Annotated in this window: 44 protein-coding genes (1 of these 44 running past the window's edge); 23 read left to right on the forward strand and 21 right to left on the reverse strand. The window is 73.3% G+C overall.

The annotated features are described in order from the left end of the window. Positions 1 to 120: 120 nt before the first annotated feature. From AB1460_RS14260 to mnhG, 5 genes are read left to right on the forward strand one after another with little or no spacing between them, the layout of a single operon-like run. The gene (locus AB1460_RS14260; RefSeq protein WP_368961691.1) at positions 121 to 639 is read left to right on the forward strand and encodes an NADH-quinone oxidoreductase subunit K; all 519 of its coding nucleotides are present in this window, start codon (positions 121 to 123) and stop codon (positions 637 to 639) included. Next, positions 636 to 2306, forward strand: coding sequence for a Na+/H+ antiporter subunit D (locus AB1460_RS14265; RefSeq protein ID WP_368961692.1), 1671 nt, complete (start codon positions 636 to 638; stop codon positions 2304 to 2306). Before AB1460_RS14260 ends, AB1460_RS14265 begins: the two co-directional genes overlap by 4 nt. Next, complete coding sequence (locus tag AB1460_RS14270; RefSeq protein ID WP_368961694.1) at positions 2303 to 2971, forward strand: Na+/H+ antiporter subunit E; 669 nt, start codon at positions 2303 to 2305, stop codon at positions 2969 to 2971. The genes AB1460_RS14265 and AB1460_RS14270 overlap by 4 nt, the downstream gene beginning before the upstream one ends. Beyond that, on the forward strand, positions 2968 to 3252 hold the full coding sequence (locus AB1460_RS14275) for a monovalent cation/H+ antiporter complex subunit F (protein ID WP_368961695.1): 285 nt from the start codon (positions 2968 to 2970) through the stop codon (positions 3250 to 3252). The genes AB1460_RS14270 and AB1460_RS14275 overlap by 4 nt, the downstream gene beginning before the upstream one ends. Next, a complete protein-coding gene (gene mnhG, locus AB1460_RS14280) occupies positions 3252 to 3689 on the forward strand; it encodes a monovalent cation/H(+) antiporter subunit G (protein WP_368961696.1) in 438 nt (145 codons plus the stop codon). Before AB1460_RS14275 ends, mnhG begins: the two co-directional genes overlap by 1 nt. A gap of 19 nt (positions 3690 to 3708) precedes the next feature. Here the strand turns inward: mnhG and AB1460_RS14285 are convergent, their stop codons facing one another. From AB1460_RS14285 to AB1460_RS14300, 4 genes are all read right to left on the reverse strand, one after another. Next, complete coding sequence (locus AB1460_RS14285; RefSeq protein ID WP_368961697.1) at positions 3709 to 4635, reverse strand: PAC2 family protein; 927 nt, start codon at positions 4633 to 4635, stop codon at positions 3709 to 3711. 213 nt (positions 4636 to 4848) lie between these two features. Next, on the reverse strand, positions 4849 to 5514 hold the full coding sequence (locus AB1460_RS14290; protein ID WP_368961699.1) for a DUF1707 SHOCT-like domain-containing protein: 666 nt from the start codon (positions 5512 to 5514) through the stop codon (positions 4849 to 4851). Between the two features lie 15 nt (positions 5515 to 5529). Further along, on the reverse strand, positions 5530 to 7287 hold the full coding sequence (locus tag AB1460_RS14295) for an LCP family protein (RefSeq protein ID WP_368961700.1): 1758 nt from the start codon (positions 7285 to 7287) through the stop codon (positions 5530 to 5532). Positions 7288 to 7518: 231 nt separating this feature from the next. Beyond that, positions 7519 to 8520 carry a methyltransferase domain-containing protein gene (locus AB1460_RS14300; RefSeq protein WP_368961701.1) on the reverse strand — a complete coding sequence of 334 codons (1002 nt, stop codon included), beginning with the start codon at positions 8518 to 8520 and terminating at the stop codon, positions 7519 to 7521. 375 nt (positions 8521 to 8895) lie between these two features. Here AB1460_RS14300 and AB1460_RS14305 point away from each other — a divergent pair, with 375 nt between their 5' ends. Next, on the forward strand, positions 8896 to 9831 hold the full coding sequence (locus AB1460_RS14305; RefSeq protein ID WP_368961702.1) for a dTDP-4-dehydrorhamnose reductase family protein: 936 nt from the start codon (positions 8896 to 8898) through the stop codon (positions 9829 to 9831). 49 nt (positions 9832 to 9880) lie between these two features. Beyond that, the gene (locus AB1460_RS14310; RefSeq protein WP_368961703.1) at positions 9881 to 11566 is read left to right on the forward strand and encodes a UDP-N-acetyl glucosamine 2-epimerase; all 1686 of its coding nucleotides are present in this window, start codon (positions 9881 to 9883) and stop codon (positions 11564 to 11566) included. A 39-nt stretch (positions 11567 to 11605) separates the two neighbouring features. Here the strand turns inward: AB1460_RS14310 and AB1460_RS14315 are convergent, their stop codons facing one another. Further along, positions 11606 to 12445: an inositol monophosphatase family protein gene (locus tag AB1460_RS14315; RefSeq protein WP_368961704.1), complete on the reverse strand. Its 840-nt coding sequence runs from the start codon at positions 12443 to 12445 to the stop codon at positions 11606 to 11608. A gap of 85 nt (positions 12446 to 12530) precedes the next feature. Here AB1460_RS14315 and valS point away from each other — a divergent pair, with 85 nt between their 5' ends. Together valS and AB1460_RS14325 are read left to right on the forward strand one after the other, a co-directional pair. Beyond that, positions 12531 to 15194: a valine--tRNA ligase gene (valS, locus tag AB1460_RS14320; RefSeq protein WP_368961705.1), complete on the forward strand. Its 2664-nt coding sequence runs from the start codon at positions 12531 to 12533 to the stop codon at positions 15192 to 15194. 64 nt (positions 15195 to 15258) lie between these two features. Continuing rightward, a complete protein-coding gene (locus AB1460_RS14325) occupies positions 15259 to 15777 on the forward strand; it encodes a gamma carbonic anhydrase family protein (RefSeq protein WP_026310581.1) in 519 nt (172 codons plus the stop codon). Between the two features lie 135 nt (positions 15778 to 15912). On the opposite strand, the gene AB1460_RS14330 is transcribed toward AB1460_RS14325, so the two are convergent. Further along, the gene (locus tag AB1460_RS14330; RefSeq protein WP_368961707.1) at positions 15913 to 16251 is read right to left on the reverse strand and encodes a DUF4235 domain-containing protein; all 339 of its coding nucleotides are present in this window, start codon (positions 16249 to 16251) and stop codon (positions 15913 to 15915) included. 245 nt (positions 16252 to 16496) lie between these two features. On the opposite strand from AB1460_RS14330, the gene dut reads away from it, so the two are divergent. From dut to AB1460_RS14350, 4 genes are all read left to right on the forward strand, one after another. Further along, positions 16497 to 17060: a dUTP diphosphatase gene (dut, locus tag AB1460_RS14335; protein WP_368961709.1), complete on the forward strand. Its 564-nt coding sequence runs from the start codon at positions 16497 to 16499 to the stop codon at positions 17058 to 17060. After that, entirely contained in the window at positions 17041 to 17751 is a 711-nt protein-coding gene (locus AB1460_RS14340; protein WP_368961710.1) for a DUF3710 domain-containing protein, read from the forward strand. The genes dut and AB1460_RS14340 overlap by 20 nt, the downstream gene beginning before the upstream one ends. A 441-nt stretch (positions 17752 to 18192) precedes the next feature. Continuing rightward, positions 18193 to 18579 carry an OB-fold nucleic acid binding domain-containing protein gene (locus AB1460_RS14345; protein ID WP_368961755.1) on the forward strand — a complete coding sequence of 129 codons (387 nt, stop codon included), beginning with the start codon at positions 18193 to 18195 and terminating at the stop codon, positions 18577 to 18579. A 32-nt stretch (positions 18580 to 18611) separates the two neighbouring features. Further along, positions 18612 to 19367 carry a DUF3159 domain-containing protein gene (locus AB1460_RS14350; protein ID WP_368961711.1) on the forward strand — a complete coding sequence of 252 codons (756 nt, stop codon included), beginning with the start codon at positions 18612 to 18614 and terminating at the stop codon, positions 19365 to 19367. Positions 19368 to 19387: 20 nt separating this feature from the next. On the opposite strand, the gene AB1460_RS14355 is transcribed toward AB1460_RS14350, so the two are convergent. Both AB1460_RS14355 and AB1460_RS14360 read right to left on the reverse strand, forming a co-directional pair. Next, a complete protein-coding gene (locus AB1460_RS14355) occupies positions 19388 to 20170 on the reverse strand; it encodes a potassium channel family protein (RefSeq protein ID WP_368961712.1) in 783 nt (260 codons plus the stop codon). Positions 20171 to 20214: 44 nt separating this feature from the next. Further along, on the reverse strand, positions 20215 to 20877 hold the full coding sequence (locus tag AB1460_RS14360) for a potassium channel family protein (protein ID WP_368961713.1): 663 nt from the start codon (positions 20875 to 20877) through the stop codon (positions 20215 to 20217). 156 nt (positions 20878 to 21033) lie between these two features. Here AB1460_RS14360 and AB1460_RS14365 point away from each other — a divergent pair, with 156 nt between their 5' ends. From AB1460_RS14365 to AB1460_RS14380, 4 genes are all read left to right on the forward strand, one after another. Beyond that, entirely contained in the window at positions 21034 to 23208 is a 2175-nt protein-coding gene (locus AB1460_RS14365; RefSeq protein ID WP_368961715.1) for an APC family permease, read from the forward strand. Further along, entirely contained in the window at positions 23205 to 24683 is a 1479-nt protein-coding gene (locus AB1460_RS14370; RefSeq protein WP_368961716.1) for a class I SAM-dependent RNA methyltransferase, read from the forward strand. Before AB1460_RS14365 ends, AB1460_RS14370 begins: the two co-directional genes overlap by 4 nt. Positions 24684 to 25768: 1085 nt before the next feature. Next, on the forward strand, positions 25769 to 27724 hold the full coding sequence (gene dxs, locus AB1460_RS14375) for a 1-deoxy-D-xylulose-5-phosphate synthase (RefSeq protein ID WP_368961717.1): 1956 nt from the start codon (positions 25769 to 25771) through the stop codon (positions 27722 to 27724). Between the two features lie 147 nt (positions 27725 to 27871). Beyond that, positions 27872 to 28984: a lysylphosphatidylglycerol synthase transmembrane domain-containing protein gene (locus AB1460_RS14380; protein ID WP_420497267.1), complete on the forward strand. Its 1113-nt coding sequence runs from the start codon at positions 27872 to 27874 to the stop codon at positions 28982 to 28984. 151 nt (positions 28985 to 29135) lie between these two features. Here the strand turns inward: AB1460_RS14380 and AB1460_RS14385 are convergent, their stop codons facing one another. From AB1460_RS14385 to AB1460_RS14410, 6 genes are all read right to left on the reverse strand, one after another. After that, positions 29136 to 31319, reverse strand: a complete 2184-nt coding sequence (locus AB1460_RS14385) for a 3-hydroxyacyl-CoA dehydrogenase NAD-binding domain-containing protein (protein ID WP_368961718.1) — start codon at positions 31317 to 31319, stop codon at positions 29136 to 29138. A 128-nt stretch (positions 31320 to 31447) separates the two neighbouring features. Further along, positions 31448 to 32653 (reverse strand): thiolase family protein, encoded by a 1206-nt coding sequence (locus tag AB1460_RS14390; RefSeq protein WP_368961719.1) that lies wholly within the window; start codon positions 32651 to 32653, stop codon positions 31448 to 31450. A 235-nt stretch (positions 32654 to 32888) separates the two neighbouring features. Continuing rightward, the gene (locus tag AB1460_RS14395; RefSeq protein WP_420497268.1) at positions 32889 to 34388 is read right to left on the reverse strand and encodes an HRDC domain-containing protein; all 1500 of its coding nucleotides are present in this window, start codon (positions 34386 to 34388) and stop codon (positions 32889 to 32891) included. A gap of 111 nt (positions 34389 to 34499) precedes the next feature. Continuing rightward, positions 34500 to 35198, reverse strand: coding sequence for a DUF3000 domain-containing protein (locus AB1460_RS14400; protein ID WP_368961721.1), 699 nt, complete (start codon positions 35196 to 35198; stop codon positions 34500 to 34502). A 224-nt stretch (positions 35199 to 35422) separates the two neighbouring features. Beyond that, entirely contained in the window at positions 35423 to 35644 is a 222-nt protein-coding gene (locus AB1460_RS14405; RefSeq protein WP_368961722.1) for a hypothetical protein, read from the reverse strand. A 450-nt stretch (positions 35645 to 36094) separates the two neighbouring features. Then, positions 36095 to 36460 (reverse strand): DUF3817 domain-containing protein, encoded by a 366-nt coding sequence (locus tag AB1460_RS14410; RefSeq protein WP_368961724.1) that lies wholly within the window; start codon positions 36458 to 36460, stop codon positions 36095 to 36097. 171 nt (positions 36461 to 36631) lie between these two features. Between AB1460_RS14410 and hemE the strand changes: the two genes are divergently transcribed. The 4 genes from hemE to AB1460_RS14430 all read left to right on the forward strand — a co-directional run bounded on the left by hemE (position 36632) and on the right by AB1460_RS14430 (position 43084). Then, positions 36632 to 37714, forward strand: coding sequence for a uroporphyrinogen decarboxylase (gene hemE / locus AB1460_RS14415; protein WP_071082827.1), 1083 nt, complete (start codon positions 36632 to 36634; stop codon positions 37712 to 37714). Positions 37715 to 38134: 420 nt separating this feature from the next. Next, positions 38135 to 39547, forward strand: coding sequence for a protoporphyrinogen oxidase (gene hemG, locus AB1460_RS14420; RefSeq protein ID WP_368961726.1), 1413 nt, complete (start codon positions 38135 to 38137; stop codon positions 39545 to 39547). A gap of 38 nt (positions 39548 to 39585) precedes the next feature. Then, positions 39586 to 40431, forward strand: coding sequence for a hydrogen peroxide-dependent heme synthase (gene hemQ / locus AB1460_RS14425; protein ID WP_368961728.1), 846 nt, complete (start codon positions 39586 to 39588; stop codon positions 40429 to 40431). 1018 nt (positions 40432 to 41449) lie between these two features. Then, entirely contained in the window at positions 41450 to 43084 is a 1635-nt protein-coding gene (locus AB1460_RS14430) for a sugar transferase (protein WP_368961757.1), read from the forward strand. Between the two features lie 57 nt (positions 43085 to 43141). Here the strand turns inward: AB1460_RS14430 and cysC are convergent, their stop codons facing one another. Then, a complete protein-coding gene (cysC, locus tag AB1460_RS14435; RefSeq protein ID WP_368961729.1) occupies positions 43142 to 44983 on the reverse strand; it encodes an adenylyl-sulfate kinase in 1842 nt (613 codons plus the stop codon). 35 nt (positions 44984 to 45018) lie between these two features. On the opposite strand from cysC, the gene AB1460_RS14440 reads away from it, so the two are divergent. After that, positions 45019 to 45855, forward strand: coding sequence for a 3'(2'),5'-bisphosphate nucleotidase CysQ (locus tag AB1460_RS14440; RefSeq protein ID WP_368961730.1), 837 nt, complete (start codon positions 45019 to 45021; stop codon positions 45853 to 45855). 107 nt (positions 45856 to 45962) lie between these two features. Further along, positions 45963 to 47213, forward strand: coding sequence for an ATP-dependent DNA ligase (locus AB1460_RS14445; protein WP_368961731.1), 1251 nt, complete (start codon positions 45963 to 45965; stop codon positions 47211 to 47213). Between the two features lie 17 nt (positions 47214 to 47230). On the opposite strand, the gene AB1460_RS14450 is transcribed toward AB1460_RS14445, so the two are convergent. The 6 genes from AB1460_RS14450 to glgX form a co-directional block, all read right to left on the reverse strand. Then, positions 47231 to 49306, reverse strand: a complete 2076-nt coding sequence (locus AB1460_RS14450; protein WP_368961732.1) for a hypothetical protein — start codon at positions 49304 to 49306, stop codon at positions 47231 to 47233. An 80-nt stretch (positions 49307 to 49386) separates the two neighbouring features. Further along, positions 49387 to 49722, reverse strand: coding sequence for a hypothetical protein (locus AB1460_RS14455; protein WP_368961733.1), 336 nt, complete (start codon positions 49720 to 49722; stop codon positions 49387 to 49389). A 224-nt stretch (positions 49723 to 49946) separates the two neighbouring features. Further along, positions 49947 to 50735: a pyrimidine reductase family protein gene (locus AB1460_RS14460; protein ID WP_368961735.1), complete on the reverse strand. Its 789-nt coding sequence runs from the start codon at positions 50733 to 50735 to the stop codon at positions 49947 to 49949. Positions 50736 to 51035: 300 nt separating this feature from the next. Then, positions 51036 to 52823: a malto-oligosyltrehalose trehalohydrolase gene (treZ, locus tag AB1460_RS14465; protein WP_368961736.1), complete on the reverse strand. Its 1788-nt coding sequence runs from the start codon at positions 52821 to 52823 to the stop codon at positions 51036 to 51038. A gap of 124 nt (positions 52824 to 52947) precedes the next feature. Next, positions 52948 to 55536 carry a malto-oligosyltrehalose synthase gene (treY, locus tag AB1460_RS14470; protein WP_368961738.1) on the reverse strand — a complete coding sequence of 863 codons (2589 nt, stop codon included), beginning with the start codon at positions 55534 to 55536 and terminating at the stop codon, positions 52948 to 52950. Further along, positions 55499 to 57671 carry the 3' portion of a glycogen debranching protein GlgX gene (gene glgX / locus AB1460_RS14475; protein WP_368961758.1) on the reverse strand. It continues 35 nt past the right edge of the window, so the window shows 2173 of its 2208 coding nt (coding positions 36-2208); the start codon falls outside the window, past its right edge; its stop codon occupies positions 55499 to 55501. The genes treY and glgX overlap by 38 nt, the downstream gene beginning before the upstream one ends.

Raw genomic sequence — 57671 nt, forward strand, 5'->3', positions numbered from 1 at the left:
GGCCTCGCGGAACTCATGCCGGACCTTCACGGTCGAGCGAGCAGGGCGATGGCCCGGTGGGGACCAGGGGCGTGTCCGAACTCTCCCATTCGCGAGTTCCGACACGAGGAAGGTGCACCAGTGAGCCCGGTCAACCTGACGTCCGCCCTGGTGGTCGGCGCCCTGTACACCGCCGGGACGTATCTGCTCCTCCAGCGGTCGCTCATGCGGGTCCTGATCGGACTCGCCCTGCTGGGGCACGGCACGACGCTGCTCCTGCTGCTCGTCGGCGGCGAGAGCGGCCAGCCGCCGATGATCGGCTCGATCCCGGTCGGGTCCATGTCGGACCCGCTGCCGCAGGGCATGGCGCTCACCTCGATCGTCATCACCTTCGCGCTGACGACCTTCCTGCTCGCGCTCGCGTACCGGGCCTGGACCCTGCTCGGTGACGACGAGGTGCGGGACGACATCGAGGACGCCCGGATCCGCGGACTGGACCGCGCCGAGCACGCCGAGCACGGGGGCGGGGGCGGGGGCGACGGCGGAGACTGGTCGGCGCCAGCGCCGGCGCAGGTGGCCGAGGAGGACCACCGCGAGCCGGGTGAGCTGGCCATACCCGGCCTGCTGGAGCGCCAGGATGCCCATGGGTGGCGCTCGTGAGCATCCTCGTTGTGTTCCCTGTCGTGGTCCCCCTGCTCGCGGCCGGCGCAGTGCTGGTGCTGGGCCGGTGGGTGCTGGCCCGCCGGGTCCTGGCCCTCACCGTCATTGCCGGGGTCGTGGCGGATGCCGCCGCTGTCGTCGTGATCGCCGACACCGACGGCCCGCTCGTCGCCAACCTCGGCGGCTGGCCCGCTCCGATCGGCATCACGCTGGTGGGGGACCGGTTGTCCGGCCTGCTCCTGCTCACCTCGGCCGTGGTGACCTTCGCCGTGCTCGTCTACGCGATCGGCCAGGGCATCACCGAGCAGGCCCGGCTCGGCCGTAGTTCGGTCTTCGAGGCGGTGTACCTGGTCCTCGTCGCCGGGGTCGCACTGGCCTACCTGACCGGTGACCTGTTCAACCTGTTCGTCGCGTTCGAGATCATGCTGGTCTCGTCCTACGTGCTGATCACCTTCGCCGTGACCCCGGGACGGATCCGGGCCGGCATGACCTACGTGATCGTCAGCATGACGTCCTCGCTGTTCTTCCTCACGATGCTGGCGCTGGTGTACGCCGCCACCGGCACGGTCAACCTCGCCGACCTCGCCGGGCGGATCGGGACCCTGCCCCCCGGCCTCGCGGAGACCCTCGGGCTGATGGCGCTTGTCGTGTTCGGGATCAAGGCCGCCGCGGTGCCGCTGCATTTCTGGCTGCCGGACAGCTACCCGACAGCACCGGCGCCGATCACGGCCGTGCTCGCGGCGCTGCTGACCAAGGTCGGCGTGTACGCGCTGCTGCGCACCCACACACTGGTGTTCCGGCACGACAGCGCCTGGATCCTGCTGCTGGCCACCGCCGTGGTGACGCTGCTCGTCGGCGCGCTGGGCGCGATCGCCCAGGACGACCTGAACCGGATGCTGTCCTACCTGCTCGTCAGCCACATCGGCTACATGCTGTTCGGGCTGTCCCTGTTCACGGTGATCGGGCTCGCCGGCGTGATCATCTACATGGTGCACCACATCCTCGCCCAGGCTGCGTTGTTCCTCGTCAGCGGCCTGATCACCCGGTACGCCGGGACGTCCGTGCCCCGCCGCATGGGCGGGCTCGCGGCGGCGGTGCCGGTGACCGCGCTGCTCTTCGGAATCCCGGCGCTCAGCCTCGCGGGCATTCCGCCCTTCTCCGGTTTCGTCGCGAAGCTGGCGCTGCTCGAGGCCGGCGCCGAGACCCGGACCTGGCCGGTGGATCTCGCCCTGGCCGCCAGCCTGATCACCAGCCTGCTCTCGCTCTACGTCATGGTGCGGGTGTGGACCCTGGCCTTCTGGGGCCCGCGGCGGGAACCCACCCGCGTGCCGGCGGAGCCCGTGGTGGCGTTGTCAGGGACGGTGTCCACGGCGGCGCAGCCTGCGCCGGCGGAGCCAGCGGCGGCGGGGGCAACAGCGGCGGTGGGGGCAACAGCGGCGGTGGGGGCAACAGCGGCGGTGTCCACGGCGGAGGAGCCCGGGACGGCCACGGTGAGCCGCCCGATGGTCTGGGCGACAGCAGGGATCGTGGCCGTGGGGCTGTTGGTGGCGCTGTTCGCCGGGCAGCTGGCCGGCCTCAGTGAGCGGGCCGCGGGCGACCTGCTGGAACCGTCGACCTACATCCGGTCGGTGCTGCCCGGCACAGCTGGCCCCGAGGCGGGCCGGTGAACCCCCGGGGTGAAGGCAGTGCGGGCGGGGCCGGCCTGGGCGTGCCGGAGCGCGAGCCGGCGGGCCTCGGCGGGCTGGGGACGCGCGGTGCAGCACGTGAGCTGCTGCGCCGTCCGGGGCGTCTGGTGTGGCTGTGGGTGGTCTGGATGGTCCTCTGGGGCAGCCTGACGCCGCTCGCCGCGATCAGCGGGCTGCTGGTCTCGGCCGCCGCGCTGCTCGCCTTCCCGCTGCGCGGCGGAGACCCGGAAGTACGGTTCCGGCCGCTGCCCGCGCTCTCCCTGACCGGCCGTCTCCTCGCCGACCTCGTGCCGTCGGCGCTGGCGGTGGCCCTGCAGATGATCCGCTATGGCCCGCGGACCCGATCGGCGATCGTCGAGGTGCCGCTGACCGGATCGTCGGAGGTCGTCTCGACGCTGACGGCGAACGCGATCTCGCTTGCACCGGGAGCGTTCGTGCTGGAGATCGACCACGAGGCGGGAGTGATGTACGTCTGCGTCCTCGCCGCCGACGACGACGGCATGACCGACCGGGTCCGTGCCAGCGTGCTCGACGTGCACCGCCGCGTGCAGAACGTGTTCGGCTCCGACGAGGACATCCGCCGCGAGGCCGGCCGGGCCGGTCAGACCGACCAGGCCGGGCGGCGCGGCGGGGAGGATCAGACGTGACAACCGTCTACACGATCACCTACGTCCTGCTGGCCGTGGCGGGAATGCTGACCGTCGGCCGGCTGCTGGTCGGGCCGAGCGATCTCGACCGCATCGTCGCGCTCGACGTCCTGGTGATCCTGATCACCGCAGGGGTGACCGTCGAGATCGGGATGCGCAGGGAGGGCTGGAACATCGCCCTGGTCGCGGTCGTCGCCCTGCTGGGCTTCCTCGGTTCGGTGACCGCGGCCCGCCTGGTCGAGCGGAAGGGGTCCGAGCAGCGACGGGAGGCGGGGCACTGATGGCCCGGCAGGTGATCTCCGCGGTACTGCTGCTGACCGGAGCGGTTTTCTGTCTGCTCGGCGCGTGGGGCCTGGTGCGCTTCCCGGACGTCCCGTCCCGGCTGCACGCCGCGACCAAGCCGCAGACGGTGGGCCTCATGGCGATCCTGGTCGGAAGCGCCGTCCAGCTCGCGCCCCGCCATGCGGCAGGCCTGCTGCTGGTCGTGCTCCTGCAGCTCGTCACCGCGCCGGTGATCGCGCAGCGGGTCGGCCGGGCCGCCTACCGGACAGGGTGCGTGCGCCACGACCTGCTGGTCGTGGACGATCTGGCCCGGCAGCGCGGCCGATCGGCCCACCGCCCCGAGCCACCGGAACCGGAATCGGACTCGGACTCGGACTCGGCAGACGGTGCCGGCGGCGGCGCGGAACCGCCGCCGCCGCCGGGCAGGGCCGGATAGCCCTGCCCGGGCGAGCGGGTCAGCTCGGCTGGGGGCCGCCGGGCTCGCTCTGCTCCGCGAGGAAGCGCTCGAGCTCCGCGCCGAGCTCGTCGCCGGTGGGCAGCGGCTCGTCGGGACCCTCGACGACCGGGAGGTGCGTGCCGCCACGGCCGCGCTGGAACGCGTCGTACTGCTCCTCGATGGCCTTCACGACATCCGCCGCCTCGCCGCCGTTCTCGATCTGGCTGTCGATCTCGCCGCGGACCTCGAGAGCCGCGGAACGCAGGCCGTCCAGCGGCAGCAGCAGGCCGGTGGCCTTCGACACCGAGCTGAGCAGCGCCTCGGTCGCTGCCGGGTAGGTCGCCTGGGCCAGGTAGTGCGGGACGTGCGCGGCGAAGCCCATCGCGTCGTCCCCGGCCCGGCCGAGCTCGAACTCGAGCAGGTGCCCGGCGCTGCCGGGGACGGAGACCCGGCGGATCCACGGCTCGTTGTTGACCAGCATCTCCTTGCGGGTCGCGTGCGCGGTGACGCCGCACGGACGGGTGTGCGGCACCGCCATCGGAATCGCGTTCAGACCGACCGACATCCGCACGCCGAGATCCTTCATGATCGTGCGCACCGCGCTGGTGAAACGCTTCCAGTGCAGGTCGGGCTCGGGCCCGGCGAGGAGCAGGAACGGTGTGCCCGCCTCGTCGCGCAGCAGCTCGATGCTCAGCACCGGGTCCTCGTAGCTTTCCCAGTGATCCTCGTAGAAGACCATCGGGGGGCGGCGGGAGCGGTAGTCCATGAGCTGGTCGACGTCGAAGGTGACGATGCGCTCGTGTGACAGCGCCGTCGTCAGGTGCTCGCCGGCCAGGCCCACCGCGCCGCCGGCGTCGACGACACCGGTCATCGCCTCGATCAGAACGGGGCGGCCCAGGTCGTCCAGGTCGCTCCTGATGTCGTAGAGCTCTCTGGGGTCACGCATCGGTCGAGCCCTCCCTCACCGATCTGGTCCGCGGGGGGATCCGCGGTGGCACCCTGCGACCAGTAAGTCGCCAGCGAGCCTCCGCATTCCGGCCCCATCGGAACGCCCTGTGGAGACGAGCATCGCCCGGGAGCACCCTCGCCTGCTTGACAGGATCTCCGGGAGACATGATCGAGAGTATCAACCGACCTCCGTCGGAGCGATGCGTGTGCTCTACCTGCTCCGTGCGTGCCGGTCGGGACGCCCGACACGTGACCCGCTGGTGATCCGGACGTCGCCGATCAGGCAGGCGAGGCGCAGCCGCACCCGGGGCATACCCGGGCGTTCACGGATGCCCGCGAGGTCGACCTGCCGGTCCCCGAGCGCGACCAGGCCGGTGGCCTCGACGGTCACACCGTCGGGGACGGTGAGGGTGAGATCGCCGATCAGCGAGACGAAGCGCAGGTCAAGGGCCCTGTCGGCAAGCGCCTGGTCCGCCAGCAGCGCGCCGCGCAGATCGAGGGTCCAGTTCCCGAGGACATTGACGATCAGAGTGCGCCGGGCCATCCACCAGCGTCCCAGGCGTCGCCCGTCGCCGAGCAGACTCACGATGGTCGAGCGGGCCTTCTCCTCGGCGCGGGTGCGGTCGACCGTCTCCCCGCCCCCGCCCCCGCCGCTGTCGTTGGCGCCTTCGCCGAGGACACTCGCGCCGGGGCTGGCGTCGCTGTCCGCGAGCGGGACCCGCTCGAGGTCCGCCGCGGTCTGGGCCGCCCAGACCCGTCCCACCCCCTCGCTGAACTCGCCGAAGGTGAGCAGGCCGGCGGCGCAGGCCGTGCGCAGCCGGTCGGTGCAGGCCCGTCGTCCACCGTCGGTGACCGGCTCGGGCAGCGTGGGAAACATGCCCTGACCGTAACCTCAGTAAATGCAGGACGCGGCCGCGGTCACCGGGGGCTCCGTGGCCCCGGGCACCGTGGGGGAGGGGCCGTCCGGCCGCACCGCGGCGGCGTCCGTCGCGCCGGTGGTGGGCGCAGCCGGCGCGGTGACCGTGGCCGACGAGAGGCTCGCCAGCCGCAGCGACAGGCCCGACGGGGCGGTGGTGGCCGAGGCGGTGGGCTCGGGCCGCGGCCAGCCGCCCGGGTTGTTCACGTCCGCGGGCTGGGTCGTCTCCGGTCGCGACGGCCCGGTCGGCTGGGGCGGGAACAGCGGGTCAGGGGACGGGCCGGACTCGGTGGGCCCGCCCTGTGGGTCGCCCGGTGCCGTGGCGCTGGGATCGATCTGCGGCGCGGGTGGTGTCGTGGAGGTGACAGTCGGCGGTGCGGTCGGTCGGCCCGCGGTGCGACCCGACGGTGCGGTCGGCGCAGCCGGCGGCAGCGATCCGCTCAGCTCACTCCGATCGGGCGGGAGAAGCGGATCCGCCGGGGCGTCGGGCGGCTCGAACGGCACCGTGTTGCCCGTGATGTCCCGGAAGAACTGGCGCATCTCGTCCGGGTCGTAGAGGAAATAGAAGGCGGGCGCGCTGACCTGGCCGGTGATCGGGACCGTCGAGAACGTCACCGCACCGGTCGTCATGGCGCGCATCCGGGTGGCCAGTGCACGCAGTTCGGTGAAGTCGGTGTCGTCGTCCAGTACCGCCGAGTCGGTGACCGCGCTGAGGAACGATGTCAGCCTGGTCGGGCTGAGCAGCACCGATTCGCTGGTCAGCTTGCGGAAGATCGCGGCGAGGAACGTCTGCTGCCGCCTGATCCGGGACAGGTCGCCGTCGGCGAACCCGTGCCGCTGCCGGACGAACGCGAGCGCGTTGTCGCCGATCAGGTGGTTGTCGCCGGCCTGCCCGGTGAAGCCCGCGCTGGGGTCGTCCAGGTTCGTCGAACGGACCAGCCGGCCGTCGTCCAGCCGGTGGCTCTCCACATACGGAGAGGCCCGCAGGCAGACGTCGATGCCCCCGATCGCAGAGGTCATCTGCCGGAAGCCGGTGAAGTCCAGCTCCGCGTAGTGGTTGATGCGCAGTCCCGCGACCTGCTCGAGGGTCGCGACGAGCAGCGCGGGGCCACCGGAGTTGAACGCCGCGTTGACCCGGTCGGAACGGGCCCGGTGCCGGACGCCGCTGCTGTCCGTCCAGGCCGGGATGGGTACGCGCAGGTCACGCGGGATTGACACGACATCCGTCGCGCCGTCAGAGGCAAGATGGGCGATCATCATCGTGTCGGACCGCGCCCCGCCCACTCTCGCGGCGTCCGAGCCGGTGCGGACGTCCGAGCCGACCAGCAGCCACGTCTCGGCGCCCACCGGTGCCGGCGGCGGGCGGGTGACCGTGATGTCGGTGGGCGGCGCGATCGTCTCGCGGTCGATGCGGTGGTCGTAGAAGGTCACGATGAGCCAGCCGGTGGCGGTCACGGCGACCACTCCGAGGGAGACGAGCGAGGTCAGGACGAGCAGCACCCGGCGCAGCGGGCCACGCCGGGCCGGCTCGGCCGCCGCGCCGGGCCGGGCCCGCCCGCCGCCGTCCCAGCGGTCGCCGTCGTCCGCGCCGCCCTCATCGCCGTCAGCTGCGCGATCCTCGTCGTGGTCGTCGTCGCGGTAGACGGCGCTCTCATACTGATCACTCTCGGTGACCGAATGGGAGGAGGTGGAGGTGGGGCTCCCGCGCGGTCGCCGTGCCCGCGCATCCGCCATACCGCCGCCCCCCGCACCCCGACCGGCGCGTGGCAACCGGTGAATGTCGACGATTAGTCAACGAATAGTAATGTTCCGAGGCCGCGGAATCGATGTGACCGCCGACGCGGTGGGAAAAGGGGCAGGAATACCGCGCGGCTGGCGTAACGGACTGTGCTGACCGTCCGGCGCCCGCGACGGAACGTCTCCGGCGCATCGGTTCTCCGCTGGCTGGTGGATGCATCCGCCTGGTCAGGCGCGCACGGCCACCAGGTGCAGTGAGGCGGGGTCGCGTGCGACCAGGCCGGCGCTGGGGGTGGCGGCCGCGGCGCCGGGGGCCAGCGCGAATCCGGCGCCGGCGAGGCGGCGCAGCGCTGTGTGCTCGTCGTAGAGCCACCCGTTCGGTGGCCCCACCACCCGATCGGGCCGGTGCCGCCACCGGGTGCCCCGCCCGTCCGCTCCCGCCCCCGGGCCGCCGGCCACCCGCTGCCAGGCCATCAGCTCGTCGGCGTCGATGTCCCCGCGCACATAGCGGTCGACCGCCCGGCGCAGGTCGGGCAGGACGACGTGCAGCGTCCCGCCCGGCCGCAGCACCCGGGCGTACTCGTCCAGCACGGGGCCGACCAGGTGCGGGGGAAGTTCCTGCAGGACGTGCGCGCAGAGGATGTGGTCGACCGACCCGTCGTCCAGGGCCAGCCGCCGGTGCGGGCGGTACCGCGCGATCACCGCCGCGCGCCTCGCCTCCCACTGCCCGTCTACCGCCCAGGGGCGGCTTTGGTCCGCCCGCCGCCGGCCCGGAACGACAGCCGACCGGGGCACGCACCGGACGACGCCGCGCCGGGCGATGGCGACCGTGGCGGCGACGAAGGCGACAGCGGAGGCGGCAGCGGCTGCCAGCCGAGGCCGGCGGGCCCATTGCCGGCCTGCCGTGGCCCACCCGTGCAGCAGGCGCAGCGTGCGGGAGTTCCGCAGCGCGCGGCGCAGGGTGCGGGCCCAGCCGAGCGCGGGATAGGCGCCGGTCAGGCCGGGGGAGAAGGCTGGATCGAGGTTGACGAAGTCCGCCAGCACCAGGTGCGTCGAGGTGATGTTGAGCCAGAGCTGGCCCTGCCGGTTGCGCTGGTGCCGCAGCCGCAGCCGCAGCCGCAGCGGCCAGGTGGCGGCCACGGCCAGTCGCGGCGTGCCGCCAGCCGGGCGGCCGCCGTCGGCCGCCCGTTGCCCGTTCGTCCGTTGCTCGCTCGTCCGCACCGCTGTCACCGGTGGTCGTCACCTCGTGGTCGTCCGCCGTGCCGCCTGCCGCCTGCCGCATCGGCCGCGTCGCCCGGCCGGGGCTTGGGCGAGGCGACCTGACCTACTCGTGGAGTTTCGATGCGAATGCAGAGAGTAGTTTCATCTCGGCGGGTGTCCGGCATCTCCACCGGCGTGCCCCGGGCCGGATGTGGTCTCGGGTTGTCCTCGTCGCCCCGGCGCGTCGTTGCGGCCGAGCGCGATCCTTTAACTACGTAGAGTCATACTTGCCTGGCGTTGGCTGGATGAAGGTCGTCCCGCCGAACGCCGAGTAGCCGAACTGGTGGCTCAGCGTTGCGCGGCGTGGTGCCCTCTGAGTGGACTTCGGTCCCAAAGGAGAACTGGATGCGCGTACTGGTCCTCGGCGGCGACGGCATGCTCGGTGGTGAGCTGGTGCGCAGGCTCGTGCGCGACCACGACGTCACCGCCACCGTTCGGGCGGTCGCGCCGTCGTCACCGCTGCCGGCCGACCGGGTCCTGTGCGGGGTGGACGTCCGCCACCCGGACGGGCTGGTCGAGGCCTTTGCCGCTGCCCGGCCCGATGCGGTGGTGAACGCCGTGGGCCTCGACGAGCAGCGGGTCGACGAGGACGGCGAACGACTGGCGATCGAGGTCAACGCCCTGTTCCCACACCGTCTCGTCCGGCAGTGCGGTGCCGCGGGGGCCCGGCTGGTGCACGTGTCCACCGACTGCGTGTTCTCCGGGCGCCTGGGTGAGTATCACGAGGAGGACACGCCCGACCCGGTTGACGCCCACGGCATGACGAAGCTCCTCGGTGAGGTGTGTGAACCCGGCACGCTGACCCTGCGGACGTCGCTGATCGGGCTGGAGACGGCGGCCGTCCCCACCGGCCTCGTCGAGACCTTCCTGACCGCCGCCGGGCCGGTCATCGGTCAGCGCCGGGTCGTCTCGAGCGGAGTGACCACCACCGAGTTCGCACGCTTCGTCCACCTCGCCCTCGTCGGGCACCCGGACCTGAGTGGCATCTGGCACCTCGCCGCCGAGCCGATCACCGCGTTCGACCTGCTCACGCTGCTGGCGGAGCGACTGGGTCGGCGGGACGTCGAGATCGTCCCGAGCGACGACGAGGTGCGCAACCGCGCGCTGTCCGCGCGCCGGCTGTGGTCGATGACGGGCTACCGGCCGCCCGCCTGGCCGGTGATGGTCGACGAGCTGGCGACCGCGATCGAGCGGCGGGAGATCGACGGAATCCCGCGCCGCCGGCCCGCGCCGTCCGCCGCCGCCGTCCGTGAGCCGAGCACCGCCCATGCCGACGCCTGACGGGCCGACCGAGCCAATGGATCTTCTCCGGTAGAAGAGGGAGCGCGACGTGTCGAGAACGACAGGCGGAGCCGGCACTGGCGCCGACGACGAGCCCGGCGCCGGCAGGGGCGACGGGCAGGGGGTTGACCGGCGCGCCGGTGACAGACGCGCAGGTGACGGGGCAGACCTGGCCCGGACGGGCTTCTTCCGCGGATGGTTCCCCGGCGCCAGGTCCCAGCGGCAGCGCGGTGGGGAGCTGCCGCCCCGGATTCCGGCGGCCCGGACGGGACCCCGCGACGGGCGTCCCCTCTCCACCGCCCAGGATGTCGATCCCGGGCGCGGAGAGCAGGCCGACGGCCGCGCCGGCCCATCGGTGCCCACGGCGCCGTCGACCCCGTACGCCCCCACCGGGCCGTCGGTGCCGACGGTGCCGAGCCGCCGGCTCTCACCGGACCGGGCGGGATCGGCCGGGCCGGTGACGGTGCCCCACCGCGGCCCCCGCACGGAGGTGCTGGGCGAGCCGTCCACCGCGCCGGGAGCCCGGCCGGGCCCGGCCGAGCACCGCCGACGGGTCATGGTCCTCGTCGGTACCCGCCCCGAGCTGGTCAAGCTCAGCCAGGTGATCGTCGCGCTGGAGCGGGCGGCCGACGTCTGCCTGGTCCATTCGGGCCAGCACTACGACTACGAGCTCAGCCAGGTGTTCTTCGACGAGCTGGGCATCCGCAAACCGGACCACTTCCTGGACGCCGTCGGTGCCAGTGCCGCGGAGACCATCGGCCGGGTGATCGCCCGGGCGGACGCGGTGTTCGCGGACGAGGCCCCCGACGCGCTGCTGCTGCACGGGGACTCGGACACCACCCTGGCGGTGATCGCCGCCCGGCGCCGGCGCATCCCGGTGTTCCACCTGGAGGCGGGGAACCGCTGCTTCGACGACCGGGTGCCCGAGGAGCTCAACCGCCGGGTGGTCGACCACCTCAGCGACATCAACCTCGCGCTGACCGAGCACGCCCGGCGCAACCTGCTGGCCGAAGGGGTGCCCGCCCAGCGGATCTTCGTCGTCGGGTCGCCGATGAACGAGGTCCTGACCTCCTATCTGCCGCTCATCGAGGCCTCCCCGGCGCTGACCACCCTGGGTATCACCCCGGGGCACTACCTGGTGGTCAGTGCGCACCGGGCGGAGAACGTCGACCGGCCCGACCTGCTCGCCGGACTGCTGGAGACGCTGAACGGGCTGGCGGCGCGCTACCGCGTCCCGGTGATCGTCTCCACCCATCCGCGGACCAGGGCGCGCATCGAGGCCCTGGAGTCGGCGGGCCGGGCCCCGGTCGTCGACGGACTGGTCCGGTTCTGCCGGCCGTTCGGGTTCGCGGACTACATCGCCCTGCAGCGGTCGGCGCTCTGTGTGGTCTCCGACAGCGGCACCCTCACCGAGGAGGCGTCCCTGCTCGGCTTCCCCGCGGTGGTGATCCGCGAGGCGCACGAGCACCCGGAGGGCATCGACGGCGGCGTCGTCGTCACGTGTCTGCCGCGCCCCGAACGCGTCCTCGCCGCGGTCGACCTGGTCACCGCCGAGGCCCGCGCGGACCCGTCACCGCGGGCCGTGCCCGACTACGCCGCCCCGGACGTCTCCATGCGGGTGGCGCGGATCGTCGTCGGCTACATCGACTACGTCCGGCGCACGGTCTGGTTCGAGCGCCCGTCCGACGGTGCCGGCGAGTCCGCCCCCGGCGACACCCCGCTCGCCTTCCCCTGACCGGGTCGCCGTTGACCGGTCGCCGTCCGGCGCCGGCCGCTACTGGTCGCGGTCGGCCCGGGGGTGCTCGGCGAGCAGCGCGGTGAGCGGGCCGAACAGCGCTGGGGGAGCGGCGACGACCAGGTCCTCGCTCGCCGGGAGACCCTCGAGCCCGCCGACGAGCAGGCCGGCCTCGGCGGCGACCAGCGCCCCGGCGGCATGGTCCCAGGGGTGCAGGCCGCGCTCGTAGTAGGCGTCGATCGTCCCCGCCGCGGCGGCGCACAGGTCGAGGGCGGCCGCGCCCATCCGGCGGATGTCGCGCACGCGCGGCACCACCCGGGTGAGCACCGCGACCTGCGCCGTCCGGCGCTCCACGGTGTAGCCGAAGCCGGTCGCGACCAGCGCGCCGCGCAGCTCCGCCACCGCCGACCCGGCCAACGCCTCGGGCTCCGGGCCGGCGCCCCACCGAAAGGCCCCGCCGCCGCGCACGGCGGTGTACGTGAGCCCCAGCGCCGGTGCGTGCACGACCCCGGCCACGACCTCGCCCGCGACCTCGGCGGCGATCGACACCGCCCAGTTGGGCAGGCGGTAGAGGAAGTTCACCGTTCCGTCGAGGGGGTCCACGATCCAGCGGACGCCGCTGCTCCCGGGTGTGTCGGACCCCTCCTCGCCGAGCAGGCCGTCATCCGGCCGGGCCTCGCGCAGCCGCCGGGCGACCAGGGCCTCGGACGCCCGGTCCAGCGCGGTGACGATGTCGGTCGGCGAGGACTTCGTCGCCTCGGCCTCGACCGTGCCGGCGCGACCGGCGAGCAGCAGGGCCCCGGCCTCGCGGGCGACGTCCAGGCCGAGGTCGAGGAGCGAGGCCGGGGCCGGGGGGGAGAGGGCGGGGGACGGGTCCATGGGCCACATCCTGCCAACACCCGGCCGCGGGCCCGGCCGGAGCCGCCGCCGGGAGGACGATCGCCCGACCCGTAGGATTGGCCGCGTGGTGGCAACGGACAGTACGGAACGGCCGACCCGCGCGGTGCCCGCGAAGCCGAGCCTGGACGGGATCGAGGCCCGCTGGTCGCGCGACTGGCAGGAGCGCGGGACCTATTCGTTCGACCGGTCGGTTCCGCGTGAGCGGGTCTACTCGGTCGACACACCCCCGCCGACCGTAAGCGGCTCCCTGCACGTCGGCCACGTGTTCTCGTACACCCACACCGACCTGATCGCCCGCTTCCAGCGGATGCGCGGCCTCGAGGTCTTCTACCCGATGGGTTTCGACGACAACGGGCTTCCCACCGAACGCCGGGTGCAGAACTACTACGGCGTGCGCTGTGACCCCTCGATGCCCTACGACCCCGCGTTCACCCCCCCGGCGAAGCCGGGCAAGGACCAGATCCCCGTGTCCCGGCGCAACTTCGTCGAGCTGTGCGAGCAGCTGACGATCGAGGACGAGAAGGGCTTCGAGGAGCTCTGGCGCCTCCTGGGCCTGTCGGTGGACTGGTCGTACACCTACGCGACGATCGACAGCCGCTCGCGGGTGGTCGCCCAGCGTGCCTTCCTGCGTAACCTGGCCCGCGGCGAGGCGTACCTGGCCGAGGCCCCCACCCTGTGGGACGTCACGTTCCGCACCGCGGTCGCGCAGGCGGAGCTGGAGGACCGGGAGCGCCCCGGTGCCTACCACACCGTGGCGTTCCCGCGGCCCGGCGGCGAGCCGGTCGTGATCGAGACGACCCGTCCCGAGCTGCTGCCGGCCTGCGTGGCCCTGGTGGCTCACCCCGAGGACGAGCGCTACCAGGCGCTGTTCGGGCAGACGGTCCGCACGCCGCTGTTCGAGGTCGAGGTGCCCGTCGTGGCGCACCGGCTGGCCGATCCGGAGAAGGGCTCCGGCATCGCCATGATCTGTACGTTCGGTGACCTGACCGACGTCATCTGGTGGCGGGAGCTGCGGCTGCCCGCCCGCGCGGTGATCGGCCGCGACGGCCGGCTGCTCCCCGACGCACCCGACGCGATCACCGCGCCGGCCGGCCGCGAGCACTACACCCGCGTCGCGGGCAAGACGATCGCCGCCGCGCGGGTGGCCGTCGTCGAGGCCCTGCGGGAGTCCGGCGCGCTGCTCGGCGAGCCGCGGGCGATCACCCACCCGGTCAAGTTCTACGAGAAGGGCGACCGGCCGCTGGAGATCGTCTCCACCCGCCAGTGGTACATCCGCAACGGCGGCCGGGACGAGCAGCTGCGTGAGCAGGTGCGGGCGCGCGGCTCCGAACTGCGCTGGCACCCGGAGTACATGCGGGTGCGCTACGAGAACTGGGTGGACGGTCTCAACGGCGACTGGCTGATCAGCCGGCAGCGTTTCTTCGGCGTGCCCTTCCCGGTCTGGTACCCGCTGGACGAGGCGGGCGACCCGCGGTACGACGCGCCGATCGTCGCGGACGAGTCCGCGCTCCCGGTCGACCCGTCCAGTGACGTCCCGCCGGGGTACACCGCCGAGCAGCGCGGCGTGCCGGGCGGCTTCATGGCGGACCCGGATGTCATGGACACCTGGGCGACGTCCTCGCTGACCCCGCTGATCGTCAGCGGCTGGGAGAGCGACCCGGCCCTGTTCGCCCAGGTGTTCCCGATGAACCTGCGCCCGCAGGCCCACGAGATCATCCGGACCTGGCTGTTCTCGACCGTGCTGCGCAGCCACGCCGAGTTCGGCGCGCTGCCCTGGTCGGACGCCGCGATCTCCGGCTGGATCCTCGACCCGGACCGCAAGAAGATGTCCAAGTCGAAGGGCAACGTCGTCACGCCGCTGGGCCTGCTGGAACAGCACGGCTCGGACGCCGTCCGGTACTGGGCCGCCTCCGGCCGACCGGGCACCGACACCGCGTTCGACGTGGGCCAGATGAAGACCGGCCGCCGGCTCGCCATCAAGATTCTCAACGCGAGCCGGTTCGTCCTCGGCCTCGCCGAGGCGAGCGAGGGCGCGGATGGCGCCGGCGGCCCCGGCACTGCGGTGACGTCCGCCGCCACCGGCCCCGGTTCCGCCAGCGCGCCCGCCCCCGGCCCGGAGGCCGTCACGGAGGAGCTGGACCGGGCGCTGCTCGCCGAGCTGGCCCGGGTCGTCGCCACCGCGACCGAGGCGTTCGAGGGCTACGACTACACCCGGGCGCTCGAGGTCACCGAGACCTTCTTCTGGCGGTTCTGCGACGACTACGTCGAACTGGTCAAGGGTCGGGCCTACGGCGCGCACGGCGCGGCCGGCGCCGCCTCCGCGCAGGCGACCCTGTCGGTGGCGCTGTCGACGCTGCTCACCCTCTTCGCACCGTTCCTGCCCTTCGTCACCGAGGAGGTCTGGTCCTGGTGGCAGGAGGGCTCGGTGCACCGGGCCTCCTGGCCCGAGGCGGACCGGATCCGCACAGTGGCCGGCGGCGGGCGCCCCGAGCTGCTGGATGCCGTCGGCGCCGCGCTGTCCGCGGTGCGGCGGGCCAAGTCCGAGGCCAAGGTCTCGATGAAGGCCGAGGTCGCCACCGCCAGGGTCAGCGGCGACGCGGCCACGGTCGCCCTGGTCGAGCAGGCCGCGGCGGACCTGCGCAGCGCCGGCGGCATCTGGGAGCTCACCCTGGCTGGCACCAGCGGCGAGCTGGCCGTGGACGTCGTGCTGGTGCCCGCCGCCGGTTGACCGCACCCGCGCGCGACGGGTGGTGCGCGGGGCGGGTGGCGGCTCGATCGGGCAGGATGGGAACGTGCCCATCTATGCCCTGGGAGATCTCGTCCCGTCGATTGACCCGTCCGCATTCGTCCATCCCGAGGCGACGCTGATCGGCAACGTCCGGATCGGCCCGGAGTCGACGGTCTGGCCGGGTGTCGTGATGCGCGGTGACCATGGGCTGATCAGCGTCGGCGCGCGGACGTCCATCCAGGACGGCTCCGTCATCCATGCGACCGCGCTGCTGCCGACGATCGTCGGTGACGACTGCGTGATCGGGCACATCGTGCACCTCGAGGGCTGCGTGATCGAGGACGGCTCCCTGGTGGGCTCGGGGTCGATCGTCCTGCACGAGGCCCGGGTCTGCCGGGGTGGCCTGGTCGGCGCCGGTGCCGTGGTGGGTAACCGGGTGGTGGTCCCCGAACGGGCCATGGCCCTGGGTATCCCGGCGAAGATCCGGGAGGGCGCCGCGCCCCAGGATCTGATCCGGATGGCGGCTGAGTCCTACGTCGAGAACGGGCGGCGTTTCCGCAAGGACATGCGCCGCATCGACTGACCGGCCGCGGCTGCTGAGCCTGGCCGGCTGACCGCGCCGCCCTGCGCGCCACGCTGGTCCGCGAGCCACGCTGGTCCGCGGGCGCTACGCCCGCGGACCAGCTGGCGGCTCCCGGTGCCCGCCCTCAGGGCTGTGTCAGACCTCCTGCGGGGCCCTTTCCTGCCTGCGCGCAGGCTTCGCGCTCGCGGAGTTCGGCTGCATACCGGGCGGCAGGGAGCCTGTCGCCCGAACCCATCCGCGTGCGGCCGTGCGTTCCGCGGCCAACCGGCCCAGGCCCACCGCCAGGCCGGAGACCGCTGCCCACACGATCGCCTCCGACCAGGCGGTGTCCGGGTCGACCGGGTTCTTCGGCGGGTCGGACTTGCGCACCTTCCGGTACGCGAGGGTCACCCCCCGGTTCGCCGCGGTGCCGGCGAGCGCGGCCGCCGCGCCGCCGACGACCTTCCATCCCATTTTCGATCCCGATCCGGACACCCCACACCTCTCGTCGCCGCCGCCCCGGTCTGCTCCGGTGCGTGCTGGTGTCGCCGCTCACTGGTCCGGCACCACCGTCCCATCTCTACCCGCCAGCGGGCGGATTCCCCACCCGAGCGGGGGAGCACCGTGACCGCGGGCCGGTACGTGGCCGGGGTGTCGCCGGGCATGCGCTGGCGGTCGCGGCGCAGCGAGTCGTTAGTGTCGCGGACAGCCCACCCGGGTGAGGACGACCCAGGAGAATCATGACCGCGACCGCCCCCACGCCGCACGCCGCCCCGCGCCACGGCGAGCCGTCGACCGGTGACCCGCACGCCATTCTGGAGGTACTGGTCCACCGGGTGGACCCGGATCTGCCACTGCCCTCCTACGCCCAGCCGTCGGACGCCGGAGCGGACCTCGTGACCGCGCAGGACGTCACGCTGGCGCCGGGCGAGCGGGCCATCGTCGGGACGGGCCTGGCCATCGCGCTGCCCGCCGGGTACGCGGCCTTCGTGCACCCGCGCAGCGGCCTCGCCGCGCGTCATGGACTCTCCGTCGTCAACGCCCCCGGTACCGTCGATGCCGGTTACCGTGGAGAAATCAAGGTGATTCTCATAAACACAGATCGAAGCGAATCAATCGCTCTCCGCAAGGGGGACCGGGTGGCCCAGCTTGTGGTCCAACGGGTGGAGCACGCGGTCTTCCGAGAGGTCGCCACCCTGCCCACCTCGGTGCGCGGCACCGGCGGGTTCGGCTCGACAGGTGGGTTCGGTGACGCCTCCGGCGGGCCGGGAACGGAGGCACACGGTGTTCCGTCGCGGTCGTAAGGCCTCCGTCGAGGCCAGCCCCGACCCGGACGAGGCGCGGGGCGGTCGGGACGTCGACCGGCCCGGTCCCTACGACGCCGAGGCCGCGCCGCAGGACGACATCCACCGGCTCGACCTCGGCGCCCTGCGGGTGCCGGCGCTGCGCGGGGTCCAGGTCCAGTTCCAGGTGGAGGAGTCCACCGGTCGGCCGCTGACGGTCGTCGTGACCGACGGCCGCAGCGCGATGGAACTGGCGGTGTTCGCCGCGCCCAGGACCGCGCCGCTGTGGGACGAGGTCCGCGCGGAGATCCTCGAGACGCTGCGCGATTCCGGCGGCGCCGAGGGCGAGGGGCCGTTCGGTGCGGAGCTGCGGATGCGGCTGCCCACCAACCGCCCCGGCGAGACGGTGCCCGGCCGGATGATCGGCGTCGACGGTCCCCGTTGGTTCCTGCGGGCCGTGGTGACCGGTGCCGCCGGGCAGGACGTCGCCGCCGGGCCGTTGCTCGACGAGACGTTGCGGCGGATCGTGGTGGTACGCGGCGACGAGGCGATGCCCGTCCGTGACCCGCTTCCGCTGCGGCTGCCGAAGGAGGTCGCCGACGGCCCCGAGGGCTCCGGTGACTCCGACGGCCCGTCACGGGAGGTCACGCCCGGCACTTCGACCGCGGCGCCGATGCCGGTCCGAGGGACGCGGATCGCGGAGATGGGCTGACCGACCGAGCCCCCGTCGGCCCGTTCGCCGCTTCCCTCCTCCGCTCACTGGACCCGGGCCTCCCGCGCCGGCCCTCAGCGACGGTCTCCGCCCACGGGAGCCGTCGTGGGTGTGCTGCGGTGGCCGAGGCCGTCGAGCTGCTCCCAGGTGGCCGCTGCTGGGCGCTGCCGGGGCGAAGCCGGTGGGTGCGGTGCGGTGACTGGCGCCGGAACGTCCGCGTAACAGCGCGGAACGGTTCGTTGCCCCGGTTGTCGGGTCGGCGACTTGTCCAGTCCTGAGTACGGAACGGTGGTGGCGGGCGGTCCGTCCACTTCATAATCCCGGTGCAGAGCGCCGTCGCGTCGGCCACCGGGGCAGAGCCCCATGTGTGTTGGCCCGGTGACGTCGAAAGGTCGGAATCCGTCGCCCGGCTACGGGAGCGGTTCGATGATCGGAGGAGCCGTGGGCGAAGGGCGCAGCTGGCTGGGGCGGCGTTTCCACCAGCTGACAGCGGACAACCAGGAGCTCGAGGACGAGGACCTGCGGCGAGCGTCGGAGGCCGCGGGGGCCGAGCCGATGCTTGCCTGTCGGGACCGCACCGAGGCCTGTGTCGCCGGTTCCATACGTTCGGTCACCGTGCGGGCGCGTTCCGGGGCGCCCAGCCTCGAGGTCGACCTCTATGATGGAAGCGGAACCGTGACCCTCGTGTTTCTCGGCCGCAAACACATCGCGGGCATCGAGGCCGGCCGGTCGGTGAAGGCATCTGGCCGCGTGGTCGTGCGCGACGAGCGGACCACGATGTTCAACCCGCGGTACGAGCTGCTGCCGGTCTCCTCGACCAGCGCCTGAGCGGCGCCCGGAGGAACAGGACCCCATCGCCCATGCCACCAGTCCCGCCGCCTGACCCGTCCCTGCCGAAGTCGGCGCCGGGCCCACGTGGCTCCGGCCGCGAGCGTGGCTCGGAGCCCCCGCTGTCCCTGGCGGAGGCGGTGGGCGGCCCGCGCGGGATCATCGACAGTGCCATTCCGACAGTGGCTTTCGTCACCGTCAACGCCGAGGCGGGCCTGACCGCCGCGATCGTCGTCGCGATCGCGGCGGCGCTCGGGCTGGTCGTGCTCCGACTGGTCCGCAGGGAACCGGTCCAGCAGGCCTTCTCCGGCCTCTTCGCGGTCGGCTTCGCCGCCTTCATCGCCTCGCGCACGGGCAGTGCGGACGGGTTCTTCCTCCCGTCCATCGCGAAGAACGCGGTCTGTTCCGTGGTCGGTCTGTTGTCCGTCGTGGCCGGTCGGCCGATCGGCGGATACGTGATGGCCGGCTTCGACAAGCGCTACACCGGCTGGCGGGAGGACCCGGCGGTCCGGCGGGCCGCGGTGTGGGCGACCCTGGTCTGGATCGCCGTGTTCGGGGTGCGGTTCGTCGTCCAGGGCCTGCTGTACCTCGCCGGGGAGACCGGCTGGCTCGCCGCCGCGAACATCGCGCTCGGGCTGCCGCTGTTCGGTGTGGCGGTCCTCGCGACCTTCGCGATCGTCCGCCGCCTCGCCCCCCTTCCCGCCAGGGGTGCCGACCCGGTCGGCGAACCGGCCGCCCTCGCGGAGACCGGCGACCTGGCGGAGCCCGTCGAGCCGCCGCGCCCCTGATCTCCCTGCTGGTGCCGGCCCTAGAGCGTGCCCGAGGTCGCCGGGCCACGGGCCGCGCCGGCGGGCACCGCCCCGAGCAGCGCGGCGAGGCTCTCCTCGGCCTCGCTGGTGGTCGCGACGGCCAGCACCTCGTCGCCGGGCTCCAGCGCGCAGTCCGCGGAGGGGACGATGGCGTGACCGTCGCGCAGGATGACGACCAGCGCCGTGTCCGGCGGCAGGTCGACATCACCGACCCGCAGGCCGACCACCGGCGCGTTCGCGGTCAGCGTGAGCTCGACGAGCGAGGCGTCGCTCTGCCGGAACTTCATCAGGCGCACCAGGTCGCCGACGCTCACCGCCTCCTCCACGAGGGCGGTCAGCAGGCGGGGGGCGGAGACCGCGACGTCGACTCCCCACGAGTCGGTGAACAGCCACTCGTTCTTGGGGTGGTTGACCCGCGCCACCACCCGCGGCACGCCGAACTCGGTCTTCGCCAGGAGTGACACGACCAGGTTGACCTTGTCGTCGCCGGTCGCGGCGACCATGACCGCGCAGCGGTCCAGACCCGCGCCGTCGAGCGACGAGAGCTCGCAGGCGTCGGCGAGCAGCCACTCGGCGGCGGGCAGCGCGTCCCGGCGGATCTTGTTCGGTTCACGCTCGATGATCATGACTTCGGAGCCGTTCTCCAGCAGCTCCGCGGCGATCGAGCGCCCGACCTTGCCCGCGCCGGCGATGGCCACCCAGCGCGCGGAGCGCCCGCCGGGCCCGGCGGGCGCTGCGCCCTGCCCCTCGGCGGCGGCGCGCGCGTCCGGTTCCTGTGCCATCGCTGGTCTCCGTCCCTGGCTCGTGATCAGTCCCTGGCTCGTGATCAGTCGTGCTGCGGGCCGGTGCGGATCACGGCGTCGGCCTCGGTGGCCCGCATCTTCGCCACCGCGACGTGCAGGACGTCCCCATCCTGGATCATGGTGCGGGCGTCCGGGAGCAGGCCGTCGCCGAACCTGGTCACGCAGACCACCCGTACCTCGGCCCGCGCCTCCAGCTCGGCGAGGCGCCGCCCGGCCCAGCCGCGGGCCGGGGTGACCGCGGTGAGGAGCACCGAGCCGGACGTGTCCGTCCACTCCGGGGTGACGGCGTCCGGGACGAGGCGGCCGAGGATCTGGTCGCGGGTCCAGCGCACGGTCGCGACCGTGGGGATGCCCAGGCGCTCGTACACCTCGGCGCGCCGGGGGTCGTAGATGCGGGCGACGACCCGTTCGACCCCGAACATCTCCCGGGCGACCCGGGCGGAGATGATGTTGGAGTTGTCCCCGCTCGACACGGCCGCGAACGCGGCGGCATCAGCGATACCGGCCTCGATCAGGGTGTCGCGGTCAAAGCCCATGCCGGTGACCCGGCGGCCGCCGAAGCCGGCCGACAGGCGGTTGAAGGCCCCCGGGTTCTGGTCGATGACGGCCACCGAGTGGCCGAGGCGCTCGACAGCACCGGCGAGGGAGGAGCCGACCCGGCCGCAGCCGAGGATCACGACGTGCACGGGACGTGAGCGTAGTCCGACCGGGGTTGCCCGGTCGATGCCTGTCCCGCAACCCCGTTCGTCCAGCTGGCGGGGCTCTCCACCGCCGCGTGGGCACCGGAGTGCGCCACGTCACACACTGTGGGGAGGTGTGACCTCGGTCGGTAGCATCGCCGCGTGGCGCTCACAGACCGACTGAAGCGCGGATTCGTCGGTCGTCCCATCGGGAGCGATCGGCTTGGGGAGACCCTCCTGCCGAAGCGGGTCGCGTTGCCCGTCTTCGCCAGCGACGCCCTCTCGTCCGTCTCCTACGCGTCCGAGGAGATCCTTCTCGTCCTGGCCCTCGGCGGGCTGACGTTGCTGCACTACACGCCGTGGATCGCCGCGGCGGTGGTCATCCTCATGCTGACCGTGGTCGCCTCCTACCGGCAGAACGTGCACGCCTATCCCAGCGGTGGCGGCGACTACGAGGTGGCCTCCGTCAACCTGGGCCCGCGGGCCGGCCTGATGGTCGGCAGCGCGCTGCTCGTCGACTACGTGCTGACCGTCGCCGTGTCGGTCTCGGCGGGTGTCGCCAACCTGACATCCGCGGCCACCGGCCTGGCCGAGCACAAGGTGCTGCTGGCCTCGCTGCTGGTCGTCCTGCTCACCCTGGTCAACCTGCGCGGGGTGCGGGAGTCCGGCTCGGCGTTCGCCGTCCCGTCCTACGCCTTCATCGTCGGCGTGCTGGTGATGATCGTGACGGGACTGGTGCAGACCGCCCTCGGGGACGCCCCACGGGCCGAGAGCGCCGGCTACGAGATCCATGCCGAGCACGACTACACCGGGCTGCTGCTCGTGTTCCTGCTCCTGCGCGCGTTCGCGTCCGGCTGCACGGCGCTGACCGGTGTCGAGGCGATCAGCAACGGCGTGCCGGCCTTCCGCCGGCCCAAGAGCCGCAACGCCGCCACCACGCTGCTGCTGATGGGAACCATCGCCGTCACGATGTTCGTCGGTGTCACGGCCCTCGCGCTGATCTCGGACGTCCACATCGCCGAGAACCCGGCCGATCTCGTCGGCGGCGACGGCAGCGACCAGCGGACGGTCATCGCCCAGATCGCCGCGGCGGTGTTCGGCGACGGCTCCCCGGGCTTCGTGTACGTGGCGGCCGTCACCACCCTGATCCTCATCCTGGCCGCGAACACGGCGTTCAACGGCTTCCCGGTGCTCGGCTCGATCCTCGCGCGGGACGGCTACCTGCCGCGTCAGCTCCACACCCGCGGCGACCGGCTCGCCTACTCCAACGGGATCATCGTGCTGGCCGGGTTCGCGATCCTGCTCATCGTCGTGTTCGACGCCCAGGTGACGGCGCTGATCCAGCTCTACATCCTGGGTGTGTTCATCTCCTTCACCCTCAGCCAGACCGGGATGGTCCGGCACTGGGCGCGCCTGCTGCGCGGTTCGGCCACCCCGCCGGAGGAGGTCGACGCAGGCGCGTCGGGCATCGTCGCCGGCAACGTCGACGACCAGCTGACCGGACGGGTGCCGCTGGAGCCTGCCATGCGGCGCCGGGTCCGGCGCTACCAGGCGGTCAGCTTCCTCGGCGCCTGCCTCACCGGTGCGGTGCTGATCCTGGTGCTGCTCACGAAGTTCACCCGCGGGGCGTGGATCGTCTGCATCGCCATCCCGGTGATCTATCTGGTCATGCAGGCCATCCGGCGCCACTACGACCGGGTCGCCACCGAGCTGACACCGGAGCCCGGCCCGCCGACGCTGCCGTCCCGCGTGCATGCCGTGGTGCTCGTGAGCAAGATGCACGCCCCGACCCTGCGGGCGCTGGCCTACGCGAAGGCCACCCGGCCACACACGCTGGTCGCGTTGACCGTCGCCGTGGACCCGGCGGAGAGCGAACGCCTCCGGCAGGCCTGGGAGGAGCGTGACATCAAGATCGATCTTGTCGTGCTCGCCTCGCCGTACCGGGAGGTCACCCGGCCGGTGCTCGAGTATGTCGCCCGCATCCGGCGCGAGAGCCCACGGGACGTGGTCGCGGTGTTCGTCCCCGAGTACGTCGTCGGGCGCTGGTGGGAGCATCTTCTGCACAACCAGAGCGCGCTGCGGCTCAAGGCCCGGCTGCTGTTCCAGCCCGGAGTGATGATGACCAGCGTGCCCTGGCAGCTCGAGTCCAGCTCACACGCCAGGGTGCGCCCCGAGCACGCGGGAGCCGGCGCTGTCCGGCGCGGCCGGGCTGCCGTGCCGACCGGTCAGTCCCGGTCGTCCCGGCAGCCGCCGGGGTCGGAGCAGTCGGGTAAGCCGGAGCGGCCCGGCAGGCCGGAGCAGCCAGGTGGGTCCGAGCAGAGCAGGAGTGGGACGTGAGCGGGCGACCGACGCTGCGCGGCGGTCCGGCCCAGCCGGGGCGGGCGGGCCGAGGAACCCAGCCGGGCCGGGCGGCCCCGCCGGCCCGCGCCGAGCGGGTCGCGCGGACCCCGGTGCCGCCGAGCGAGCTGGTGGAGCTGGAGGTCGGGGCGGTCGCGCACCACGGCCTGTGCGTCGCGCGGGCGGACAGCCGGGTGGTGTTCGTCCGGCACGCGCTGCCGGGGGAGCGGGTCAGGGCGAGGATCACCGACGTCTCGTACGACCGCTACTGGCGCGCCGACGCGGTCGAGGTCCTCGTCGCGTCCCCGGACCGCGTCGAGCCACCGTGCCCCCATGCCCGGCCAGGCCTGTGCGGGGGTTGTGACTGGCAGCATGCCTCGCTGGACGCGCAGCGGCGCCTCAAGGCGCGGGTGGTGGAGGAGTCACTGCGCCGGATCGCGGGCCTGGACCTGACCGTGCTGGTCGAGGCGCTGACCTCCGCCGCGCCGGACGGGCTGGGCTGGCGGACGAGGATGCGCTTCTCCCGCACCCCCGACGGCGGAGTCGGGCTGCGCGCGCACCGCTCCCACGAGGTTGTCGCCACCCCGGACTGCCGTATCGCCGACCCGCTGCTCGCCAGCGTGATCGCCGATCCGTCCTTCCTCCAGGGCCCGGCCAGTCCGGACCGCACCGGCCAGGCGGTGGAACTCGTCGCGATGCCGGCTTCCCCGCCGGACCGCGAGTCCGGCGCGGTCGCGTACTCGACCAGGTCCGGCAGATGGCAGGTCGTCCAGGTGCCGGCCGGCGAAGGCGGGGCGGAGCCGGAAAGCCGGCATCCGGACAGCCCGCGTGCGGACGGCCCGCCGCCACCCGAGGCCGAGGTCCAGGTCGTCGAGACGGTCGAGGGCCGCCGCTTCCATCTGGAGCCCGGGGTCTTCTGGCAGGTCCACCCGGCGGCCGCGGCGACGCTGGTCGCCGCGGTGCGGGACGCGGCCGGCGCCGCGCCCGGTGACACGGCGCTCGACCTGTACAGCGGCGCCGGGCTGTTCGCCGCGTTCCTCGCGGCAGCGGTCGGCCCGACCGGCCAGGTCATCGCCGTGGAGTCGGACGAGGCCGCGGTCCGTTCCGCCGCCCGGAGCCTGGCGGACCTGCCGTGGGTCTCGTTGCGGGCACTGCGCGTCACCCCGGCGACCGTCAGCCGCCTGACCGGCGGCTCCGCCCGCCCCGGGGTCGATGTGGCGGTTCTCGACCCGCCGCGCACCGGGGCCGGCCGGGAGGTCATGACCGCGCTGCTCGCGCACCGGCCGCGCCGGGTCGTCTACGTGGCCTGCGACCCCGCGGCACTCGGCCGGGACGTCGCGGTGGCCGCGGGCGAGGGGTACCGGCTCACCGGGCTGCGCGCGTTCGACATCTTCCCGATGACCTCGCACGTCGAGTGCGTCGCGATCCTGGAGCCGACGTCCACCCACGACCCGACGCAGGCCGCGGGGCGGTGACCGGGAAGCACCCCGGTGACCGCTGACGGACGCGCGACCGTCGAACGGGCCCGCCTCGTCGCCTCGTCGCCTGGCCGGTGTGTCGGGTGGACCGGCGGCCTGGTGAACGGCGCGCGGGGGAATCCGCCGCATTGTCTCCGGGGTTGTCCGTCACCAGCGCGATCCTGAGTATTGTCCGGGTTCTGCGCGGATCCGGATCGCATTCCGCCGTTGCCCGGGTATCGGGTCGGATATGCCCGATTCGACCGTGGTCCTTTCCGTGGAACCGCTGATGCGGCTCGCTCACCCGCTGCCGGAGCAGGCGGCGGAGGTCGGGCTTCTGGGTGATCTCCGCCGGGGCAGCCCGTGTGAGGGAAGGCGCGACGGCGCGGTGGCGGGCTCCGGTCCTGGCGGACCCGTCCCTTGGTCCCGGGACGCTGGTCGCCCCGCTCGGGTCGTTGGTCCGGGTCGGAGGCACCAGGCATCTACCCTGGATACCTGGTATCAGACGGCGTGAGCCGGATGTACTTCCGGGTGGTGGACGTGATCGCAGGTCATCAGACCGTGCGCGGCGACATCGGCCCTGTCCGGAAGGACTGCGGGGTCGCGGTCAGATCCCGGCGGCATGGCTGATGACCATGAGAGGTCGCGCCGGGCTCCGCGGCCGGTCCGCCCGGCGGCCGCCCCGCCAGGCGCCTGCTGACTCTGGGTAAGGTCGACGGTGACAATCGGGGGTGCCGGTAGGGGCCAGTGCGATGTCACGAAAATGTCACGAGTAGATGACGTGCGTATGCACACTCGTCCGAAAGTCCCAGAGGGCTGGGGAGGAATGCCTGCCGGGCAGTCCCCAGCTCGTCCCTCACGGGACCACACCGTCCCGGGGTGGAGCGGCTGCCAACGCGTCACGCCTGGTTCGCGGGCTCTCTTCCGCGGTTACCCGCAGCACATTCCCGGCAGCGGGAGGGGGATTCTACCGCGACCCGGTGTAATACCTGACGTTCTCCGGGCAGCTCACATGTCGGGAGCCTGTCTGCGGACCCCAGGGCGTGCTGCGTAGACTTTGCCGGACCCGGACCGATCCCCTTTCGGGGGAGGGAGAGCACGCCGTGTCGCTTCTGTCGACGATCGACAGCCCGCAGGACGTCAAGCGCCTCGACCACGAGGAACTGGTGGCGCTCGCGGCCGAGATCCGTGATTTCCTCATCAACGCGGTGGCCCGTACAGGCGGCCACCTCGGGCCGAATCTGGGGGCTGTCGAACTCACTCTCGCTATTCACAGGGTATTTGATTCGCCTTTTGACCGGGTCCTGTGGGACACCGGGCATCAGTCCTATGTTCACAAGATTCTGACGGGTCGGCGGGAGGCATTTGACCGACTCCGTCAGCGTGGCGGGCTCTCTGGCTACCCATGCCAGGCGGAGTCCGAGCACGACATCATCGAGAACTCGCACGCCTCGACGGCACTGTCCTACGCTGACGGCCTGTCGCGGGCCTACGCGCTGCGCGGGGAGAGCCGTGCGGTCGTGGCGGTCGTCGGTGACGGTGCCCTGACCGGTGGCATGTGCTGGGAGGCGCTGAACAACATCGCCGCCTCCGACCGGCAGGTCGTGATCGTTGTCAACGACAACGGCCGCTCCTACTCGCCGACCATCGGCGGGCTGGCGGACCACCTCGCCTCGCTGCGGCTGGCGCCCGAGTACGAGCAGGTCCTCGACGTCGTCAAGCAGGTGCTGGGTCGCACGCCGCTCGTCGGCGCGCCGCTGTTCGACGCCCTGCACGGCATCAAGCGGGGCATCAAGGACGTCGTGACCCCGCAGGGCATGTTCGAGGACCTGGGGCTGAAGTACGTCGGCCCGATCGACGGCCACGACGTGGCCGCGATGGAGTCGGCGCTGCGTCGGGCCAAGGACTTCGGCGGCCCGGTGATCGTGCACGCGATCACCCGGAAGGGCTTCGGCTACCCGGCGGCCGAGCAGGACGAGGCCGACAACTTCCACGCCGTCGGCGTCATCGACCCGGCCACCGGCAAGCCGGTGTCGGCGTCCAAGGGCACGACCTGGACGTCGGTGTTCTCCGAGGAGATCGTCCGGATCGGCGCCGAGCGGCCGGACGTGGTCACCATGACCGCGGCCATGCTGCAGCCGGTGGGCCTGAAGGCGTTCGCGAAGGCGTTCCCCGACCGGGTGTTCGACGTCGGTATCGCCGAGCAGCACGCGGTCACCTCCGCGGCGGGCCTGGCGATGGGCGGCCTCAAGCCGGTCGTGTGCATCTACGCGACCTTCCTGAACCGGGCGTTCGACCAGGTCCTGATGGACGTGGCGATGCACCGCCAGCCGGTGACCTTCGTGCTCGACCGCGCCGGGATCACCGGCGAGGACGGCGCGTCGCACAACGGCATGTGGGACATGTCGTTCCTGCAGGTCGTGCCCGGTCTGGCGATCGCCGCACCGCGGGACGAGGCCACCCTGCGCGCCGAGCTCGACGAGGCCGTCTCGAACACCGACGGTCCGACGGTCGTCCGCTACCCCAAGGGCAAGATCGCCCCGGAGACGCCGGCGATCGACAAGGTCGGCGGGGTCGACATCCTGTACCGGGCGCCGGCGGTGGCACGTCACCGCGAGGTGCTGCTGGTCTCGGTCGGCGCGATGGCCCCGACCTGTCTGGACGTCGCCGCGCGCGTCGCCAGCCAGGGCATCGGTGTCACCGTCGTCGACCCGCGGTGGGTCAAGCCGCTGGACCCGGCGCTGGTCGAGCTGGCCCGTGAGCACGACCTGGTCGTCACGGTCGAGGACAACGGCCGGGTCGGCGGTGTCGGTGCGTCCGTCGCGCAGCTGCTGCGCGACGCCGACGTGGACGTCCCGCTCCGTGAGTTCGGGGTCGCCCAGCGGTTCCTCGACCACGGCAAGCGTGACGAGGTCCTCGCCGAGGTCGGCCTTGCTCCGCAGGACCTCGCCCGCAAGGTGATCGAGGCGGTTGCTCGCCGCCAGAACGCGCTGGCGGAAGAGGTCGAGTCGGCCGGCACGAGCAAGTCCAGCCAGGCCTCCGCTACCGGCCAGGCCTGAGTCGCTCCGCGGCGCCCGCTGCCCAGCGCGCGCCGCGGGGCCGACGCCCCGGGCCGGAACTGTCGGTTCCGGGCCGGAGCTGCCGGGTCGCGCCTTTCCGCGCGGCCCGGCGCTGGTGGTCGTGCGAGGACGTCCTACGCTGACCTGGTGACAGGCGTCAGCGGGGCGGATCCAGACGGGGACGCCCGGATCGACGGGACCCCGCCACGCCACCGGGGTGCCCGCTGGTGGGCTGTGCGCGGTGCGCTGGTGGTTGCCGCGGCACTGCTGGCCGTCGCTCTGGTGCGGCAGTGGAACGACGTCCGCGACTCGATCGGTGACCTGACGGCCCTCGGCCTCGGCGGTTCCGCCGTGGCGACGGTGCTGGCGGTCGGCGCCACCGTCCTGTCCTGGCGGGCGGTGATCGGCGGGCTCGGCGCGCGGCTGCCGCTGCGGGCCACCGTGCGGATCTTCTGCGTCGGCCAGATCGGCAAGTACATCCCGGGCAGCGTCTGGCCCGTCCTCGCGCAGATGGAACTGTCCCGCGACTACGGCGTCTCCCGGCCGACGTCGGCCTCGGCAAGCCTGGTGGTGCTCGCGCTGGCGGTGCCGTGCGGTGGCGTCACCGCGGCAGCCACTCTGCCCTTTGTCTCCCGGGACGCCCTCACCGACTACTGGTGGGCGCTGGCGGTGGTGCCGCTGTTCGCGGTCGTGCTGTTCCCGCCGGTGCTCTCCCGACTGCTCGCCCTGGCCTTCCGCCTGCTGCGGCGCCCCCCGCTGGGCGAGCCGCTGACCGCCGGCCCCATCCTCGCCGGCGCCGGCTGGCTGATCGCCGGTTTCGTCTGCTACGGCATCGGGACCTGGCTTCTCGTGCGTGACCTCAGCCCACAGGTCGGTGGCGCCCGGCTGGTCGCGCTGTGCGTCGGTGCCTACGCGCTGGCCTGGACCGCGGGCTTCCTGGTCCTGGTGCTGCCGGCCGGGGCGGGGGTGCGCGAGGCCGTGCTGGTGCTCGCCCTCGCCCCCGCGCTGTCGAGCGGCCCGTCGACGCTGATCGCCGTCGTCGCCCGGCTGCTCGCCACCCTCGCGGACATCTTCTGGGCCCTGATCGGGGTCGCGCTGCGGCCACGGGACGAACCGGTCCCCGCGGGTGGCCCGCCCACCTCGCCCGCCTCGCCGCGGGGGCGTGTCGAGGACGGCCTCAGTGTGCGGGAGACGCGCGGAACCGCATCCGGAGACACGGGAGCTGCGGCCGTCGTTCCGGGCGCGCCTCGCGCCCGCTGAGCCCCACCCCGGCAGCCCGGCTGTATCCGCACACAGCTGTATCCGCACACAGCTCTGTGTGCGGATACAGCTGTGTGCGGACGACGGCCACCCAGCCCGGTCGGTGGGACCGGGCTGGGGCGGCAGCGGCGGCGCCTGAGCCGGAGCCGGCTCAGGCGATCGTCGCCACGCCGGGCGGGTTGAAACGCTGCCCGGTCGCCTTCTCGCTGATCCCGGTGCGGTCCAGACAGGGCGTGATGCCGCCGAGGTGGAACGGCCAGCCCGCGCCGAGGATCATGCACAGGTCGACGTCCGCCGGCTCGGCGACGACCTTCTCGTCGAGCAGCAGCCGGATCTCCTGGGCGAGCGCCGTCAGCGCGGCTTCGCGGACCTGCTCCTGCGTCAGGGCCGCGGCGGTGCCGGCTCCCACGCCCCCTGAGCTCCCCGCCGGCCCGTCGGCGGGCCCGCGGACGAGCTCCGCGGCCTGCAGGTCGACGACCTGCCGGCCCTGCGCGTCGGTCGTGTAGAAACCGGCCTTCCCGGCGGCGACCAGCCGGGCCAGGCCAGCCGGGTCGCGGAACCGGTCCGGCGCCGTGCCGTGCAGGGTCTGCGCCACGTGCAGCGCCACCGGCGGCCCGACCAGCGACAGCAGGACGAGCGGCGACATCGGCAGGCCGAGCGGGTCCAGAGCGGTGTCGGCCTGCTCGATGGAGGTACCGGACTCGGTGGCGGCGAGCACCTCGCCCAGGAACCGGGTGAGCAGGCGGTTCACCACGAACGCGGGGGCGTCCGCGACCAGCACGGCGTTCTTCTTCAGCTTCCGGGCCACCGCGAGCGTGGTCGCGACCGTGGCGTCGTCGCTGCGCGGGCTGCGGACCACCTCGACGAGGGGCAGGACGGCCACCGGGTTGAAGAAGTGCAGGCCCGCCACGCGCTCGGGATGGGTCAGATCGGCGGACATCTCGGCCACGGACAGCGCCGAGGTGTTCGTGAGCAGCACGGTCTCGGGCTTGACGTACGTCTCGAGCTCGGCGAGCACCGTCTTCTTGATCGCCATGTCCTCGAAGACAGCCTCGATGATCAGGTCGGCGTCCGCGAACGCGTCCTTGGTCAGCGAGCCGGTGACGCTGGCCTTCAGCCGGTTGGCCCGGTCGGGCGAGATCCGCCTGCGCTGGAGCAGGTTGTCGAACTCCTGGTGGACGCGGGCGACTCCGGCGTCCAGGCGCTCCTGGTCGAGGTCGGTGATGACCACCGGGACCTCGAGCCGCTGTGCGAACAGGGCGGCGAGCTGGCTGGCCATCAGGCCGGCGCCGACGACCCCGACCTTCGTCACCGGCCGGGCCAGCGAGCGGTCCGGACCGCCGGCCGGCCGCTTCGCCCGCTTGTTGACCAGATCGAACGCGTAGAGGCCGGCGACAAGCTCCTCGCCGGCTCCGAGGTCTGCCAGTGCCGCGGACTCGGCCGCGTAACCCGTGTCGACGTCCGCTGTCTCGGCCAGGGCCATCAGTTCGAGCGCGCGGTAGGCGGCCGGAGCGGCGCCGTGCAGGCGGGCATCGGCGAGGGCGCGCCCGCGCTCCAGCGCCGCCGCCCACGCCGCGCCCCGCTCGACCGGCCGCCGGGCGGCGGCCGGGTCCTCCTCGCCACGCAGGACCCGGCCGACCCAGCGCAGCGCCTCCTCCAGGAAGTCCGCCGGCTCCAGCAGGACGTCCCCCAGCCCGAGGGCGAAGGCCTGCGGGCCGCGCAGGGTCCGGTTCTGGCTGAGGGCGTTCTCGATCATGATCGTGACCGCGTTCTCGGGGCCCACCAGGTTCGGCAGCAGCTGGGTGCCACCCCAGGCCGGGACGAGCCCGAGGAACACCTCGGGCAGCGCGAGTGCGGCGATGTCCGTCGACAGGGCCCGGTAGTCGCAGTGCAGTGCCAGCTCCAGGCCGCCGCCCAGTGCCGCCCCGTTGACCAGGGCGAAGGTCGGGACCTTCCGGTCGCCCAGCCGCCCCTCACCGACCCGGCGCAGCGCCGTGTGCCCGAGTTCGCCGAGCGCGGCGAGCTTCGGCCGGACCTCCTCCGGATCGGTCAGCGACGACCGGTAGGACAGGTCCGCGCCGACACAGAAGATGAACGGCTTGCCCGTCACCGCGACCGCCGCCACCGGCGGGTCGTGCGCCTCGATCTCCTCGACCGCGGCGATCAGGGACCGCAGGCCAGCTGGGCCGAAGGTGTTCGGGCGGGTGTGGTCGTGCCCGTTGTCGAGGGTGATGAGGGCGACCGGGCCAGCCACGCCGGGCAGCTGCGCGTACCGGACATGGGCATGTGTGACCACCTCGTCCGGATGATCAAGAGTCACCGCGGCGCTGCTCATGCTCCGTCTCCCATTCGGCCGAAGATGTGACGATGCGAAGGTTCGAGGTCGAGGGTGCTGGCGGGTCGGTGCGTCGGCGACCGGGTGCCGGCGACCGGGTGCCGGCGGGCCGGGTGCCGGCAGGCCGGTCAGGCGGCCTGGTGGTGGGGGTTCTCCCAGATCGTGGTGGCGCCCATGCCGATGCCCACGCACATCGCGGTGAGGCCGTAGCGCACCTCGGGGTGCTCCTCGAACTCCCGGGCGAGCTGGGTCATCAGCCGCACGCCGCTGGAGGCGAGCGGGTGGCCGTACGCGATCGCACCGCCGTACGGGTTGACCCGCGGGTCGTCGTCGTCGAGGCCGAAGTGGTCGAGGAAGGCGAGGACCTGCACGGCGAACGCCTCGTTGAGCTCGAACAGCCCGATGTCGTCGATGGTCAGGCCGGTGCGGGCCAGCGCCTTCTCCGTGGAGGGAATCGGGCCGACGCCCATGACCTCCGGTTCCACGCCGGCGAACCCGAAGCCGACCAGCGTCATCTTCCGGCTCAGGCCCAGCTCCGCGACGACGTCGGCGGCGGCCAGGACGCATCCGGTGGCGCCGTCGTTGATGCCCGCGGCGTTGCCCGCGGTGACCCGGCCATGCGGCCGGAACGGCGTCCGCAGGCCCGAGAGGCCCTCCAGCGTGGTGCCGGGGCGGGGCGGCTCGTCCGCGGTGACCAGCTCCCACCCGCTCTCGGTGTGCCGGGCCGCGACCGGGACGAGATCGGGCTGGATCCGGCCGTCCGCGTAGGCCTTCGCCGCCTTCGTCTGCGAGGCGACCGCGTAGGCGTCGGCCCGCGCCCGGGTGATGGCCGGGTAGCGGTCGTGGACGTTCTCCGCGGTCAGGCCCATCACGAGCGCCGACGGGTCGACGAGCTTCTCGGAGACGAACCGGGGGTTGGGGTCGACCCCCTCGCCCATCGGGTGCCGCCCCATGTGCTCGACGCCGCCGGCGATCGCCAGATCGTAGGCACCGATGCCGATGGCGGACGCGGCCGTGGTCACCGCGGTGACGGCGCCGGCGCACATCCGGTCGATGGAGTAGCCCGGCACCGACCTCGGCAGCCCGGCGAGAATGCCGGCCGTCCGGCCGAGAGTCAGGCCCTGGTCGCCGATCTGGGTCGTCGCCGCGATCGCGACCTCGTCGATCCGCTCCGGCGGCAGGGACGGATTGCGCCGCAGCAGTTCACGGATGACCCGGACGACCAGGTCGTCCGCCCGGGTCTCGGTGTAGACACCCTTGGCCTTGCCGAACGGCGTACGCACCCCGTCGACGAACACCACATCGCGGATCGAACCCCGCGCGTTCACGAACATCACCGGCCTCCTCGACGCACTTGTCCGTCGACGGCGCGTATGCGGCCCGCCGCCACCGGTGCCCGGCCGGGTGCCCCGAAGGTGGTGCCGACCGTGACGGACACCAGCCTACGGCAGGAGTTACCGACGGGTAGGTAATGGGCGTCGCTCCGGTGGTGGATCAGTGCTCTGGACTGCCGACCTGTCCTCCGCGCCCGCGTTCCGCGCGGGGGAACAGCGCAGGTGACGAGGCCTGTCAGGTCGCGGACGGCTCCCCGCCGGTCTCACCGGCAGCGTCGCGGGCGGCCTGCGCGCGCGGCGCCGACCGCCGGGTCCTGGCCGCCGTCCCGGCCGCGTTGGCGGCGGAGGCCGAGGTGGCGGCGGAGGCCGAGGTGGCGGGCGCTGCGCGGCCTGGCGGTGCGGGGGGCGGGTCGGCGAGCGCGGCCGCCACCGCGGTGGCGGTCAGGGCCACCTGCCACGGCCGGGCCCCACCGGTCGTGAGCGCCGCCGTGACGGCCGCCGCGTCCCGGCCTGGCGGCGGGCTCCAGGTGACACGGCGGGCCAGCGCGGGCTCCAGCAGGTTCTCGACCGGCATGCCCTGGTCGTCGGCGATGGCGTTCAGCGCGGCTCGCACCCGGGCCAGCCGGGCGGCCGCCACCGGGTCGCGCTCGGCCCAGCGGTTCTGGGGCGGCAGCCCGTCCCCACCCGGCCCGGCGCTGCTCGGGAGCTGGCTGTCGGGCAGCTCAGCCGCCGCGCGGAGGGCGTCCATCCAGGTCGTGGCCGACCGTCGCAACCGGTGGCCGGAGAAGACCGGCAGCCGGGTCAGGGCGGCTGCGTCCTCGGGGGCCTTGAGGACGGCGTCCATGATCGCGCTGTCGGGGAGCACCCGCCCGGGCGCGATGTCGCGGGCGCGGGCGACCCTGTCGCGGGCCAGCCACATGGCGCGTACCGCGGCGAGCTGGCGCCGGTTGCGCGCGCGGTGGATACCACTGGTGCGGCGCCACGGTTCGGCCCGTGGCTCGCGCGGGGGAGCGGCGGCGATCGCGGCGAACTCCTGGCGGGCGAAGTCAATCTTGTTCTGGTCGGTCAGCTCCGCCTCCAGGTGGTCGCGCAGCTCCACGAGCAGCTCCACATCGAGCGCGGCGTAGCGCAACCAGGGCTCCGGCAGCGGCCGGGTCGACCAGTCGGCGGCGGAGTGCCCCTTCTCCAGCCCGTAGCCGAGCACCCGCTCGACCATCGCGCCGAGACCGACCCGCTCGTAGCCCAGCAGCCGTCCGGCGAGCTCCGTGTCGAACAGGGTGGACGGGTGCAGCCCGAGCTCGGCGAGGCACGGCAGGTCCTGGCTGGCCGCGTGCAGGACCCATTCGGCCTCGCCCACCGCGGCCTGCACTCCGCTCAGGTCGGGCAGCGCCACCGGGTCGATGAGCAGCGTCCCGGCGCCGCGGCGGCGGATCTGCACGAGGTAGGCCCGCTGGCTGTACCGGTAGCCGGACGCCCGCTCGGCATCGAAGGCGACCGGGCCGTTGCCTGCGGCCAGGAGCTCGGTGGCCGCCACGAGGTCGTGGACGTCCTCGAGCACGGGCGGCACGCCGTCAGCCGGCTCCAGCAGGGGGATGGGGACGGTCGCCGACGCGTCGGCGGCAGCATCGGCTGCCGCACCCTCACTGACCAGGTGTGTTGAGTCAGGAACCGTCGACGTCACGATCGGCGATGGTACGTGTGAATGGCCGTGCTGGCAGCCCAGACGGCTGAGCATTCGCACTGATTATACGCTTAGTGTTCGTTCTTAGCGTACGAGTAGTCATGACGGCTGCATTCTGTTGACATGCCTGGCGCGCAGTGTCCGCGCCAGGCGCGACGTGATGACTCAGGCCCGACGCGCAGGTAGCGGCACGACCCCGGAGAGGCGCGGCGGAAGACCGGCCATCGCCGCGAGGAGATCGGCAAACGAGTGCAGGTGTGCTGCCGCGTCCAGCGGATCCCAGCCGGGGCCCGGATCGGTGACCCCGCCCGGGCTCGCCAGGACCGGATCGCTCCCCCCCGGAACGGCCGATGCCGGCGACGCCGATGCCAGCGATGCCCAGTCGGGCGAGGCCCAGGCCGGTGACCACGAGCAGCGCAGCTCCACGTCGAAGTTGTCGCCGTCCGCGGCGAGGACCCCGAACCGGCGGGAGGAGGTGGTGGTCACCGTGCCGCCGAGGGCGCGGACCTGGGCGCCGTGCGACTGCAACGACTCCCGCAGCCAGGACCAGGCGACACCGGGCAGCAGCGGATCGTCCGCCACCTCGGGGTCGACGGACGCCCGGGCGTAGCACACCACCCGGCTGGTCCCCTCCCAGGCGTCCTGGCCGTCCGGGTCGAAGAGCAGGACGAACCGGCCCGAGGCGGCCTCGTCGTCCTCGGTGAGGCCGCCGGCGAGCGCGAACGCGAACGGCGCGATCCGCGACGGGGCGGGAATCTCCCGAATACTCACGTCGGACCGCAGGTCCGCCAGCGCATCTCGCAGCGCGTCGGTGGCGGCCACGAAGAGCGCAGGCGCACTGAGCTGCGACCGCGTTCCCCCCATGGCTGCAACGTTAGGGGCTGCACCGTGATCACGCTGGTCGGACGCCGGAGACGGGCGCCTGGCGCCATCCGGGCGACCCTGCCCCGATCTGGCCCAGGGTGGTGGGGCCTGCTCGGGGGGTGACGGTGGTGTGGGCCGGGCGGCGCCGAACGCCGCCGCCGGGCGGACGGGGGGCCGGAAGGGGCCAGCCGGGACGTCCGGCTCCGGGACGGGGCTGTGCAGGCTCACGCGGCGGTCCTGGTACCGGTACCCGCGGGAGCCACCGCGGTCGCGGTGACGGGAACGGGCGCGGCTGCGGGGACGAGCCCGACGAACACCGCGTGGCCACAGGCAACACAGGCCCGCTCCGGGCAGTCGGCGCCATGGCCGTCCGCGCAGGGGGGTTGCTCGAACCGCTGGTCACGCCCACATGCCGGGCAGTGCTGGACGTGCTCGTCGGTGCTCACCCGGACCTGGTCCACTCGCGCATCACTCCCCGGGGCACGACCGCCTTGTTCACCTGGCTGCGACCCACGGGCCATCGAGGCGGCGGGGCTGCCGCCGGATCTCGCTCCGGACCGGGCCCGCCATGGCGCGCAAGGGCGCGCAACACCCCGACCGCATGGCGCGGACGAGCCCGCGCCGCCGCCCACCTGGGGGGATGCGTTCCACCCGGGGGGTTGCGTCGACGAGAAATCCTGCCGCCGTTGGCCGGTCGGAAGTGGGCTGATCGTGTACATCGCCGACCGTTGCCGCCCATTCCGACTGGACTGACGGTGCCATGGGTGGGGCGGTTCTCCGCGCATTCCCCCCGGCGTGTCGCGTCAGGTCGGCTGTGCGCGGTGCGGGGCCGAAGCACCATCCGAGCGGGTGGTGGCGATTCGTGCCGGCCCGCTCGCGGACCGCACCCGGGCTGCTCAGCCCGCGGGAGCGGACCGCGCGGGGCCGGCGGTGCCGGACTGTCCGTCGGCGGCATCCAGAGGCCGCAGCCAGTGACGCTCGACGAAGAACGGTGCGACCGGGAGAACCGACGCGCCGAGTGCGAGGAGGGTACGCACGGGGCGCCAGCGCCGCAGCACCGACACGTAGAGCACCAGCAGGCAGTACGCGATGAACAGGGCGCCGTGGACCGGCCCGAGGACCTTGACGCCGATCTCCTCGTCCGCTCCGTGCTTGACCGCGGTCGCCACGAGGAGGAGCAGGAAGGAGGTCGCCTCGGCCAGTGAGACGAGCCGGGCGGCACCCACGGGCCAGAAGCCGCTCTGGGCGGAGGGGTCGGTCATCGGAATCTCCTCGCGTAGCCGCGGCCGCGCGGGATGCGCTGTGGCCTCTCGGGGGGTCCGTTGCCGGCGGCACCGGATTCGCCGCTCTGACTTCTACTGCGAGTAGAAGATATCGCACACAGTCGTGTGCCCTACCCGGCATCTGTTCGCCCGGCGTGCAACGATCGGGCCATGTCCCTCGGAACCACCGCTGTCGCGCCGCCTCGTTCCGGGCTCTCGCCCCGACGCCGAGGCCTCACCGCGACCTCGCCTTTTCTGCGCGCCGCGGCCGGGGACCGCCCGGAGCGCGTACCTGTCTGGTTCATGCGGCAGGCCGGCCGGGTGCTTCCCGAGTACCGCGCGCTGCGCGCCACCACCGCCATGCTCGACTCCTGCCGGAACGCCGAGATGGTCACGGAGATCACCCTGCAGCCGGTCCGCCGGTTCCGGCCCGACGCGGCCATCTTCTTCTCCGACATCGTGCTGCCGCTCGCCGCGGTCGGGGTGGACGTCGACATCGTCGCCGGGGTCGGGCCCGTGGTGGCCCACCCGATCCGGGCCCGTGCCGACCTCGACGTCCTGCGCCCGCTCCAGCCCGACGACGTGCAGTACGTCAGCACCGCCGTCGGGATGCTGATCCGTGAGCTCGGCGAGACTCCGCTGATCGGCTTCGCCGGAGCCCCGTTCACCCTGGCGAGCTATCTGATCGAGGGGGGACCCAGCCGCAGTCACACCCGCACCAAGGCCCTGATGTACTCGGACCCGGAGCTGTGGCATGACCTGCTCGGCCGGCTGGCGGAGATCACCACGGGCTTCCTGCGGGTCCAGGTCGACGCCGGCGCCGACGCAGTCCAGCTGTTCGACTCGTGGGCGGGCGCCCTCAACGAGGAGGACTACCTGCGCTACGTGGCCCCGCACAGCGCCCGGGTCCTGGCCGCGTTCGCCGACGACGGCGTCCCGCGGATCCACTTCGGGGTGAACACCGGCCAGCTGCTCGGCGCGATGGGCGCCGCCGGTGCGGATGTCGTCGGGGTCGACTGGCGGGTCCCGCTGGACGAGGCCGCTCTCCGCGTCGGCGGGGACCGCGCCGTGCAGGGAAACCTCGACCCGGCCACGGTCTTCGCCCCGGCCGACGTGCTGGCGGAGAAGGTGCGTGACGTCTGCCGCCGTGGCGCGGCCGCGCCCGGCCACATCTTCAACTTCGGGCACGGGGTGCTCCCGGAGAGCGACCCGGGCGTGCTCGCGCACATCGTGGATCTCGTCCACGAGTTCTGAGCGGCACAGGTCGGCGCGGCACAGTCCGGCGTGCCCGCGGGTCGGAGCGCCCACGGCCTCGGCGGGGCCGGGCGCCGAGCCCGTCGGCCCGGTCCGCAGGTCGGTGTCGCCGGTCCGCGGGTCCGTCCGGGCTGGTGTGAGTGGCCCGTCCGGGGGATCACCCACCTGTCGCGGGGGTGACGCGGCCGGGGCGGGTGGCCCAGGTACCGGGCGGGTGCGCCCGGTGAGCGGACGGTCCCGCTCCGACGGTGCGTGCACTGACGGGACCTGCCGTGCCGCCAGCCCGCATCCGGGGGCGAGACTGGACGCCGGCCGCGGTATCCGGCGGGCCCGTCAGCGCGAGGTCGGCGCCGCCGCGCCCGCGGGCACCGGGTCGGCACCGCCATACCGGGGACGGCGTGAAGAGGGGCTGGGAGACACGTGCGGGTCGTGATCATTGGCGGGGGAATCGCGGGGCTTGCCGCCGCGAACGCGCTGGCGGGCAGCGCCGAGGTCACCGTGATCGAGGCGGGCGACCGGGTCGGGGGCAAGCTGCGGACGACCCCGATCGAGGGCCTGGCCGTGGAGGAGGGCGCGGAGTCCTTCCTGGTCCGGGTACCGGAGGCGCTCCGGTTGGCGCGCCAGGTCGGGCTGGGGCACGCGATCGTGCACCCGACGACGACCGCCGCCTCCTTGTGGGTCGGCGGGCGGCGGCGGCCGATCCCGCCGAACACCATGCTGGGCGTGCCGACGGATGTCCTCGGCCTGGTGCGGTCGCGGGTCCTCTCGCCGCTGGGGCTGCTGCGTGCCGCGGCCGACGTGGTGCTGCCGCGGACGACCCTGCCGGACGACCCGACTGTCGGCGGCTACGTGGGCGCGCGGGTCGGGCGGGAGATCGTCGAGCGGCTGGTCGACCCGCTGCTCGGGGGTGTCTACGCCGGCCGGGCTGACGCGCTGTCGCTGCAGGCGACCGTCCCCCAGCTCACCCCGATCGCGACGGAGGACCGGTCGCTGTTGCTGGGCGCTCACCGGGTCCGGGCGAGGACGGGGCCGGCGACCGCCCACACACCGGTGTTCGCCGCGCTGCGCGGTGGGCTCGGCTCGTTCGCCGAGCAGGTGGCGCAGTCCAGCGGCGCGCGGGTGCTGACCGGGCTGATGGCTCGCGAGCTGCGGCGGACGTCAGACGGCTGGGAAGTGCGCTGCGACCCGGTGGGCGGTGGGGAGACGCCGCTGCCGTTCGCCGCCGATGCGGTGATCGTCGCGGTGCCCGCGGGTGCGGCCCGCGACCTGCTCACCCCGCTCGCGCCGCACGCGGCCGCCCCGCTGGCGGGGGTGCCGTACGCATCGGTGGGCCTGGTGACCCTGCTCTACCGGGGGGTGACGCTGCCGCCGGGCAGTGGTCTTCTCGTGCCGCCCCGGGCCGGGCTTTCGATCAAGGCCGTGACCTACCTGTCGGCGAAATGGCCGCATGTGGCCGCCGGCAGTGATCTCACAGTGATCCGGGCCAGCGTCGGGCGGGCCGGGGCGGAAAGCGACCTGCGGCGCGGTGACACCGAGCTCATCGGTGTGGTGGCCGCAGAGGTTGCGCAGGTCACAGGGATCATCGCCCGGCCGGTCGGCGCCCGGGTCAGTCGCTGGGGCGGCGCCCTCCCGCAGTACCTGCCAGGCCATCTGGGGCGGGTGGCGGCCGTGCGCCGGGCGTTGCCGGCGGGGCTGGCGCTCGCCGGCGCGGGCTATGACGGCGTGGGGATCCCGGCATGCATCCGGTCCGGCGAGGCGGCTGCGGCCGAGGTGCTGCGCGCGCTGCGTGCCGGCGGCGCGCAGGCGGCCGAGTCGGAGTCTGCCGGCGCCTGAGGCCGCGGGACCGGGCGCGCGGGGTGGACAATGGAGGCATGTCAACAGGCGACGACGTCCAGCACGGCGGCACCCCCTCGGCGTCCGCGCCCACCGCGGGTGCGCCGCACCCCGGCCCTGGCGCCCGGGGTGCCCATTCGCACGACTCCGGCCCGGTCCGGCCGCAGGCCGCTGCCGCCGCCGAGGCCGGCCCCGACGCGGGGAGATCGGCCCGGGAACTCAACGACGAGCTGCTCTACACCGGCTGGTCGGTCTTCGCGGCCCGGCGCCCACTACCGGCGGACCGCGCCGAGATCGTCACGGAGGTGGCCGCGCTCCTCGACGGCGCGCTGGCCAAGGATGTCTACACACGCGGGATCTACGAGATCTCCGGGTACCGGGCCGATGCCGATGTGATGGTCTGGTGGACCTCTCCGAGCCCGGATCTGCTGCAGGAGACCTACCAGCGCTTCCGGCAGACCGCACTGGGCCGGCACCTGGAGCCGGTGTGGTCGGCCGTGGGCCTGCACCGCCCGGCCGAGTTCAACCGGAACCACATCCCGGCCTACGTCCGCCGTGAGGACCCGCGGGACTACATCTGCGTCTACCCGTTCAACCGGTCGCTCGAGTGGTACCTGCTGCCCGACTACGAGCGCCGCGGCCTGCTCGCCGAGCACGGCATCATGGGTCGCGAGTACGAGGATGTGCGCGCGAACACCGTCGCGGCCTTCGGTCTGGGTGACTACGAGTGGCTGCTCGCCTTCGAGGCCGACGAGCTGCACCGGATCGTCGACTGCATCCGCCACCTACGGGCCAGCGCGACGCGGCGCCACACCAGGCTGGAGACCCCCTTCTACAGTGGCGCCCGCAAGCCACTCGCGGACGTCGTGGCGGCATTGCCCTAGCAAAGGCCTGGAACACGAGGAGAGGTCGGCACCTGCCTGGGCGCCCCCACCCGTCCGGCAGGCGCCGACCGCCCCGTTGCTGCCCCCACAGCCAGGTGGCCGAAGCCGACCCGGGCGGGCAGGAACCACCGGCACCGAGGGCCCGTCAGGCCACGGCGGGAGCCGGTGGTCGGCGGCCGGGCACTCCCGGACCGGCCATGACTGACAGTAGCATCGCGGCTTGGCTCTGTCCGCTTAGCGTCAACGAATGAAACCAACGGTAGCCACAAAACGGTCGATCAGGGATGATCGACCGTTTTTCTTGCGGAGGGTTACTGGCGTGTACGTCGTCGTGTGTCACTGACGGTGACCGTGATCGTGGTTGGGTTCCGGTGGCCTGTTGTCGGGAAGAAGGCTTCGGTGCCGGGCGGGGCGATGGTCCGGTCTGGCGCGGGTGCCGGTAACGTTGCCGCCTGACCAACGAGCGTCGCATGTCGGGGCCGAGGCGGGCCAGGGTTGGTCCAGCCGGTCTCGGTGCCTGGTTCGCGTCGGTAGCCCACACCGCGCGGGAACCCGTGCCATGGCCGGTGCGGCTGCCCGGGTCGGACGATCGCCGGAGATCGGAGTTCGGTATGCCGCGAGGGGACAGACGGCGGGGGAGCAGGCGACGGGGGAGTGCGCGCACGACAGGCGCCGTGGAGTGCGGGGCCCTGAGTCGCGCGTACCGACTACAGGTCCGCGCGTGTCTGGGTGAACCGCTACACCGGCAGGCTTGTCCTGATCGACAATTGGTCCGGCGGGGGAAGGCCCTGCGGGGGGGCCTCCGGGGGGTGGTCGCCGCGTGCCCGTTCCGTCGACCAGAACTGACATGCCGAAGGCCAGGGGGGGTCCTGTTGTGACGGATACGGTGTCCGGGGGTACAAGATCATTTGGGGGTGGTTCGCGGCCGCCGGACGGGCCGCGGCCCAGCGGCAGCCCCTGGCCCGCCGGCGGGACGGGCGTCGTTCCCCAGGCCCGCGGCTTCTTCGAACCTGAGGATGTGGTGCATCCGGGTCCGCCGCCGGCCCAGCACGGCTGGCCGGGCCCGCCTGCTCCGCCCACCCCGCGGGTCGGGCCGGGCTGGAACGGCGTGCCGCCGCAGCCCGCGGCCGGCTGGCCCGGCCGGCCTGTCGACCCGAACCAGTACTCCTTCCTTCACGCCCAGACATCCCAGGACCCGCGTGACTACCGCGCCCAGGTCGGCTGGGAGCGGCGCTACGTCCGGCTACTGGTGCTCTTCGACGCGCTCGCCTGCGTCCTCTCCGTCGGCCTCGCCTACTTCGTGCGCTTCGGTGACGTCGTCGACTTCGACACCAAGCCGGTCTCGTCGACGCCGTACATCATCATGACGGTCCTGCTGCCGCTGGCCTGGGTCCTCGCGATGTCGCTCAACCGCGCCTACGAGACCAGGTTCCTCGGCGGCGGTTCCGAGGAGTTCCGCCGGGTCGTGAACTCCGCCGCCCGGCTCACCGCGCTGGTGGCGGTCGCCTCGTACGCGACCAAGGCCGAGATCGCACGAAGCTACGTGCTCATCGCGTTCCCCGTGGCCACCCTGCTGTCGGTGGCCGGCCGGTCCGCCGGCCGCGGCATCCTGCACCGGATGCGCCGGCAGGGCCGGTGTCTGCACCGGGTGCTCGTGGTGGGCGCCGGGGAGTCCGCGGCCACCCTGGTGCGGCTCGCCCAGCGTGACCCGACCTCCGGCTGGTCGGTGGTCGGTGTCTGCCTGGACCGGCTGCCCGGCCGGCACAGTCACGACCGGCCCGAGCGCAGCGGGTTCGACCTGCTCGGCGTGCCCATCGTCGGCACTTCCGAGAACCTGCACACAGCCATCCAGGCCACCCATGCGACAACGGTCGCCATCGGCCCGCAGATGGACGGAGAGACGTTGCGCCGGGTCCTGTGGGCCCTCGAAGGCAGCGACGTGGACGTCCTGGTCAGCTCGGCGCTGACGGACGTCACCGGCCCGCGCATCTCGATCCGCCCGGTAGCCGGCCTGCCGCTGCTGCACATCGAGGAACCCGAGCTCAGAGGGTCGCGGCGGCTGATGAAGATGGCCTTCGACCGGGTCGTCGCCGGTGTCGCGATCCTCCTGTTCTCGCCGCTGCTGATCGGCCTGGGCCTGGCGGTGCGGCTCACCAGCCGCGGCCCGGCGATCTTCAAGCAGACGCGGGTCGGTCGCGGTGGCAGCGAGTTCCGGATGTACAAGTTCCGGTCGATGTACGTCGATGCCGAGGCCCGCAAGGCGGAGCTGGAGTCGCGGAACGAGCGTGCCGAGGGCCTGCTGTTCAAGATGCGGGACGACCCGCGGATCACCAAGGTCGGCAAGTTCCTGCGCAAGTGGTCGCTCGACGAGCTGCCCCAGTTGTTCAACGTGGTCAACGGGAGCATGTCCCTGGTCGGGCCGCGGCCGCCGCTGCCCTCCGAGGTGGCCAAGTACGAGGACGACGTGTACCGCCGGCTGATGGTCAAGCCGGGGCTCACCGGGCTGTGGCAGATCAGCGGCCGCAGCGACCTGGAGTGGGACGAGTCCGTCCGGCTCGACCTGCGGTACGTCGAGAACTGGTCGTTGGCGATGGACTTCGTCATCCTCTGGCGCACCCTGTTCGCCGTGCTCCGGCGCGAAGGCGCCTACTAGAGGTTCCCCACAGCGCGGGAGCCGCCTGCTGGTGGAGGCGGCCCCGGCGCTGATCGCCTAGTGAGGCTCCGCCTCGACCCAGCCGGCGTGGACCAGGTACTCGAGTACCTGGTCCACGCCGGCGGAGGCGGGCAGGCCGGCGGTGTTCACGACGACATCGGCGTCGGCCGGCTCCTCGTAGGGGTCGGAGACTCCGGTGAAGGCGGGGATCACCCCCGCCCGGGCCTTCGCGTACAGGCCCTTGCGGTCCCGTGCCTCGCACACCTCCAACGGGGTGGCCACGTGCACCAGCACGAAGCCCGCCCTCCGGGCGGTCGTCATCGCACGGACCTGCGCTCGGACGTCGGCGTAGGGCGCGATCGGCGCGCAGACCGCCGTCCCGCCGGCCCCGGCGACCTCGGCGGCGACGAACCCGATGCGCCGCACGTTCGTCTCCCGGTCGGAGCGGGAGAAGCCCAATCCCTGCGACAGATGCGTCCGGACGACATCGCCGTCCAGCAGGGTGACCCGCCGGCCCCGCTCGAGCAGGCGACAGACCAGCAGCCCGGCAAGCGTCGACTTCCCCGAGCCGGAGAGGCCGGTGAACAGGATCGTCAGCCCGCGGCGGGAGCGCGGGGGCAGCGCCCGCGCCAGCTCGGTGGCCACCCCCGGCGGCGTCAGCTCCGCCGGCAGCGGGGCGCCGGCGTCCAGCAGGGCGGCCAGCTCCCCCGCGTCCGGAGCGCCGATGGCGGGTCCGGTCAGGCTGCCGGCACAGCCGTAGACCTCGGCCAGGTGGGCCCGCAGTGCGGTGAGCTCGGCCATCGCGTCGAGGGCGGGCGCGCCGGCGTCAGGCTCGTCGGTGAGGCCGCCCGGGGAGGTGGCGCTCATCGCCGGTTCCCGCGGGGCGGCGAGCTGGCCGGCCGGGACGACCGGCACCAGCACCAGCATGCTGTGGTGACCACCGGGGCCCTCGCCGGGGCCGTGACCCGGCCCCCGGGCCTGCCCGTCGCCGGCGGTCCCCGTCGCCTCCGGGCCGGTGTGCCGGCTGTGCTGGGCGGCCCCCGGCCGGCCCCGGGCATCGCTCTTCGAAACCGCCTCGGAGGCGAACGGCTCGTGGGCCAGCGTGGCCTCGGCCGGGCGCGGGGCCGCGTCGATCGCGTTCAGCGCGGCGATCAGACAGCGGATGCGCAGGTGGTGCGAGGCGTCCGCCGGATCCGCGCCACCGACCGGCGCCAGGATCACGCAGTGTTTCCCCCGGCGGGTCAGGGCCCGGATACGGCCGACGTCGGCGGTGTGCAGCAGCCCGTCCGCCCACACCGCCCACGGCGCGCCGGTGCCGGACGCCGTCCAGCCGCGGTCGGCGAAGTCCGCGCGCAGCTGCGCCGGGGTGCGGCGCAGCGCCGGGTAGTCCGGATGGCTGGGCAGCTCCAGCCCCTCCACCGTGCCGACGAGGCGGACCGTGGGCGGTGCCGGCTCCAGCGCGAGCAGCCGCAGAGCGGCGATCATCACCCCTTCGCGGTCACGCAGCGCCACGTCGGAGCCGACGGTCAGATCGGCCGCCACCGCGGCGGGGACGGTCAGCGTCGGCACCGGCGGGCTCTCGGGCGCCGGGATCTGGTCGGCGCCGCCAGGCGCCTGCCCGGCGTAGCTCGGCGCGGGACCGAAGACCCCGAGCACCATCAGCTCGAGGTCGGAGAGCTGCCGGGCGTCGAGGGTGACCGAGGGCCAGCCGACGGACGCCGCCCGCAGCGCCTGGGCGCGCTCGGGCCCGACGACCGCGTCCGGCCGGTCGGGTGGCCCGGTCCGGTGCCCGTTCCCCTCCGACTGCGCGGTGTGCCCGCGGCGCTGGTCGGACGACCCACGCAGATCGCGCGGATCCCGGACGGACGTGCCGACATCGTTGTCGGAGGTGGCGCTCACACCCGCGACGGTAGCGGGTGGAAGACTCGCACTCGATGAGCACCGACGACATCCGCCGGCCGGCCGCGTTCTCCACGGTTCCGGTCGATATCGCCACGGACGAGCTCAGCGATGCCGCGCTGGCCCGCCGCCTGGCCACGGACGCGGGCAAGCTCCTGCTGCGCATCCGGGCCGAACTGGGGTTCGCCGAGACGGCGACCCTGCGCGAGACCGGGGACGCCCGCTCCCACCAGCTGCTCGCCCGGGCCCTCGGCCGGCATCGGCCGGACGACGTGGTCCTCTCGGAGGAGGCGGCGGACGACCCGGTGCGCCTCGGTGCCGACCGGGTGTGGATCGTCGACCCGCTTGACGGCACGCGGGAGTTCTCCGAGCCGGGCCGTAGCGACTGGGCGGTGCACGTGGCGCTGTGGGAACGCGGCGAGCTGACGGTCGGGGTGGTGGCGCTGCCCGCCCTGGACCTGGCGCTCTCCAGTGCGGACCCCCCTCGGGAGCGCCGCGCGGACACCGCGGCGCCGCGCCTGGTCGCGAGCCGGACGCGCTCGCCGCGGATCGTCACCGAGGCCGCCGAGGCGCTTTCCGCGACGATCGTCCCGATGGGTTCCGCCGGGGCGAAGGTGGCGGCGGTCATCCGTGGCGAGGCCGACATCTACCTGCACGAGGGTGGCCAGTACGAGTGGGACTCGGCCGCTCCGGTCGCCGTCGCCCGGGCGGCCGGCCTGTACACGAGCCGGCTCGACGGATCGCCGCTGCGCTACAACCAGCCGGATCCGTACCTCCCCGACCTGATCGTGTGCGATCCGGCCTACACGGAACGGGTGCTGGCGGTCACCCGTGCCCGCCCGGCGGGAACAGGCGGCGCCGCACCGGCCTAGACGGGACCAACGCAGCCCATCAGTGCCGTGACCAGCCCGGTTCCGGCTCGGCACGAGGCACGCTGACACGCTCGCGGTATGCCGGTCCGATGGGGGAGTATCGGCCGATGGACCTGCCCGTGTCGCCGCCGGTGAAGCCGATGCTCGCCCGGGCCACAGCCAGGATCCCGCCCGGCATGCTGTACGAACCGAAGTGGGACGGGTTCCGCGCTCTGGTGTTCCGTGACGGCCCGGAGCTGGAGATCACCTCCCGCAACACCCGGCCGATGACCCGGTACTTCCCGGAGCTGGTCGCGGTTCTGCTGGCCGGGCTGCCGCAGCGGTGCGTGCTGGACGGCGAGATCGTTGTCGTCGGCCCCGACGGGCTCGACTTCGAGGAGCTCGCCCAGCGGGTGCACCCCGCGGCCAGCAGGGTCGACCGGCTCGCCCGCGAGACCCCGGTCTCCTTCGTGGCGTTCGATCTGCTCGCCCTCGGCGACGAGGCGCTCGTCGAGGAGCCGTTCGCGCGGCGGCGGGCGGCTCTGGAGGAGGTGCTGGCCGGTGAGACCGGCCCGTCGCATCCGTTTCCCCCGGCAGAGCCGACCGGGCCGGAGCAGGGGCCGGCAGCCGCCGGCGAGGAGCTCGAGAGCCCGGAGGCCGCGGCGCCTCGGCGCGTCCCGAGCAGGCTCTGTCTGACTCCGTCGACCAGCGACCCGGCTGTGGCCGAGGAGTGGTTCCACCGCTTCGAGGGCGCCGGGCTCGACGGACTCGTCGCCAAGCCGCCCGACGGGCACTACGAGCCGGACCGGCGCACGATGTTGAAGATCAAGCACGAGCGCACCGCGGACTGCGTGATCGCCGGCTACCGGCCGCACAAGAACGACCCGGACGCGGTGGGGTCGCTCCTGCTCGGGCTGTACGGCGAGCCGGCGGAGACCGGTGCGCCTGCCCTGCTGTCCGTCGGGGTGACCTCCGCCTTCCCGATGGCGCGTCGCCGGGAGCTGGTCCAGGAGCTCGCGGATCTCGTCACGCCGATCGCCTCGCACCCCTGGGCCCGGCCGGGTGCGCAGGACGGCGGTTCGGCGGCGGGGGCCGCCAGCGCAGCGGCCGCCGTACCGGACGCCACGCGGGCGACCCGGACTCCCTGGGACGCGGGGGAGAGCCGATGGGCTCGTGGCCGGGACCTGTCGTTCGTGCCGCTGCGGCCCGAACGGGTCGTCGAGGTGCGGTACGACCACCTGGAGGGCCCGAGGTTCCGGCACACGACGCAGTTCGTCCGGTTCCGGCCGGACCGTGATCCGCTCAGCTGCACCTACGCGCAGCTCGAGCGGCCGGTCAGCTTCGACATCACCGAGGTACTGGGCATCAGGCCGGGCTGACCCGGCGCAGCGGCAGGTCATTCGAGGCCCCGGTCGCCGGGGCTCCGCGGGCGGGCCCAGTCCGGCCCCCAGCTGGGCACCACGTCCGCCGGCGGGGCGCCCAGCACGGACGGCAGCCGGTCGTTGTTCGCCACGATGGCGGGGCTCGCCAGCCAGGCTCCGTAGGCCGACCGCTGTCGGGGCGTCATGGCCTCGACGGCGATCGGCTCGTTCCCGGGGCCGAGGAAGTCGTCCGCCGGGCCGGTGACGTAGCCGTCGGCGCGGGGGTCGCCGGTGTACACCCGGGTGGTGCCGCCGCCCGCGTCGACGCGGACCGGGCGGAGCGGGCTGCTACCCCGGTGGCGCCACAGCTGCGTCACCGAGGCCCGGTACTGCTCCTGCCAGCCCGGGAGGATGCGCAGGCCGACCCGCAGGGCGGCGAGGACGGCGCGGGATCGTTCCGTCGGCAGGGTCGCCGTGGCACGGCGGACGCGATCCTCGACGATCTCGACGGTCAGCCCCGTGCCGAGATTGACCAGCGTCCGCACGAGGCTGGTCACGTCGATCGACTTGGCGGTCTCGGCGAGGATGTCGAGCAGGACCGCGGTGCGCCGCCGGTGCTGTTCGAGGGCTGCCGCGTGGTCCCGCAGCTCCGCCTCGGCGGCGTCGATGAGCGCGGTGCCGAAGAAGGCGACGATCTCGTTCGCCTGGTGGTAGGCGAGCGTGCGCGGGCTCGCCGGGTAGTGCCCCGCCTCGGGCCGGTTGTAGCCACCGGTGCCCAGCCAGGCCTGCTCCTCGATGCGGGCGGCGGCGGTGATCGCGTCGGCGGCGAGCAGCGGAGCACTGGCCCCGCCCCGCAGGCTCTCCCGCAGCAGCGCCGCCCACTGGCCGGCCGCCAGGCCGAGGCCGGGGGCGTCGGGCCGTGACCTGTCGGGCGGCAGCGGTGAGGTGATCGCCGCGTGGAGGTCGTCCCGCCAGACGTGCAGGACCTGCCCGTAGGCCGCCCGCAGATGCGGGGAGATCCTGCCGGGCGGGCCGGCGGCTCCCATCTCGACGAGCCGCACCACGAACTGTCGTGCCGCGGCCGGGCTCGCCCGCTGTGCCGCCGCCCCACCCGCCGCGGCGACCAGCGCCGCGCGGGCGGGTTCCAGCGCCTCGGACCAGGAGTCACCAGGTGGCCGCAGTCCTTTGGGCAGCTCGGTGACCAGCCGGGACGCGTGCAGCAGGTGAGGGAGGTGCCGGCTCGCGAAGGACGGTGCGAGCCGCGGCTCCGCCGCGATCGCCCGGAGCAGCGTGGCTGAGTACTCCCGGTGGGCGGCGCGGGCGGACCAGGGACCTGAGCGCATGCCGCCGCGCGGTCCGGTGAGCAGACCGACGTCGCGCAGCGGACCGCGTGCGGTGCCGAACATCAGAGCGCCGAGGCGCTCCAGCAGCTGCGGCGAGAACTGCCCGTGCCCGAGCAGGGGCCCGAGCAGCGAGGTCTCGACCTGGCCGGCTCGCCCCTGCCGGCTGAACCTGCCCAGCCACGCATCGCTCAGCACACGCACCCGGCTGTAGGTGGCGAGGCCGCGCCCCAGGACCTCCGCGGCCTGTGCTGGTCGGGCCCGCGCCGGGCCGGCCGGGTCGAACAGGTGGTGCAGCAGCACGGCGAGACCAGTCGGCCCGAGACGGTCGTAGAAGCCGGCGACGAAGCCGGGATCGTCGGCTCGGCGGTCCAGGACGGCGATCGTGTCGGTGAGCCGGTCGCGGTCCCGGTGATCGGGGCCGGGGCGGGCCAGCCGCTCGGCCAGCGCCCGCCCCGCGGCCGTCGCCGTCGCCGTCGCCGTGGCCGTCGCTGTGGCCGCGGTCTGGTCGGAGGCCTCGTGCCCGCCGGCTGTTGCCCACCGGACCGACGTCGCCGTCGCGCCCGTCGCGCCCGTCGCGCCCGGCGCCTCGGGATCGGCCGCCTGCGCGAGAACCAGGCGGCGGTGAAGGGCTGCCACCTCACGTTCGGCCCAGGTGCCAGTGGCGCGCAGCCGCGCCGGCGCGCCGGCGGCGAGTGGCACGGCGTCGACGTGGGCGTGGGCGGCAAGGGCGCGTTCCTGCGTACGCAGCTTCTGGTGGAGCTTCGTCATCGCGGTGACCATTCTCTGCAGCGTTGCCGGATCGACGACGACACGTTCAGGTGGCCCGGGCACGGTGCGCCTCGCGTCGACTACCGCTGGCCGGCCCGCGGCGCGGGCGCCGGGCCGGGATGGCGGGCCCGTGGATCATCGTGGGCGACCCGCACGGGCTCGCTGAGGAGCAGGTGCCGGCAGGCATCCGCCCAGGAGTCAAGGGCGCCGAGGGCGGCTGCCCGCTGACCGGCGGCCCCCCGCCACCAGTCGTCCGCCGCGGGACCCGCCCAGCCGCCCGCGTCGGCTTCGGCGAACAGCGCGCCGAAGGCCTCGGCCAGCTCGTGGCGTTCGGCCACCACCGCGGCCAGCGCGGCCTCGACTGCCTGCCGGAAGCGGTTCGGCGCGGACCCGGGGAGCGGCGTCACCTGCGTCACGGGAGAGTTCGCAGGAGTGCGGTTCGGGCCGGTGACGTTCGAGGTGTCGGCATGGGCGGTTCCGTCCCGTCAGGTCCGGAGGCGGGCGTCGCCGGTGCGGGCTGACGTCCGGCCCCTGAGGTCGGAACCGACGCTAGCCGCGGCTACCTGTGGTCAGCCCCGCGCGCACCGGCCTGTGGACAACCCGATGTCGTGCGGACCGGCGGCCAGGGCCGAGAGCCGGATCAGCGGCCGAACCGGAGGAACAGGGAGCCGTCCTCCTCGAGAACGTGCAGGAGCCGCAGGTGCTGCGGCGCCGTCCAGGACGCTCCGGCCATCATCCCGAGGCGCGCCGGCCCGGCCAGGACCGGCGCGAGCGTCACGCACACCTCGTCGAGGAGCCCGGCCCGGGCAAGCTGGGAGTGCAGAGTCGGACCGCCCTCGGTCAGGACGCGCAGCAGCCCGCGCTCGGCGAGCGCGGCGAGCACGGCAGCCGGCTCGACGGTCCGCTCGCCGCAGGACACGACGTCCGCGACGGGCTCCAGCGTGCGGCGCAGTTCGATCGGCGCTGCCTCGCAGGTCAGCAGCAGCGGGCGGACCGCACCGCCGAACAGACGAGCGTCCGGGTCGAGGTCGAGCCGGCCGCTGACGACCGCGACCGGCGGGATCGGTGCGAGCCCGGCCGCGACGCGGATCTCCTGGCGAGCTGCCGGGACGGGCACCGGGCCGTAGTCCTCGGTCCGGACCGTGCCGGCACCGACGAGCACCACATCGGCCAGCCAGCGCAGGGCGCGGAACACACGGAGATCTGCCGGGCCACCCAGGCCGCCCGACCGGCCGTCGATCTCGATGGCCCCGTCGACGGAGGCCACGAAGTTGGACCTGATGTGCGGTATCCCTGCCGTCAGCTCGGGCAGGCCGTAGGCGATATCAAGATCGACCTCGGTGTAGCCGGCCGCACCGGCGGGATCCACGTGCGCGTTCCTGGACGAGTCAGAGGGAACAGAAACGTCCGTGGACAGAAGAACGCGCATCTCCACGACTCTATCGGCCGCCGGCCCCCGGCCGTCGGCCGTCGCGCCGGCGCGGCCGGCCCGCGACGGCGATCGACCGGCTGGCCGCGCCGCGCATCTGCCGCGGACGGCAACCGCCGCGGTCGTCCGCGCGCCTGCCAGGATGGGACCGTGAACACGTACGTGGTGCTTCTGATCGGTGTTCTGCTCGTCAGCCTCGCCGGGCTCGGCCTGCTCTACCGCGGCCTGACCCGGGCGGCGGACCGCCGCCGGTCCGGCCGCTGACCGGACCAGCGCGGGCTGGCCGGACCGCGGGCACGGTCAGCGTGCTGGCAGCAGCCGGACCACGACGACGGACTCGCCCTCCAGCTCGACCCGGCCCGGCATGTACGTGAACCCGGGGCTGGAGGCTGCCGGGGCGTCGAACGGCACCCCCTCCACCGGAACCGACTGCCGGTCGGCGGCGAGATTGCACACCACGGCGACGTCACCGGCACCGGAGAGCCGGCGCAGCACGAACCACCGTGCCTGCTCGTCGAACGAGCAGCTGACCGAGGCCAGCGTCGGGTCACTGAGCTGGGGCAGCCGGCGGCGCAGGCTGATCAGACGGCGGTGCCAGTCGAACAGGGAGGCGTGGTCGGGCAGGTCCCGCTCGCTCCAGTCCAGCCGGGAGCGCTCGAACGTCGCCGGGTCCTGTGGGTCGGGGACGTCGTCGGGTCCCCAGCCGTGCGCGGCGAACTCCCCGCGCCGCCCGTTGCGCACGGCCTCGGCGAGGCCGGGGTCGGTGTGGTCGGTGAAGTACTGCCAGGGCGTGGTCGCGCCCCACTCCTCGCCCATGAACAGCATCGGCGTGAACGGCGCCGTCAGCAGCAGCGCGGCACCGATCCGCAGCTGGCCGGCGCTCAGCGTCGCCTGGGCCCGGTCTCCGGTCGCCCGGTTGCCGACCTGGTCGTGGTTCTGCAGGAACGTGACGAACCGGTAGGCGGGTGTCCGGGGCGGCACGGGACGCCCGTGGGAGCGGCCGCGGAACGTCGAGTAGCCACCGTCGTGCACGAACGCCGACGTCAGGGCCTTGCTGAGGGTTTCGAACGAGCCGAAATCGCCGTAGTAGCCCTGCCGTTCCCCGGACAGCGCGGCCCACAGCGCGTGGTGGATGTCGTCGGCCCACTGGCCGTCCAGCCCGTGCCCGCCGGCTTCCGGGGCAGTGATCATCCGTGGGTCGTTCATGTCGGACTCGGCCACCGCGAACAGCGGGCGGCGCTGTTGGGTGCCCAGCCGGTGCACCGCGTCGGAGATCTCCTCCAGCAGGTGCCGGGCCCGGTTGTCGACGAAGGCGTGCACGGCGTCGAGCCTCAGGCCGTCGCAGTGGTAGTCCCGCAGCCAGGCGAGGGCGCTGTCGATGACGAACGCGCGGACCTCGTCCGAGCCGGGGGTGTCCAGGTTCACCGCCGGGCCCCACGGGGTGCTGTACCGGTCGGTGAAGTAGGGCCCGAAGCGGCCGAGGTAGTTCCCGTCCGGGCCGAGGTGGTTGTAGACCACGTCCATGATCACACCGAGGCCGCGGTGATGGGCGGCGTCCACGAAACGCTTCAGCCCGTCCGGCCCCCCGTACGGCTCGTGCACGGCGAACAGGCCGACCCCGTCGTAACCCCAGCCGTGCCGTCCCGGGAAGGCGTTCACGGGCAGCAGCTCGACCAGGTCGACCCCCAGGTCCACCAGGTGGTCGAGGCGCTCGATGGCCGCGTCGAAGGTTCCCTGCGGCGTGAAGGTACCGACGTGCAGCTCGTAGAGCACGCTGCCGGACAGCGGAACGCCGTGCCAGTGAACATCCGTCCACGGGAAGCGGGCATGGTCGACGAACCGGGAGCGGCCGTGCACCCCGTGCGGCTGCCGGGCGGAGCGTGGGTCGGGCAGCTCCTCGCCGCCGTCGAGGAGGTAGGCGTAGTCGGCTCCGTGCCGGGCCGCCGGCACCTCGACGGACCACCAGCCGCCGGCGGTGCCGGTCATCTCGTGCACGGTGTCCTGCCCGGAGCCGGCGCTGGTCGCGCCGTCCGCGATGACCAGGCTGACTGTCTTCGCGGCGGGTGCCCACACCCGGAAGGAAGTCATGTGTCCTGTCTACCGGTAGCAGCTCGTCCCGGAACGTTCTTCGGCCCGGGTCTGGTTTCGGAGTACCCGCCGGCCTGCACACGGCGGGTACCCGCGCGGGGCCGCCGACGACACGGCGGCACTCTCAGGGGGTGCGGATCAGCAGGCTGACAGGGAAGTCGCGCAGCAGCCGCAGGACGTAGGCCGTCCCCCCGTCGTGCCGTCGGCCGGTCAGGACGTCCGCCCAGCGGCCTTCGGGAAGGGTCACGGTCGTGTCGCGCCAGCCGCCGCCCCGCCGCAGGCCCAGAACGAGCCGCGGCACCACCGTCACCACCGACTCGGTGCGGCAGAAGGCGACGACGTGCTCGGCGGCCGAACCGGAAGCCCACAGCGGCCGGTAGGTGCCCTGCTCCCCGAACCACTCCGGGTGATCCCGCCGCACCCGCAGCGACCGCGCCACCACGAGCAGCTTCGCCGCGCCGGAGTCGTCGAGCACCGGCGGGCGCCGCGGCGCCGCCAGCTCCGAGCCGGGTTCCACCCCGAGCTCGGTGAGCATCTTCGCCCGCTCGCCGAAGTTGACCGGCCGGCGGTTGTCCGGGTCCACCAGGGAGTGATCCCACAGCTCCTGCCCCTGGTAGACGTCGGGGACGCCGGGCATCGTGAGCTGCAGCAGCTTCTGCGCCAGGCTGTTCTGCCGGCCGAGCTCGACCAGGGTGGCCACGTAGGTGTCCAGCGCGCCGACGAACTCCTCGTCCTCCAGCGCGCTCTCGATGTAGTTGGTCAGCGCCGCCTCGTAGGCGGGATCGGTGTCCGCCCAGGTCGTGAAGAGCTTCGCCTCCCGCACGGCCTTGACCATGTACTGACTGACCCGCTCGGCCGAGATCGGCCAGGCGCCCACCAGGGTCTGCGCCAGCAGGTACATCGTGACCGGGTCGGGCCAGCCCGCCTCCGGGTCGGCGTGCCGCTCACCGAACCGGGTCAGCCGGCGCAGGATGTCGGCCCAGCCACGCGGGTCCTCCGACAGCACGGCGAGCCGGGCGCGGACGTCCTCGGAGCGCTTGGTGTCGTGCGTGGACAGCGTGGTCATGGTCAGCGGCCACGCCCGCTGGGTGGTGATGTTGGCTTCGTGGAACTCGTTGACGGCGCTGCGGGGGTGGCCCGTCGGGTAGGCCGGGTAGTCACCCGGGGCACCGCCGACCTCGTTGAGCGCGACCATCGGGACGTACCGGTAGAAGGCGGTGTCCTCGATGCCCTTGGCCATCACCGGCCCGCAGGTCTGCTGGAAGCGCACCACGAACTCGGACGGACCGGCGAGCGCGAGGTCCTCGATCAGGTCGATCTCGCTGGCCCGGCCCGGCAGCGCCAGCCGGGCCTGCTCGCACGCGCGGACGACGTGGCCGCGGGCCTCCAGGCTGGGTGTGCCGTCCGGCCGGATGTAGGCGCGGTACACCTCGAAGGCGGCGAGCACCTCGCGCAGCGCCTCGCGCAGGCCGGCCCGGGTGAGGTCGGCCCGGTCGCGCCGCGCCTCGGCCAGCGCCAGCCCGGTCAGGCGGTCGACCTCGGGCCGCAGGACGGTGGTGAGGACGTCCATCTTCGCCGCTCGGGCGACCGGCGCGAAGTCAGGCGAGCGCCCGCTGACCTCGGTGTAGAGCGCGGCCAACGGGCGGGCGGACACCGGGTCGAGGAAGAGCCGGGTGATCCGGTTCAGCGTCTCGTAGCCGGTGGTGCCGTCGCAGGCCCAGCTGTCGGGCAGGGCCTCCTCGCGTTCGATGATCTTCTCGACGATCGTCCACACGCCGCCGGTGGCGTCCGCGAGCTGGCGCAGGTACTCTTCCGGGTCGGCCAGGCCGTCCGGGTGGTCGATGCGCAGCCCTTCCAGGTTGCCGGAGCGGACCTGCTCGATCAGCAGCCGGTGGGTGGCGGCGAAGACGTCCGGGTCCTCCTGGCGCAGGCCGGCCAGCGACGGGATGTCGAAGAAACGGCGGTAGTTGAGCTCCGTCCCGCCGACGCGCCACCAGCACAGCCGGTAGTACTGCGCGTCCAGGGTGGCCGCGACGTCGGCCGGGTCGGCGGTGCCCGCGGCGACCGGGAGCACGTGGTCGTAGTAGACGATCACCCACTCGCCGTCCTCGTCCTGCTCGACGGTGATCTCGTCGGCGGCGAGGCTGTCCGCGAGCGACTGGCCGAGCAGCGGCAGCAGCACCCGGCCCGGGTTGTCCGGGGAGTCCCAGTCGATGTCGAACCAGGAGGCGTAGGGGGAGTCCGGCCCCTCGCGCAGCACGGACCACCAGGCGGTGTTCGTCGTGCCGGGGGCCAGCACTGCCATGTGGTTGGGCACGACGTCCGCGACGATCCCGAGCCCGGCGCGCCGGGCCGCGGCCACCAGCCGGCGCAGGCCGCCGAGGCCGCCGAGCTCCGGGCTGATCTGGCTGTGGTCGACGACGTCGTAGCCGTGCGTCGACCCGGGCGCCGCCTCCAGGATGGGCGACAGGTACAGGTGGGAGACCCCGAGCCCCGCCAGGTATGGAATGATCACGGCGGCGTCGGTGAACGAGAACTCCAGGTGCAGCTGGAGCCGGTAGGTCCCGCTCGGGACGACCCGGAGCTCGCCGCCGCCCAGCTCCTCCCGGCCCGCGCCCGGGGCGCCCTCCCGGCGGCGGTCGGCAGGCGGGTGGCGGTCGGGGCCGCCGGGCCGGTCAGCTGACACGGCGCAGCACGAGGGTGGCGCGGGCATCGACCTCGAGCGGGTCCTCGGCCTTGATCAGTCGCTCGATGTCGATGGCGCCGAGATCGGTGCCACCGAGCATCGCCGCGATCTCGGCGCTGGACGAGCGCGTGTCCACGATGATCTCCCAGGTGGTGCCGAAGTTGGCCGGTGGTGCCAGGAACCGGATCGGTTCGTGGTGGGCGTTGAAGAACAGCAGGAAGGAGTCGTCGACGATCGCCTCGCCGAGCGCGTTGGGGTCCGGGATGCCGTGCCCGTTGAGATAGCAGCCGAGCGAGCGCGCCGTGCCGGACTCCCAGTCGGTGTCGGACATCTCGTTACCGTCAGGACGAAGCCAGACTATGTCCTTGGCGGCCACCTCGACGGCTTCCGCGCCGTCGGGCGACCCACCTGAGTTGTCCTCTCCACCGGCCGAGCCGCGGATCGACTCGCCCTGGAAGAACCGCCGCCGCCGGAACACCGGGTGTGCCCTGCGCAGGTGGGCGACCTGGGCGGTGAACTCGATCAGGTCGGCGTTGCGCTCGGCGTCGGACCAGTCCAGCCAGGAGATCGGGTTGTCCTGGCAGTAGGCGTTGTTGTTGCCGCCCTGGGTGCGGCCCATCTCGTCGCCCGCCACCAGCATGGGCACGCCCTGCGAGAGCAGCAGGGTGGCGAGCAGGTTGCGGGCCTGGGCGTTGCGCAGCCGGGTGATCGCCGGGTCGTCGCTGGGACCCTCCACCCCGCAGTTCCAGGAGCGGTTGTCGTCCGAGCCGTCCCGGTTCTCCTCGCCGTTCGCCTCGTTGTGCTTGTCGTTGTAGGAGACGAGGTCACGCAGGGTGAAGCCGTCGTGGGCGGTGACGAAGTTGATCGACGCGTAGGGCCGCCGCCCGTCGTTCTCGTACAGGTCCGAGGAGCCGGTCAGGCGGGAGGCGAACTCGGCGATGCCGTGGTCCTGCCCGCGCCAGAAGTCGCGGACGGTGTCGCGGTACTGCCCGTTCCACTCCGTCCACAGCGGCGGGAAGTTGCCCACCTGGTAGCCGCCCTCGCCGAGGTCCCACGGCTCGGCGATCAGCTTCACCTGGGAGACGACCGGGTCCTGCTGGACCAGGTCGAAGAACGACGACAGCCGGTCGACGTCGTAGAACTCGCGGGCCAGGGTGGCGGCGAGGTCGAAACGGAAGCCGTCCACATGCATCTCGGTGACCCAGTAGCGCAGCGAGTCCATGATCAGCTGCAGGACGTGCGGGTGCCGCACCCGCATGCTGTTCCCGGTCCCCGTGTAGTCCATGTAGTACTGCGGGTCGTCGTCGACCAGCCGGTAGTAGGCGGCGTTGTCGATGCCCCGGAAGGACAGCATCGGGCCCATGTGGTTGCCCTCGGCCGTGTGGTTGTAGACCACGTCGAGGATCACCTCGATGCCGGCCTCGTGCAGGTTGCGGACCATGCCCTTGAACTCCTGCACCTGCCGCCCGTCACCGCCCGCGGACGAGTAGCCGTTGTGCGGGGCGAGGAAGGCGATGGAGTTGTAGCCCCAGTAGTTGCGCAGGTTGCGGCTCACCAGGTGCTCGTCGTGGACGAACTGGTGCACCGGCAGCAGCTCGATCGCGGTCACGCCCAGGCGGTGGTAGTGGTCGATCATCATGGGGTGCGCCACGCCCGCGTAGGTGCCGCGGTATTCCTCGGGCAGGCCCTCGTGGCGCATGGTCAGGCCCCGCACGTGCGCCTCGTAGATGATCGTCTCGTTGTACGGGCGGCGCGGGGGGCGGTCGCCGTTCCAGTCGAAGAACGGGCTGATCACCACCGACTTCATCATGTGCGGTGCGGAGTCGGCGGTGTTCACGCTCTCCGGGTCGCCGAAGTTGTAGCCGAAGACGGCCTGGTCCCAGTCGATCTCGCCGTCGACGGCCTTGGCGTACGGGTCGAGAAGAAGCTTGTTGGGGTTGCACCGGTGCCCCTGTGCGGGATCATGGGGTCCGTGGACGCGGTAGCCGTACCGCTGTCCGGGCAGCACGGTGGGTAGATAGGCATGCCAGACGAAGGCGTCGCGCTCGCGCATCTCGATCCTGCGCTCGGCTCCCGAGGGGTCGAACAGACAGAGTTCCACGCGCTCGGCGACCTCCGAGAAGATCGCGAAATTGGTACCCGACCCGTCAAAGGTGGCGCCG

This window comes from Parafrankia sp. FMc2 (assembly GCF_041008525.1).
Taxonomy (GTDB): Bacteria; Actinomycetota; Actinomycetes; order Frankiales; family Frankiaceae; genus Parafrankia.

Bases quoted from the DNA above. Each gene is read 5' to 3' on its own strand.
- AB1460_RS14460 (WP_368961735.1), bottom strand. From the start codon at position 50,735: ATGCGCGTTCTTCTGTCCACGGACGTTTCTGTTCCCTCTGACTCGTCC.
- AB1460_RS14305 (WP_368961702.1), top strand. From the start codon at position 8,896: ATGCGCGTACTGGTCCTCGGCGGCGACGGCATGCTCGGTGGTGAGCTG.
- hemQ (WP_368961728.1), top strand. From the start codon at position 39,586: ATGTCAACAGGCGACGACGTCCAGCACGGCGGCACCCCCTCGGCGTCC.
- AB1460_RS14400 (WP_368961721.1), bottom strand. From the start codon at position 35,198: ATGGGGGGAACGCGGTCGCAGCTCAGTGCGCCTGCGCTCTTCGTGGCC.
- treY (WP_368961738.1), bottom strand. From the start codon at position 55,536: ATGCCCGCGCCACCCTCGTGCTGCGCCGTGTCAGCTGACCGGCCCGGC.
- AB1460_RS14285 (WP_368961697.1), bottom strand. From the start codon at position 4,635: ATGCGTGACCCCAGAGAGCTCTACGACATCAGGAGCGACCTGGACGAC.
- AB1460_RS14440 (WP_368961730.1), top strand. From the start codon at position 45,019: ATGAGCACCGACGACATCCGCCGGCCGGCCGCGTTCTCCACGGTTCCG.
- AB1460_RS14355 (WP_368961712.1), bottom strand. From the start codon at position 20,170: ATGGCACAGGAACCGGACGCGCGCGCCGCCGCCGAGGGGCAGGGCGCA.
- AB1460_RS14290 (WP_368961699.1), bottom strand. From the start codon at position 5,514: ATGTTTCCCACGCTGCCCGAGCCGGTCACCGACGGTGGACGACGGGCC.
- AB1460_RS14315 (WP_368961704.1), bottom strand. From the start codon at position 12,445: ATGGACCCGTCCCCCGCCCTCTCCCCCCCGGCCCCGGCCTCGCTCCTC.
- AB1460_RS14410 (WP_368961724.1), bottom strand. From the start codon at position 36,460: ATGACCGACCCCTCCGCCCAGAGCGGCTTCTGGCCCGTGGGTGCCGCC.
- treZ (WP_368961736.1), bottom strand. From the start codon at position 52,823: ATGACTTCCTTCCGGGTGTGGGCACCCGCCGCGAAGACAGTCAGCCTG.
- mnhG (WP_368961696.1), top strand. From the start codon at position 3,252: ATGGCCCGGCAGGTGATCTCCGCGGTACTGCTGCTGACCGGAGCGGTT.
- AB1460_RS14445 (WP_368961731.1), top strand. From the start codon at position 45,963: ATGGACCTGCCCGTGTCGCCGCCGGTGAAGCCGATGCTCGCCCGGGCC.
- dut (WP_368961709.1), top strand. From the start codon at position 16,497: ATGACCGCGACCGCCCCCACGCCGCACGCCGCCCCGCGCCACGGCGAG.
- hemE (WP_071082827.1), top strand. From the start codon at position 36,632: ATGTCCCTCGGAACCACCGCTGTCGCGCCGCCTCGTTCCGGGCTCTCG.
- AB1460_RS14295 (WP_368961700.1), bottom strand. From the start codon at position 7,287: ATGGCGGATGCGCGGGCACGGCGACCGCGCGGGAGCCCCACCTCCACC.
- AB1460_RS14390 (WP_368961719.1), bottom strand. From the start codon at position 32,653: ATGTTCGTGAACGCGCGGGGTTCGATCCGCGATGTGGTGTTCGTCGAC.
- AB1460_RS14385 (WP_368961718.1), bottom strand. From the start codon at position 31,319: ATGAGCAGCGCCGCGGTGACTCTTGATCATCCGGACGAGGTGGTCACA.
- AB1460_RS14350 (WP_368961711.1), top strand. From the start codon at position 18,612: ATGCCACCAGTCCCGCCGCCTGACCCGTCCCTGCCGAAGTCGGCGCCG.
- AB1460_RS14450 (WP_368961732.1), bottom strand. From the start codon at position 49,306: ATGACGAAGCTCCACCAGAAGCTGCGTACGCAGGAACGCGCCCTTGCC.
- AB1460_RS14395 (WP_420497268.1), bottom strand. From the start codon at position 34,388: ATGCTCAGCCGTCTGGGCTGCCAGCACGGCCATTCACACGTACCATCG.